This is a genomic window from Arthrobacter sp. FW306-07-I (assembly GCF_021800405.1).
GTDB lineage: Bacteria > Actinomycetota > Actinomycetes > Actinomycetales > Micrococcaceae > Arthrobacter.
This window is the reverse complement of the sequence record NZ_CP084550.1, coordinates 2507696-2564748: the sequence shown is the minus strand read 5'-3', so window position 1 is coordinate 2564748 and position 57053 is coordinate 2507696. Positions and strand designations below refer to the sequence as shown.

50 protein-coding genes, 4 tRNA genes and 1 riboswitch (1 of these 55 cut by a window edge) are annotated in these 57053 nt (G+C 66.5%); of the genes, 44 read left to right on the top strand and 10 right to left on the bottom strand.

All coding sequences use genetic code 11. From position 1 onward, the window contains the following. Window positions 1-727, bottom strand: the 5' portion of a protein-coding gene (locus tag LFT46_RS11850) for an acyl-CoA thioesterase (protein WP_236819810.1). The gene continues 194 nt to the left of window position 1, outside the view; 727 of the gene's 921 nt are visible here — the first part of the coding sequence; the start codon lies at window positions 725-727; its stop codon lies beyond the left edge, outside the window. 64 nt (window positions 728-791) lie between these two features. Here LFT46_RS11850 and LFT46_RS11845 point away from each other — a divergent pair, with 64 nt between their 5' ends. After that, a complete protein-coding gene (locus LFT46_RS11845; RefSeq protein WP_236819807.1) occupies window positions 792-1454 on the top strand; it encodes a hypothetical protein in 663 nt (220 codons plus the stop codon). 44 nt (window positions 1455-1498) lie between these two features. On the opposite strand, the gene LFT46_RS11840 is transcribed toward LFT46_RS11845, so the two are convergent. Further along, window positions 1499-1966, bottom strand: a complete 468-nt coding sequence (locus tag LFT46_RS11840) for a globin (RefSeq protein ID WP_272910795.1) — start codon at window positions 1964-1966, stop codon at window positions 1499-1501. 1 nt (window position 1967) lies between these two features. Next, complete coding sequence (locus LFT46_RS11835; RefSeq protein ID WP_236819805.1) at window positions 1968-2651, bottom strand: mechanosensitive ion channel family protein; 684 nt, start codon at window positions 2649-2651, stop codon at window positions 1968-1970. 66 nt (window positions 2652-2717) lie between these two features. On the opposite strand from LFT46_RS11835, the gene LFT46_RS11830 reads away from it, so the two are divergent. Further along, complete coding sequence (locus LFT46_RS11830; RefSeq protein WP_236819803.1) at window positions 2718-3716, top strand: epimerase; 999 nt, start codon at window positions 2718-2720, stop codon at window positions 3714-3716. On the opposite strand, the gene LFT46_RS11825 is transcribed toward LFT46_RS11830, so the two are convergent. After that, window positions 3713-4186 carry an OsmC family protein gene (locus LFT46_RS11825; RefSeq protein ID WP_236798607.1) on the bottom strand — a complete coding sequence of 158 codons (474 nt, stop codon included), beginning with the start codon at window positions 4184-4186 and terminating at the stop codon, window positions 3713-3715. The genes LFT46_RS11830 and LFT46_RS11825 overlap by 4 nt on opposite strands. Continuing rightward, window positions 4183-6756, bottom strand: a complete 2574-nt coding sequence (gene pepN / locus LFT46_RS11820) for an aminopeptidase N (RefSeq protein WP_236819801.1) — start codon at window positions 6754-6756, stop codon at window positions 4183-4185. The genes LFT46_RS11825 and pepN overlap by 4 nt, the downstream gene beginning before the upstream one ends. Before the next feature lie 173 nt (window positions 6757-6929). Here pepN and LFT46_RS11815 point away from each other — a divergent pair, with 173 nt between their 5' ends. The 3 genes from LFT46_RS11815 (at window position 6930) to LFT46_RS11805 (ending at window position 9483) form a co-directional block, all read left to right on the top strand. Further along, complete coding sequence (locus LFT46_RS11815; protein ID WP_236798605.1) at window positions 6930-7949, top strand: hypothetical protein; 1020 nt, start codon at window positions 6930-6932, stop codon at window positions 7947-7949. A gap of 86 nt (window positions 7950-8035) precedes the next feature. Continuing rightward, a complete protein-coding gene (locus LFT46_RS11810) occupies window positions 8036-8530 on the top strand; it encodes a ribose-5-phosphate isomerase (RefSeq protein WP_236798604.1) in 495 nt (164 codons plus the stop codon). Further along, window positions 8530-9483, top strand: a complete 954-nt coding sequence (locus LFT46_RS11805) for an Fpg/Nei family DNA glycosylase (RefSeq protein ID WP_236819799.1) — start codon at window positions 8530-8532, stop codon at window positions 9481-9483. Before LFT46_RS11810 ends, LFT46_RS11805 begins: the two co-directional genes overlap by 1 nt. A 155-nt stretch (window positions 9484-9638) precedes the next feature. Here LFT46_RS11805 and LFT46_RS11800 read toward each other — a convergent pair. Further along, window positions 9639-9712: transfer RNA gene (locus LFT46_RS11800), tRNA-Gly, on the bottom strand. Between the two features lie 131 nt (window positions 9713-9843). Here LFT46_RS11800 and LFT46_RS11795 point away from each other — a divergent pair. From LFT46_RS11795 to LFT46_RS11770, 6 genes are all read left to right on the top strand, one after another. Next, a tRNA-Pro gene (locus tag LFT46_RS11795) sits at window positions 9844-9918 on the top strand. Window positions 9919-9997: 79 nt separating this feature from the next. Beyond that, entirely contained in the window at window positions 9998-11398 is a 1401-nt protein-coding gene (gene tig, locus LFT46_RS11790; protein WP_236819797.1) for a trigger factor, read from the top strand. Between the two features lie 233 nt (window positions 11399-11631). Further along, window positions 11632-12255 carry an ATP-dependent Clp protease proteolytic subunit gene (locus LFT46_RS11785; RefSeq protein ID WP_272910838.1) on the top strand — a complete coding sequence of 208 codons (624 nt, stop codon included), beginning with the start codon at window positions 11632-11634 and terminating at the stop codon, window positions 12253-12255. A gap of 37 nt (window positions 12256-12292) precedes the next feature. Further along, the gene (locus LFT46_RS11780) at window positions 12293-12952 is read left to right on the top strand and encodes an ATP-dependent Clp protease proteolytic subunit (protein ID WP_138606612.1); all 660 of its coding nucleotides are present in this window, start codon (window positions 12293-12295) and stop codon (window positions 12950-12952) included. Window positions 12953-13125: 173 nt separating this feature from the next. Then, a complete protein-coding gene (gene clpX / locus LFT46_RS11775; RefSeq protein WP_236819783.1) occupies window positions 13126-14406 on the top strand; it encodes an ATP-dependent Clp protease ATP-binding subunit ClpX in 1281 nt (426 codons plus the stop codon). Between the two features lie 14 nt (window positions 14407-14420). Further along, a complete protein-coding gene (locus tag LFT46_RS11770; RefSeq protein ID WP_236819781.1) occupies window positions 14421-15035 on the top strand; it encodes a mycothiol-dependent nitroreductase Rv2466c family protein in 615 nt (204 codons plus the stop codon). A gap of 374 nt (window positions 15036-15409) precedes the next feature. Here the strand turns inward: LFT46_RS11770 and valS are convergent, their stop codons facing one another. Continuing rightward, entirely contained in the window at window positions 15410-18031 is a 2622-nt protein-coding gene (gene valS, locus LFT46_RS11765; protein ID WP_236819779.1) for a valine--tRNA ligase, read from the bottom strand. Window positions 18032-18112: 81 nt separating this feature from the next. On the opposite strand from valS, the gene LFT46_RS11760 reads away from it, so the two are divergent. From LFT46_RS11760 to ndk, 6 genes are all read left to right on the top strand, one after another. Next, window positions 18113-18484: a DUF488 domain-containing protein gene (locus tag LFT46_RS11760; RefSeq protein WP_442863642.1), complete on the top strand. Its 372-nt coding sequence runs from the start codon at window positions 18113-18115 to the stop codon at window positions 18482-18484. Window positions 18485-18502: 18 nt separating this feature from the next. Then, entirely contained in the window at window positions 18503-19261 is a 759-nt protein-coding gene (locus LFT46_RS11755) for an SDR family oxidoreductase (RefSeq protein ID WP_236819770.1), read from the top strand. Window positions 19262-19627: 366 nt separating this feature from the next. Next, the gene (ileS, locus tag LFT46_RS11750) at window positions 19628-22945 is read left to right on the top strand and encodes an isoleucine--tRNA ligase (protein ID WP_236819768.1); all 3318 of its coding nucleotides are present in this window, start codon (window positions 19628-19630) and stop codon (window positions 22943-22945) included. 3 nt (window positions 22946-22948) lie between these two features. Further along, window positions 22949-24307, top strand: coding sequence for a bifunctional folylpolyglutamate synthase/dihydrofolate synthase (locus LFT46_RS11745; protein ID WP_236798594.1), 1359 nt, complete (start codon window positions 22949-22951; stop codon window positions 24305-24307). Window positions 24308-24309: 2 nt separating this feature from the next. Next, window positions 24310-24774 carry a DUF4233 domain-containing protein gene (locus LFT46_RS11740; protein ID WP_236819758.1) on the top strand — a complete coding sequence of 155 codons (465 nt, stop codon included), beginning with the start codon at window positions 24310-24312 and terminating at the stop codon, window positions 24772-24774. A 51-nt stretch (window positions 24775-24825) separates the two neighbouring features. Beyond that, a complete protein-coding gene (gene ndk, locus LFT46_RS11735; RefSeq protein WP_141941779.1) occupies window positions 24826-25242 on the top strand; it encodes a nucleoside-diphosphate kinase in 417 nt (138 codons plus the stop codon). Window positions 25243-25347: 105 nt separating this feature from the next. Here the strand turns inward: ndk and LFT46_RS11730 are convergent, their stop codons facing one another. Further along, window positions 25348-26016 (bottom strand): vitamin K epoxide reductase family protein, encoded by a 669-nt coding sequence (locus LFT46_RS11730; protein WP_236819756.1) that lies wholly within the window; start codon window positions 26014-26016, stop codon window positions 25348-25350. A 438-nt stretch (window positions 26017-26454) separates the two neighbouring features. Here LFT46_RS11730 and LFT46_RS11725 point away from each other — a divergent pair, with 438 nt between their 5' ends. From LFT46_RS11725 to LFT46_RS11650, 16 genes are all read left to right on the top strand, one after another. Continuing rightward, a complete protein-coding gene (locus tag LFT46_RS11725; RefSeq protein WP_236819754.1) occupies window positions 26455-29874 on the top strand; it encodes an Rne/Rng family ribonuclease in 3420 nt (1139 codons plus the stop codon). Between the two features lie 175 nt (window positions 29875-30049). Beyond that, window positions 30050-30147, top strand: a riboswitch (TPP riboswitch). Window positions 30148-30154: 7 nt separating this feature from the next. Next, entirely contained in the window at window positions 30155-31675 is a 1521-nt protein-coding gene (gene thiD / locus LFT46_RS11720; RefSeq protein ID WP_236822033.1) for a bifunctional hydroxymethylpyrimidine kinase/phosphomethylpyrimidine kinase, read from the top strand. Window positions 31676-32011: 336 nt separating this feature from the next. Continuing rightward, window positions 32012-32320 (top strand): 50S ribosomal protein L21, encoded by a 309-nt coding sequence (gene rplU, locus LFT46_RS11715; RefSeq protein ID WP_141946370.1) that lies wholly within the window; start codon window positions 32012-32014, stop codon window positions 32318-32320. A 63-nt stretch (window positions 32321-32383) separates the two neighbouring features. Next, window positions 32384-32647: a 50S ribosomal protein L27 gene (gene rpmA / locus LFT46_RS11710; RefSeq protein ID WP_009372867.1), complete on the top strand. Its 264-nt coding sequence runs from the start codon at window positions 32384-32386 to the stop codon at window positions 32645-32647. A gap of 116 nt (window positions 32648-32763) precedes the next feature. Next, window positions 32764-34353, top strand: a complete 1590-nt coding sequence (gene obgE / locus LFT46_RS11705) for a GTPase ObgE (protein WP_236798591.1) — start codon at window positions 32764-32766, stop codon at window positions 34351-34353. Next, on the top strand, window positions 34343-35494 hold the full coding sequence (proB, locus tag LFT46_RS11700; protein ID WP_236819752.1) for a glutamate 5-kinase: 1152 nt from the start codon (window positions 34343-34345) through the stop codon (window positions 35492-35494). Before obgE ends, proB begins: the two co-directional genes overlap by 11 nt. A gap of 26 nt (window positions 35495-35520) precedes the next feature. Further along, window positions 35521-36885 (top strand): glutamate-5-semialdehyde dehydrogenase, encoded by a 1365-nt coding sequence (locus LFT46_RS11695; protein WP_236819741.1) that lies wholly within the window; start codon window positions 35521-35523, stop codon window positions 36883-36885. Between the two features lie 78 nt (window positions 36886-36963). Next, the gene (locus LFT46_RS11690; protein WP_236819738.1) at window positions 36964-37203 is read left to right on the top strand and encodes a hypothetical protein; all 240 of its coding nucleotides are present in this window, start codon (window positions 36964-36966) and stop codon (window positions 37201-37203) included. A 55-nt stretch (window positions 37204-37258) separates the two neighbouring features. Further along, entirely contained in the window at window positions 37259-37873 is a 615-nt protein-coding gene (nadD, locus tag LFT46_RS11685) for a nicotinate-nucleotide adenylyltransferase (protein WP_236819737.1), read from the top strand. Window positions 37874-37880: 7 nt separating this feature from the next. Further along, window positions 37881-39149: a hypothetical protein gene (locus LFT46_RS11680; RefSeq protein WP_236819735.1), complete on the top strand. Its 1269-nt coding sequence runs from the start codon at window positions 37881-37883 to the stop codon at window positions 39147-39149. A gap of 39 nt (window positions 39150-39188) precedes the next feature. Further along, complete coding sequence (gene rsfS / locus LFT46_RS11675; protein ID WP_142133637.1) at window positions 39189-39590, top strand: ribosome silencing factor; 402 nt, start codon at window positions 39189-39191, stop codon at window positions 39588-39590. A gap of 116 nt (window positions 39591-39706) precedes the next feature. Further along, a tRNA-Ala gene (locus tag LFT46_RS11670) sits at window positions 39707-39779 on the top strand. A 185-nt stretch (window positions 39780-39964) separates the two neighbouring features. After that, window positions 39965-40037: transfer RNA gene (locus LFT46_RS11665), tRNA-Ala, on the top strand. Between the two features lie 198 nt (window positions 40038-40235). Further along, window positions 40236-40610 (top strand): DUF3311 domain-containing protein, encoded by a 375-nt coding sequence (locus LFT46_RS11660; protein ID WP_236798586.1) that lies wholly within the window; start codon window positions 40236-40238, stop codon window positions 40608-40610. Beyond that, the gene (mctP, locus tag LFT46_RS11655) at window positions 40607-42283 is read left to right on the top strand and encodes a monocarboxylate uptake permease MctP (RefSeq protein WP_236798585.1); all 1677 of its coding nucleotides are present in this window, start codon (window positions 40607-40609) and stop codon (window positions 42281-42283) included. Before LFT46_RS11660 ends, mctP begins: the two co-directional genes overlap by 4 nt. A gap of 135 nt (window positions 42284-42418) precedes the next feature. Further along, complete coding sequence (locus LFT46_RS11650; RefSeq protein WP_236819733.1) at window positions 42419-43411, top strand: IS481 family transposase; 993 nt, start codon at window positions 42419-42421, stop codon at window positions 43409-43411. 44 nt (window positions 43412-43455) lie between these two features. On the opposite strand, the gene LFT46_RS11645 is transcribed toward LFT46_RS11650, so the two are convergent. After that, complete coding sequence (locus LFT46_RS11645) at window positions 43456-44868, bottom strand: SAM-dependent methyltransferase (RefSeq protein ID WP_236819731.1); 1413 nt, start codon at window positions 44866-44868, stop codon at window positions 43456-43458. Window positions 44869-44914: 46 nt separating this feature from the next. Between LFT46_RS11645 and LFT46_RS11640 the strand changes: the two genes are divergently transcribed. From LFT46_RS11640 to LFT46_RS11615, 6 genes are all read left to right on the top strand, one after another. After that, window positions 44915-45997, top strand: a complete 1083-nt coding sequence (locus tag LFT46_RS11640; protein WP_236819729.1) for an FAD-dependent oxidoreductase — start codon at window positions 44915-44917, stop codon at window positions 45995-45997. A gap of 50 nt (window positions 45998-46047) precedes the next feature. After that, the gene (locus LFT46_RS11635) at window positions 46048-47226 is read left to right on the top strand and encodes a class I SAM-dependent methyltransferase (RefSeq protein WP_236819728.1); all 1179 of its coding nucleotides are present in this window, start codon (window positions 46048-46050) and stop codon (window positions 47224-47226) included. A gap of 166 nt (window positions 47227-47392) precedes the next feature. Then, window positions 47393-48595 (top strand): ROK family transcriptional regulator, encoded by a 1203-nt coding sequence (locus tag LFT46_RS11630; RefSeq protein WP_236798581.1) that lies wholly within the window; start codon window positions 47393-47395, stop codon window positions 48593-48595. A gap of 5 nt (window positions 48596-48600) precedes the next feature. Then, a complete protein-coding gene (locus tag LFT46_RS11625; RefSeq protein WP_236819726.1) occupies window positions 48601-49953 on the top strand; it encodes an extracellular solute-binding protein in 1353 nt (450 codons plus the stop codon). Window positions 49954-49955: 2 nt separating this feature from the next. Next, window positions 49956-50837, top strand: coding sequence for a carbohydrate ABC transporter permease (locus tag LFT46_RS11620; protein WP_236819723.1), 882 nt, complete (start codon window positions 49956-49958; stop codon window positions 50835-50837). Then, a complete protein-coding gene (locus LFT46_RS11615; RefSeq protein ID WP_236819721.1) occupies window positions 50834-51664 on the top strand; it encodes a carbohydrate ABC transporter permease in 831 nt (276 codons plus the stop codon). Before LFT46_RS11620 ends, LFT46_RS11615 begins: the two co-directional genes overlap by 4 nt. Here LFT46_RS11615 and LFT46_RS11610 read toward each other — a convergent pair. Next, window positions 51661-51858 (bottom strand): hypothetical protein, encoded by a 198-nt coding sequence (locus LFT46_RS11610; protein ID WP_236798577.1) that lies wholly within the window; start codon window positions 51856-51858, stop codon window positions 51661-51663. The genes LFT46_RS11615 and LFT46_RS11610 overlap by 4 nt on opposite strands. Before the next feature lie 135 nt (window positions 51859-51993). On the opposite strand from LFT46_RS11610, the gene LFT46_RS11605 reads away from it, so the two are divergent. Genes LFT46_RS11605 through LFT46_RS11585 form a run of 5 tightly spaced genes read left to right on the top strand, consistent with a single transcriptional unit; the run spans window position 51994 to window position 57053 of the window. Then, on the top strand, window positions 51994-53001 hold the full coding sequence (locus tag LFT46_RS11605; RefSeq protein WP_236819719.1) for an AAA family ATPase: 1008 nt from the start codon (window positions 51994-51996) through the stop codon (window positions 52999-53001). A gap of 6 nt (window positions 53002-53007) precedes the next feature. After that, on the top strand, window positions 53008-53904 hold the full coding sequence (locus tag LFT46_RS11600; RefSeq protein ID WP_236819717.1) for a DUF58 domain-containing protein: 897 nt from the start codon (window positions 53008-53010) through the stop codon (window positions 53902-53904). Then, the gene (locus LFT46_RS11595; protein WP_236819715.1) at window positions 53894-54373 is read left to right on the top strand and encodes a hypothetical protein; all 480 of its coding nucleotides are present in this window, start codon (window positions 53894-53896) and stop codon (window positions 54371-54373) included. The genes LFT46_RS11600 and LFT46_RS11595 overlap by 11 nt, the downstream gene beginning before the upstream one ends. After that, the gene (locus LFT46_RS11590; RefSeq protein ID WP_236822032.1) at window positions 54373-56334 is read left to right on the top strand and encodes a VWA domain-containing protein; all 1962 of its coding nucleotides are present in this window, start codon (window positions 54373-54375) and stop codon (window positions 56332-56334) included. Before LFT46_RS11595 ends, LFT46_RS11590 begins: the two co-directional genes overlap by 1 nt. Further along, window positions 56331-57053, top strand: a complete 723-nt coding sequence (locus LFT46_RS11585) for a hypothetical protein (protein ID WP_236819713.1) — start codon at window positions 56331-56333, stop codon at window positions 57051-57053. The genes LFT46_RS11590 and LFT46_RS11585 overlap by 4 nt, the downstream gene beginning before the upstream one ends.

Here is a 57053-nt window from a genome sequence, read left to right as displayed (position 1 = left end):
TTGCGACGTTCATGCCCGGGGTGGTCCAGTTCAGGCCGTGGCGTCGAAGAATCGACTCGAGGAGCGTGTAGTCGCTGGCATAGGCGAGGGCGGCACGGTGCAGGTTGGAGTCGTCCGGCATCGGGCCGAAGGTCTTCATCCAGACGGCGTTGCGGGCCTCGCGCGGGCCGGTTGCGGAGACATACAGCGGCGGGTCCACGTGCCGGATGTCGAAGGGGCGCTCGTACGCCCAATGCCGGGCCACAGGGTGGTCGAACTTCCCCAGCAGGTCAGCTGTGCTGGGCAGCGACTCGGGGTCCGGGATTCCAGCCGGCATGACGGAGGAGTGGTCGATGCCTGCATCGTCACCCTGGAAGGAGGCAATCATTGACAGGATGGGCACCCCGTCCTGATAGGCGTGGACTCGCCTGGCGGAAAAGGACCGGCCATCGCGCAACCGCTGCACCCCGAAGGTGATGGGCTTGTTGGCGTCGCCCGGCCTCAGGAAGTAGCCATGCATGGAGTGGACGAACCGCTCCGGATCCACCGTCCTGGTGGCCGCGACCAGTGACTGCGCAAGCACCTGCCCGCCGAAAACCCTATGGTGGGGCTGCTGCTGGGAAGGGCCCAGGAAAATATCCTCATCCGTCCGTGCGCCCTCAAGCTCACCAAGGTCCAGCAGTTCGATCAGCGATGAGGTTGGGTCTCCGCTTGGCGGCGCCAGCAGTCCGGCTTCGGCTTCAGTCATGGTCCGACTCTAGACGGCGCCCCGGGAACCACTCAACCGGAGTGCAGCCGGTAGTGTCTTAGGTGTGTCTGAACTTCTCACTTCGTCCTTCCGTTTCGCCGATCCCCGGGATCTGGCCGACCTCAAGACGTTCGCCACCCGCGCCAAAGCCATAGACGACGGCGGAGCGATGCGCCTGCAGGCCGCCGGCACAGTCCTTGCCGCCTACGTTTGCGTCCTGCGGCCCAGGCTCCTGGGCGAATCGACGCCCACCATCCTGGGCCTGCGCACCATGGCCCTGGCGGAACCGTCGGGGACCGATGTCACCGTTGCGTTGTCATCGGTCCTGGACCGGCTGGCACGGGCGGGGGATCAGGACGTCGAATTCCCGGTTCCGCCCACCACTGTCAGCGAATCATGGACGGGGGTCGGCGCACCGCGGGGCGGTTGGGAGCTGCTGGGGTCCGTCAGCGACGCCCGCCTTCGGGCTGCGGCGGAGGCGGGCATCGCCGAAGTGGCAGGCATTGTGCCGGACAAGCCTGGCGCCCTCATCGTCAACAACGCACGGGCTGCTGTGTGGGGGCGGGAACTGGACGACGCCGGCCTGCCCGCCGGTGCAGCCTTCGCGGCCTTCGCGCTGGGGTTCCTGGGTGACGGGGACCAGAAGCTTTACCGGGCCGGCCGCTGGTTCCGGCTGACTGGGCCCCGCGGCCACGTCCTGGCGCGGACCGGCAGCGGCCTGCTCTAAGGCCAGGTTGCCGCGGCCGCGTTGGGGCGGCGGGAAAATCGGGCTTAAGCTCCGGAGGGGCTGTTCACCATGGACAAGGCGGCCCGCTCCATGTAGTCCCACAGTGTGCCTTCGTAGAGCGGCGGCAGTTCCAGCGCATCGACCGCGGTCCGCATGTGGAACAGCCACCGGTCCTTCGCCTCGGGCGTGACCTTGAACGGCATGTGGCGCATCCGCAAGCGCGGGTGGCCGCGTTCCTCGCCGTATGTGGTGGGGCCGCCCCAGTACTGCTCCAGGAACATCAGGAACCGGCGCTTCGCCGGGGCCAGGTCCTCTTCCGGATACATCGGCCGCAGCACCGGATCGGTGGCCACGCCGTCGTAGAAGACGTCGATGAGCTTTACGAAGGTGTCGTGGCCGCCCACGGCATCATAGAAGCTGTCGGTGTACTCCGGCTTGCTGAAGGGATCGTTCTGCATCAACTGGGGCCGCTGCCCTGGGACAGGGCGGCGTGGCTCGATGGGAAGCGACATGCTAGTCCCCGGCTTTCTGGTCTGTCTTCTTGGTCTCAACGTGCGCCGAGCCCTGGTCGGTGGTCCCGTCGTCGGATTCGTGCAGCGGGACGTAGCGCCCCTGCGACCGGTTGCCCACGCGCAGGATCTCACCGTTGCGCAGGTACCAGATGGCGCCGTCGTCGGAGCGGACACGGGTGATCCGCAGGCCCATGGACTCCACCACGCCCACCACTTCGCTGGTTTCGATCACGTCGCCGATCCCGTACTGGTCTTCAATGGTAATGAAGATTCCGGCCAGGAAGTCCCGGATCAGCTGCTGGGCGCCGAAGCCGATGGCCACACCCAGGATGCCCACGCTGGTCAGCAGCGGGGCGATATTGATGTCCAGGTTCTGCAGCACGTACATGCCGGTGATAATGACCACCAGCACGCCCACCACGCTGTTCAGGAGCGAACCGATCGTCTCCGCGCGCTGGACCCGCCGTTCGTGGTCCAGGGCGCGGAAAGCCGGGGCCACCCATTTGAAGGTTGGCGTCTTGAAGAAGTTGCTTCCCGCCGCGACGCGCTTGGTGATGCGCGAGATGACGAAGGTCGCCACCAGCCAGACGGCCACGCCAACGCCGAGGCTGATCACGATGCCCGGGATGCTCACGCCGCTTGGCTGGTTGGTGGCAGGGGGAAGAAGGGACAACATGCTGACCATTGGTGGAAGTAGCTCCTTGGGATATTGCTCTGTTCTCTTTCAACCCTAGCGCCGTAGCGTGGAGCAATGCGCATCCTCATCCTCGGCGGAACGGCCTTCCTCTCCAATGAGATTGCCACGCAGGCGGTTGCTGCCGGGCATGACGTCACCTGCCTGGCGCGCGGAACAACGGGCGCGGCACCACCCGGCACAGCGTGGATCAGGGCTGACCGGTCAACAGGCCAGGCCGCGTATGGGGAACTGGCCGGCGTCTGGGATGCCGTGGTCGAGGTGGCACGGGATCCTAAACCGGCACGGGAAGCCCTGGCGGCCCTGGCAGGCCGGGCCGGCCACTGGACCTTCGTGTCCAGCTGTTCGGCCTATGCGGACAACTCCGTCCCCGGTGCGGCGGAGGACGCATCGCTGCTGCCGCCCCTGCCCGCCGGGACGCCTTCCACCCCGGACAATTACGGCGAATCCAAGGTGGCCATCGAGGAAGCCACGGTGCAGTCCACGAACGGCAAGGCCCACCTCTGCCGCGCAGGCCTTATCAGCGGCCCCGGCGACCCCACCGACCGTTACGGGTACTGGCCGGGCCGCTTTGCCCGGGACTCCGGACCAGTGCTTGTCCCGGACATCGGCGGCCACCCCACGCAGGTCATCGACGTCCGGGACCTGGCGGCCTGGATCCTGCTGGCCGCAGAACGCGGGATACCGGGTCCTTTGAACGCCATGGGGGACCAGGTCCCCTTCGCGGACCTCGTGAGCGCCTGCCGCGCGGCGTCCGCCACGGACACCGCCGCCGTTACTGCTTCCGCGGACTGGCTGGTGGAACAGGGGGTCAACTACTGGTCCGGGCCGGAGTCCCTTCCCCTCTGGCTGCCACCCCACCACGAGGGCTTCATGGCCCGCAGCAACCGGGCAGCCAAAGCCGCCGGCATGGCGCTGAGGCCATGGCAGGAAACCCTGGTGGATACCCTGGGTGACGAACGCGCCCGCGGGCTGGACCGGCCCCGGAAGGCCGGCCTGACTCCCGCCACGGAACAACGGCTTGTGAACCTGCTCCGCAGCGGCCCCGGACGCTAGCCCGCCACCGTCTCCGGCTGGTGCTCCACCGGAAAGTTCACACTGCGGGCGATGAAGCAAACCTGGTTGGCCTCGTGGTGCAGCGACGCCGCCAGTTCGGCCTGCGCGGCGTCGGCCACCGTCACCTGCGGATGCAGGACAACCCGCTCGAACTGGCCGCTGCCGTCCCGGTTCAGCCGCATCAGCCCGGTTGCCTCGTCCCGGTAGTCCGTGACCACCACACCGTGCTTTACGGCCACGTGCAGGTAGGACAGCATGTGGCACTGGGCCAGCGCGGCCAGGAGCAGTTGCTCCGGGTTGTACCGTTCCCGGTCCCCATGGAACGTGGGATCCGCCGAGCCCTTCAGGGGCGGCAGGCCCGGAATGAGCACATCGTGGTCGCGCGAGTAGCTCCGGTAGGACGAAGTGCCGTCCCCACGGTTGCCGGTCCACTGGACTGTCAGGGAGTAGCGGTGTTCATCGAGGCTCACTGCAGGCTGCCGTCCGCCACCACGTCGGCGGCGCGTGCACGCAGGGCGCGGGCAACGCCGTCGCGGTTTTCCAGCATCATGCGGCGCAGCGCGGCGCTTTCAGCCGGCAGCGACGCCAGGAAGCCGTCGGTCCGGTCGATGGTGGCCTGGGTGGTCAGCAGCGCCGGGTAGAGCCCGACGACGATCTGCTGGGCCAGTGCGTGGGTGCGGGTTGCCACGATGCCCGGCACAGCCGCGAAATACTTTTCGGAGTACGGCTCCAGCAGCGAGCGGTCCAGCACCCGCATGAAGCCGGTCACCGCCGATCCCTGCAGCGCGTTGGACAGTTCGCCCTTGACCACGATGGACTCCCAGGCCGCGGCCTTCGCCTCCGGGGTGGGGATGGCAGCCTTGGCCAGGGCGGCCGCATTCTGTCCGCTGGAGGTGTTGTCCCGCTGCAGTTCCGCGTCGATGCCGTCCTGCCCCATCCGGCCACCCGCCACCAGCGAGGCCACCAGTTCCCACCGGAGGTCCTGGTCCAGGCTCAGTCCCGCCAAAGCCACCGACCCATCCAGCAGGCCGGCCACCCGGTCCAACTGGGACCCGCTGCGCGCCAGGAGGGCAAAGGCCTTGATGAACTGCAGCTGTCCGTCGGAGCCCGCCGGAACCTCCGCAGCCAGGTCCCACAGCCGGTCCGCCGCCGCCACTGTCGTGGCCTCGCGGTGCTCTTCCGCCACATAGAAGTTCAGGGTGGTGGCGAGCTGGCGGAGCTGGACCAGGATCACGGACGAGTCGGTCTCTGCGGCCACGTTGGCCAGGATCAGTTCCACGTACTTCCGGGCCGGCGTCTCGCCGTCCCGGGCAGCGTCCCACGCCGAGTTCCAGACCAGGGTCCGGGGCAGGCTTCCGGCGAAGTCCTTGAGGTGGGCGGTGGCGGTGGCCAGCGATTTGGGATCCAGCCGCACCTTGGCATAAGCGAGGTCGTCGTCGTTGATGAGGATCAGGTCCGGCTGGGCAAGGCCGGCCAGCGCCGGCACTTCAGTACGTTCGCCGTCGACATCCAGCTCCTCGCGGTGCACCCGCTCCAGCTTGCCGGCGCCGTTCAGGTTGTAGAACCCTACGGCCAGGCGGTGCGGGCGGAGCGTGGGCCACTCGGGCACCGCGGACTGCAGGACCGCGAAGGAGCGCAGCTTCCCGTCCGGGTCCACATCCAGCTCGGGGGCCAGGGTGTTGACGCCTGCGGTCTCCAGCCACTGCCGGCCCCAGTCATCCAGGTCGCGGCCGCTGGCCTTTTCCAATTCCACCAGCAGGTCCTGGAGTTCGGTGTTGTGCCAGGAGTGCTTGGCGAAGTACTCACGGACACCGGCCATGAACTGTTCGGGCCCCACCCAGGCCACCAGCTGCCGGAGCACCGAGGCACCCTTGGCGTAGGTGATGCCGTCGAAGTTGACCTCAACGTCCTGCAGGTCGTTGATTTCGGCGAAGATCGGGTGCGTGGTGGGGAGCTGGTCCTGCCGGTAGGCCCAGGACTTCTCCACCGACGCGAACGTGGTCCAGGCGCTGGTGAAGGACGTGGCTTCCACCGCCGCCAGGTGGGACATGTACTCGGCGAAGGACTCGTTGAGCCACAGGTCGTTCCACCAGCGCATAGTCACCAGGTCGCCGAACCACATGTGGGCCAGTTCGTGCAGGACCGTGATGGCCCGCCGCTCGATCTGGGCGCCGGTGACCTTGCTGCGGAAGACGTAGCCTTCCAGGATGGTCACGGCGCCGGCATTCTCCATGGCGCCGGCATTGAACTCCGGAACGAACAGCTGGTCGTACTTCTCGAACGGGTACGGGCAGCCGAACTGGGCCTCGAAGAACCCGAAGCCCTGGCGGGTGAGTTCGAAGATGTTGTCCGCATCCAGGTACTGCATCAGTGATTTCCGGGCAAAGACGCCGAGCGGGATCACGCGGCCGTCGGAGCTGGTGACCTCACTGCGGACGGCCTGGTAGGGGCCGGCAATCAGGGCCGTGACGTAGGAGGACAGCCGGGGCGTCGGGGCGAACGTCCACACGGATCTTGCCGAGCCGTCCTCGGCCGGCGCGGCTTCCGCCGGAGAAGGCGTGGGGGAGTTGGAGATGACGTCCCAGTGCGACGGTGCCGCGACCGTGAAGGCGAAGGTTGCCTTCAGATCCGGCTGCTCGAAGACGGCGAACATCCGGCGGGAGTCGGGAACCTCGAACTGCGTGTACAGGTAGACCTCGTTGTCCACCGGGTCCACGAACCGGTGCAAACCTTCCCCGGTATTCATGTACGGCATATCGGCCACAACGGTCAGTTCGTTCTGCTCCGCCAGGTCCGGCAACTGGATGCGTACGCCATCTGAGACGGTGGCCGGATCAAGGCTGCGGCCGTTCAAGGTCACGCCGTGCACTGTGCGGGTAATGGCGTCGATGAAACTGGATGACCCCGGCGCCGCCGTGAATCTCACGGTGGTGGTGCTGCCAAAGACCTCGCCGCCGCGGGTCAGGTCGAGGCTGACATCGTAGGACTCGACGGTGATCAGATCGGCGCGCTCACGGGCTTCGGCGCGGGTCAGGTTCATGCCTGGCAAAGGAGGTCCTCCAGAGAAGTTTCGGCTGCCGGCCGGTGGTCCCGGTTCCGGCACTGTGATGCATTCTTCCATCCCTGCAGGCCTTGGCAAGTTGCGCAGGTCACAGCGTGCTCCCCGCAGGGTCCGGCGATTGGCGGGGCGGCCCCAGGGGTAGCGTTAAATACATGGGAAAGCTGCTGGATTCGGTGGATACCAAGGCAATGCGTTTCGCTGTCGGGTTCCCCGTCGTGCTGGCCGCCGCCTTCGTCTACTGCGCGTTCCTGCTGCGTCCGGACCTTCCGGATCCACTCGCCATCCAGTGGACGGACGACGGCGGTGCCGCCTTTGCGCCGTTCGGCGCCTACGTAGGGGTTGGTGCGGCGGGAATCGTCGTGGCAGGCTGGCTGGTCCTGCTGCAGGCAGTACCCCTTGGCCGGCCGGTCATGATGCGCCGGATCATGATGGGGGCAGGGCTTTTCCTCAGCCTCTTTATGACCTCCGCCCTTGCCGCAGGCTTAATTGGCCAAACCGGGCTGGCCGACGCCCGGCAGTCGCACGTGGACATGACGGTCCTCGCCCTCGGCAGCGGTGCCGCAGTCTCGCTCGGCGTGGCCATGGGCATGGTGTACAAGGCCGACCGGCAATGGTCTCCCGATGACGACCGCGCACTGCAGATAGCCATCGCCAGGGAACTGGATCCAGACCTTGCCCGGGACAGCATCAGGCTCTGGGTGCATGCCAAGAGTTCAGTCTTCGTGATGATCGCCATCGCTTCCCTGTTCCCGGCAGCCCTGATTGCGGTGGTGGTGCCGTGGCTGGGGATCCTCCTGGTGGTCCTGGCCGTCATCGGCGCCGCGTTCCTCTTCGCCCGCGTCCGGGCAGACCGCCGAGGGCTGAAGGTCATGCTGGCCGGGCTCGTCCCGGTCATGGACGTGCCGGCCGGCGCCATTGCGGATGCCAGCGCCGCGGACGTCAAGGCCGCCGATTACGGCGGGTGGGGCTACCGGCACCACGGCGGAACCGCGGCCATGCTGGTCAGCAGCGGGCCCGCCGTCGTCGTCAGCAAGACCGACGGCCAGCGCGTCGCCGTCAGCGGTGGCAGCCAGGCCTCGGCCGCGCGGCTGGCCGAAGTCCTCACCCGGGTGGCCGCCCGGGCCCGGCGCGGCGGAAGCACGCCACCCGCCACCGGACGCCCCGGGACCTGACCCGCGGCAGTCCGAGTATCCTTATCGGTGTCGTTCCGGCCTCCACCGGCGGCCTGCCAGCCCCACGAAATGAACGGACTTAGCACGTGACCACAACCCCTGCCTTCCCGCGGGTCCACATTGCCACCGACCACGCAGGCATGGAGCTCAGCGCCCACCTGGTGTCCCACCTGACCGGGAAGGGGTACGAGGTGGTGGACCACGGGCCCAAGGTCTACGACGCCCAGGACGACTACCCGTCCTTCTGCATCAACGCGGCCCTTGCCGTAGTAGCGGACCGGGAGGCCGGCATCCACGCCCTGGGCATCGTGCTGGGCGGCTCCGGCAACGGCGAACAGATTGCCGCCAACAAGGTCAGGGGCATCCGCGCCGCCCTCGCCTGGAACCTCTCCACTGCAACCCTGGCCCGCGAGCACAACGATGCCAACGTGGTGGCCCTGGGCGGCCGCCAGCACACGGTGGAAGAAGCCACCGAACTGGTCGAGGCATTCCTGGCCGAACCGTTCAGCAACGATGAACGCCACATCCGCAGGATCGAAAAGATCGCAGTGTTCGAGGCAACCGGCGAGGTCATCGAGTAGTGCCTGAAGGCCATTCCGTCCGCAGGCTCGCCCGGCAGTTCGGTGATGTCTTCACCGGCGAGGCCCTGGCCGTGTCCAGTCCGCAGGGCAGGTTCAGCGGGGGAGCGGCGCTGCTGGACGGCCGCACCATGGTCGCCGCCGAGGCACACGGCAAGCACCTGTTCCTGCATTTCGACAACTCGCTGGTGCTGCACGTCCACCTGGGACTGTACGGCGCCTGGAGCTTCGGCGGCGACAGCACCTTCACCGGTGCCTCCAGCATCGGCGCCCCCAGGCGGGTAGGGGAGCAGGAGGCCTTCGGGGACCCGGACGACGACGGCAGCGCACCTTACGCCGGGCCGCCCGTTGGGGCGGTGCGCGTCAGGCTCGCCGGAAGGCACGGCTGGGCGGACCTTCGCGGTGCCACCACCTGTGAAACCATCACCGCAGCGGAAGCGGATGCGGTGCTGGCACGGCTGGGGCCCGACCCGTTGCGGAACCTGCGCGGTGACGCCGGCCGGTTCGCCGCGAAGCTTCGTTCCAGGAAGACCCCGCTCGCAGCCCTGCTCATGGACCAGAAGGTGATTGCCGGCGTCGGGAACGTCTACCGGGCGGAAGTCCTGTTCCGCCGCCGCCTGGACCCGTGGCTCCCCGGAAGCGCGCTGCCGGACGGCGACGCCCGGAAGCTCTGGCGGGACATCGTCGCCGTCATGACCGACGGGGTGGCGGACGGGCGGATCATCACCACCCCGCCCAAGTACTGGAGGCTCGATGGCACCACCGCAGCCAAGGCCGCCGCGGCGGGCGTGCCCGTGCCGGCCAAGAGCGCCGGCTTCCCGCACGGTGACGACGTCCATTTCGTCTACAAGCGGCAGGGCCTGCCGTGCCGGGTGTGCCGCACTGTCGTGCTGATTGCCGAGCTGGCCGGACGGAACCTCTACTGGTGCCCGTTCTGCCAGCAGCCGCAGGAGTAGGGCAGCCTGCCTGGGCCGCGCCTTCGCGGGGCACTTTGGCACGGACACGCTTCCCGCCGTCGGGAATTACTGCTGATGCGCCGTCAAAATGCCCCACGACGGTTCGCGACACGGCTTAAAACCAAAGGGACCCCTCTGCAGAGGGGTCCCTTTTGTGGAGGGGACGACGGGAATCGAACCCGCGTAATCAGTTTGGAAGACTGAGGCTTTACCATTAAGCTACGTCCCCGAAGGAAGATCCGTTTTTCGCGGAAACTCCGGGCTGGCTGTTCAAGCCGGATACAACTAAACCTAATCCATGGCCTACGTGTCAAATGTGCAATCCCGACGCGTATCACCGTAGACTTGCCTGTGCACTTACGGGGTGTAGCTCAGCTTGGCTAGAGCGCCTGCTTTGGGAGCAGGAAGTCGCAGGTTCAAATCCTGTCACCCCGACTCTGCGGCCAGGACCAGTCGGCCTGGACATCCAATGCGTTTGCAGAAACCCATCCCACAACCCAGGAGTACTTAGACCGTGAAGAGCGCTGTCGAGAACCTCACCCCCACGCGGGTCAAGCTCAATGTTGAGGTCCCCTTTGAGGAACTGAAGCCCAGCATCGACTCGGCCTACAAGACTGTTGCCTCGCAGATCCAGGTCCCCGGGTTCCGCAAGGGCAAGGTTCCCGCCAAGCTTATCGACCAGCGCGTCGGCCGCGGCTACGTCCTGGAGACCGCGATTAACGAGGGCCTTAACGGCTGGTACCAGGCTGCCGTGCAGGAGTCCGGCATCCGTCCCCTGAGCCGTCCCGAGGTGGAGATCACCGAGGTGCCCGATCCCTCAGCAACCGACGGCGGCCTGAAGTTCGCCGCCGAGGTTGACGTCCGCCCCGAAATCGAACTCCCGGACTACTCCGGCATCGAGGTCCAGGTTGCGGCTGCCGAATCCTCCGAAGCCGACGTGGACAAGGCCCTCGACGAACTTCGCGGCCGCTTCGGCACCCTGAAGTCCGTCGACCGCCCCGCTGCTGACGGCGACTTCCTCACCATCGACATCACCGCCACCATCGACGGCGAAGAGGTCGACTCCGCTGCCGGCCTGTCCTACCAGGTTGGCGCCGGCACCATGCTCGAGGGCATGGACGAGGCCGTTACCGGCCTGAGCGCCGATGAGGACGCCATCTTTGACACCACGCTGGTGGGCGGCGACCACGCCGGCGAAGCAGCCCAGGTCAAGGTAGTGGTCAAGGCCGTCAAGGAACGCGAACTGCCCGAGGCGAACGATGACTTCGCCCAGCTGGCTTCCGAGTTCGACACCCTCGCCGAGCTGCGCGAAGACCTCGCCAAGCAGGCTGCTGACTCCAAGATCGTGGAGCAGGGCGTTGAGGCCCGCGACAAGGTCCTGGACAAGCTGGTGGAGCTCGTTGAGGTTCCCGTTCCGGATTCCGTCGTCGAAGAGCAGCTCGAAGCGCACTTCCAGGAGGGCAACGGCCACGGAGACGGCGAGCACGACACCGAGGAGCACCGCGAAGAGGTCCGCGCCAACACGGCCCGCGCCTTCCAGAACGAAATCATCCTCGACGCCATCGCGGAGAAGGAAGAAGTCAACGTCAGCCAGAACGAGCTGATCGACTACATCGTCACCACCGCCAGCCAGTACGGCATGGACCCCAACCAGTTCGCCCAGATCATCGATCAGAGCGGCCAGGTGCCCATGATGGTCTCCGAGGTTCGCCGCCGCAAGGCGCTGGCCGTCGTCCTCGGCCAGGCCACGGTGACCGACACCGAGGGCAAGGCAGTGGACCTGAGCGACTTCGTCCGCCCCGGCGGCGAGGAAGTTCCCGCAGCCGATGCAGCCGACGCTGACGCCATCGAAGCTGACGCCGCTGAGACCGAGGCTGTCGAAGCTGAGGACGCCACCGCAGAGGCCAAGGCCTAGTCCTCACCGGACCCGCAGCACGGCCCCTGGATCGTTCCGATCCGGGGGCCGTTCGCGTTGGAGCTGTAACAACACACTGCGGATTCGACGATCGTGCGCCGTCAGCGAACAGCCGTCGGTGCGCGAACAAAACACCGGGGAAACCGGTTAGTGTCCAAGTAGTGATTTTCAGTGATGTCACCGTCACCAGTGAGAGGTAAGTAAACATGTCACAGCACTCAGAGGCCCCCCGGATGGCGACCGTCGATCCTGCAGCCCAGGACAACTACATTTACAACCGCCTTCTCAAGGAGCGGATCATCTGGCTGGGCTCGGAGGTGCGTGACGACAACGCCAACGCGATCTGCTCGCAGCTGCTCCTGCTCTCGGCCGAGAACCCGGAAAAGGACATCTACCTCTACATCAACTCGCCCGGCGGCTCCGTCACGGCAGGCATGGCCATTTACGACACGATGCAGTTCATCCCCAACGACGTCGTCACCGTCGCCACCGGCCTGGCCGCGTCCATGGGCCAGTTCCTGCTCTCCTCGGGCACCAAGGGCAAGCGCTACGCCACCCCCAACGCCCGCGTCCTGATGCACCAGCCCTCCGGTGGCATCGGCGGCACGGCTTCGGACATCAAGATCCAGGCCGAGCTCATCCTGCACATGAAGAAGGTCATGGCGGAACTGACCGCTGAGCAGACCGGCCAGACCGTTGAAACCATCCTCAAGGACAACGACCGCGACAAGTGGTTCACCGCCACCGAGGCCCTCGAGTACGGCTTCTTCGACAAGATCGCCGCGCACGCCGGCTCCGTGTCAGGCGGCGGCGGAACCTCGAACGGTTCCTCCGGCGAATCCGCCTCCCAGAGCTAACCGGCATCCAGAACCCTTTCGATCAGGAGCAAAAACAATGAACTACAACTTCGGGTGGTCAGCCGGCAATCTTCCGTCCAGCCGCTACGTACTGCCGCAGTTCGAGGAACGCACCCCCTATGGCTTCAAGCGCCAGGACCCGTACACCAAACTCTTCGAGGACCGCATCATCTTCCTCGGCGTGCAGGTGGACGATGCTTCCGCTGACGACATCATGGCGCAGCTGCTGGTCCTGGAGTCCACGGACCCGGACCGCGACATCACCCTCTACATCAACTCCCCGGGCGGTTCGTTCACGGCCATGACGGCCATCTACGACACCATGCAGTACATCCGCCCGGAGATCCAGACTGTCTGCCTGGGCCAGGCCGCCAGCGCCGCTGCAGTCCTGCTCGCGGCCGGCACCCCCGGCAAGCGGCTTGCCCTGCCCAACGCCCGCGTCCTGATCCACCAGCCCGCGCTGTCCGGCGGCCAGGGCGGGCAGGCATCCGACCTGGAGATCCAGGCAGCCGAGGTCATGCGCATGCGCTCCTGGCTTGAGGACACCTTGGCACAGCACTCCGGCCGTACGTCGGAGCAGGTCAACAATGACATCGAACGCGACAAGATCCTCACCGCCGACGAGGCCCAGGCATACGGCCTCATCGACCAGGTGCTTGATTCCCGCAAGATCAAGCCCCAGGCGATCACCAGGTAGCAGTACGGAAAGCCGGTGCGGCCAGTTCATTTGGCCGCACCGGCCTTTTCTTTCCACCCTTGGGGCCGAATGTGACCTAGAGTGGATGGTGTCACAAACCGGTCCTCGCTGGCCCGGAAGATTTCAGCAATGGTGCAGGGCTGCCTGGCAGCAGGATACTAAGGGGTTCACATATGGCTCGGATTGGCGAGAGCACGGATCTGCTGAAGTGCTCTTTCTGTGGAAAGAGCCAGAAGCAGGTGCGCAAGCTCATTGCCGGGCCCGGTGTCTACATCTGCGATGAATGCATCGAGTTGTGCAACGAAATCATCGAAGAGGAGCTGGCTGAGGTCGCCGATCTGGGCAGCTTCGAATTGCCCAAGCCGCGTGAAATCTTCGACTTCCTCCAGGAATACGTCATCGGCCAGGAGCCTGCCAAGCGCTCCCTCGCCGTCGCGGTCTACAACCACTACAAGCGGATCCAGGCAGGCCATGCGCCAAAGTCCGGGAGCCTGGGGGAGGGCGGCCACCACGACGACGTCGAAATCGCCAAGTCCAACATCCTCCTCATCGGCCCCACGGGCTGTGGCAAGACCTACCTCGCCCAGACCCTTGCGCGGCGGCTCAACGTTCCTTTCGCCGTGGCGGACGCCACCGCACTGACTGAGGCCGGCTATGTGGGTGAGGACGTGGAGAACATCCTCCTCAAACTCATCCAGGCCGCGGACTACGACGTCAAGAAGGCCGAACAGGGCATCATCTACATCGATGAGATCGACAAGATCTCGCGCAAGAGCGAGAACCCCTCCATCACCCGTGACGTCTCCGGTGAGGGTGTGCAGCAGGCGCTCCTGAAGATCCTGGAGGGCACAGTGGCCTCCGTTCCGCCGCAGGGTGGACGGAAGCACCCGCACCAGGAATTCATCCAGATCGACACCACCAACGTCCTGTTCATCGTGGCCGGCGCCTTCGCAGGCCTGGAGGAGATCATCGGGTCCCGTTCCGGCCGCAAGGGCATTGGTTTTGGTGCCCCGCTCAACGAGGCCAGCAAGAAGGTGGACTCCTACGGCGAGGTCATGCCGGAGGACCTGCTGAAATTCGGACTGATCCCCGAATTCATCGGCAGGCTCCCGGTGATCACCACCGTGTCCAACCTGGACCGGGACGCCCTGATCCAGATTCTTTCCACCCCCAAGAACGCCTTGGTGAAGCAGTACCAGAAGATGTTCCAGATCGACGGCGTGGAACTGGTCTTTGATGACACCGCCCTGGACGCGATCGCGGACCAGGCCCTGGAGCGCGGCACCGGTGCCCGCGGCCTCCGGGCCATCCTCGAAGAGGTCCTGCTTCCCGTGATGTTCGATCTTCCCAGCCGCGAGGACGTTGCCAGCGTGGTAATCACTGAAGACGTGGTCCTGCGGGGAGCCGAGCCCACCATGATTCCGCACGTGGCCAAGCGCCGTAAATCTGCCTGACCGAGAGGACCTTCATGACTTCACCTGCCAAGAACAAGGCCGATTTCTGGTTTGACCCCCTGTGCCCGTTTGCCTGGGTCACCTCCCGGTGGATTGGCGAGGTCGAAACCGTCCGAGACATCGAGACCGAGTGGCACGTGATGAGCCTGGCCGTCCTGAACGAGGGACGGGACCTGGACCCCGGGTACCGCGAGTCCATGGACAACGCCTGGGGCACGGTCCGCGTGATCATCGCCGCCAGGGAAGAACACGGGCCGCAGTTCATCAAACCGCTCTATGACGCCATGGGCACCCTGATCCACAACCAGGGTGAAAAGGACCGGACGGCGGTCATTTCCAAGGCCCTTGCCGACTGCGGTCTCCCGGCCTCCCTTGCTGACGCAGCCAACACCGACGCTTACGACCAGCTGCTCCGGGCCAGCCACGAGGAAGGCATTTCGCTGGTGGGCCAGGACGTCGGCACCCCCGTAGTCGCCTTCAATGGAACCGCATTCTTTGGCCCGGTCCTGACCCGCATACCGCGGGGCGAGGAAGCCGGCAGGATCTGGGACGCCACTACCACGATCGCCGCCTACCCTCACTTCTTTGAGCTGAAGCGCAGCCGCACGGAAAGCCCCGAATTCCACTGACGCCCAGGACTGCCTGACCAGCTTCGGGCCGCCGAACCGGGACGCCAAGGGCCCCGGGAAAACTACCAATATGTAGTTTTCCCGGGGCCCTTGCACGTGGACCGGGGCGGGAGAACAATTGTCCTTACCACTTCGAAAGAAGGGGACGCAGGAACCAAAGATTCAGTGATATGTAGTTTGACGCAGCCATCGGCAAAGTTGAATGCAGCTACCAGTGACGGTGTAGTAAGACCTGAAGATCAGCGGATCCTGCCAGACCATCAGAGCACGTCACCGGATGGTCGAAACAGTCGAAGCCCCACCAACGGCAACACGCTGATGGGGCTTCCCCTGTGTCTGGAACCCGGGGTGTCCGGGACCAGGCGTGATCAGGATCAGGCCTTGGCGGGCTCGTCGCTCGGAGCGAGGGCAACATCGGTCACGGCGAGGTCTCCCTCTCCCACCACCAGGGTGATTTCCCGGGCGTTGGACGCCGCCTTCAAATCAGCCAGCCCGGCTTGCAGCTGTGCAGTCAGCATCTCCGGGGCTGTGATGGTGGCGGACAGCACTTCGGTGCGCTGCTTGACCTTTGCCTCGGACTTGGCCTTGCGGACACCGCTGAGGGCCACGCCGACCGTCGCCAGCATGGTGGTGTCCCCACCGGGGATCTCCAGCGCTGCCGGCCACGCGGCCCGGTGCACGGACCCGTTGCGCCACCAGCTCCATACTTCCTCCGTTGCGAAGGGCAGGAACGGTGCGAACAGCCGCAGCAGGGTGTCCAGGGTGGTGGCCAGGGCGGCAAGCACGGATGCCTGCTCCGCTTCGCCCGCAGCCCCGTACGCGCGGTCCTTAATCAGCTCCACATAGTCGTCCGTGAACTGCCAGAAGAATGACTCCGTGAGCTGCAGGGCGCGGGCGTAGTCGTAGTTGTCGAACGCCTTGGTGGACTGGGCCACGACGTCGGCCAGCTGGGCCAGCAGTGCGCGGTCCAAGGGATTGGTCAGGACACCGAGGTCGCCCGACAGCACAGAGTTCTCCGTGGCGCCGAGGTTCAGCACGAACTTGGAGGCATTCAGCAGCTTGATGGCCAGGCGGCGCCCGATCTTCATCTGGGCGATCTCGTAGGCGGTGTCGGCGCCGAGCCGCGCCGAGGCAGCCCAGTAGCGGACTGCGTCGGAGCCGTACTCGTTCAGGACATCAGTGGGGACCACCACGTTGCCTTTGGACTTGGACATCTTTTTGCGGTCCGGGTCCAGGATCCAGCCGGAAATGGCCGCGTGCTTCCAGGGCGCGCACTTCTGGAGTGCATCACCGCGGACCACGGAGGAGAACAGCCAGGTGCGGATGATGTCGTGGCCCTGGGGGCGGAGATCGAAGGGGAAGACCTTGGCAAACAGGTCCTCGTCCCGGCTCCACCCGCCCACGATCTGCGGGGTCAGGGAGGACGTGGCCCAGGTGTCCAGGACATCCGCGTCACCCGTGAAGCCGTTGGGCTGGTCGCGCTGTGCCTCGTCGAAGCCGGGGGCGACGTCGGCCGCGGGGTCCACGGGCAGCAGGTCGTCGGAGGGCAGGATGGGGTTGTCGTAGTCCGGGTTGCCCTGTGCATCGAGCGGGTACCACACCGGAATGGGGACGCCAAAGAAGCGCTGGCGGGAAACCAGCCAGTCACCGTTCAGGCCGGCGATCCAGTTTTCGTAGCGGGAGCGCATGAACGACGGGTGGAAGTCGATCTCCTTGCCCCGGCCGATGAGCCGTTCGCGGCGTTCTTCGTCGCGCCCGCCGTTGCGGATGTACCACTGCCGGGACGTGACCACTTCCAGGGGCTTGTCGCCCTTCTCGAAGAAATTCACCGGGTGGGTGATCTTCTTCGGTTCCCCGTCCAGGAGGTCCGCTTCCTTGAGCAGTTCCACCACGGCTTCCTTGGCGGAGAAGGCAGTCTTGCCGGCGATCGCCGCGTACGCCTGCTTGCCGGCCTCGCTGGTGATCCAGTCGGGGGTTTCGGCGATGATACGGCCGTCGCGGCCCATGATGGCGCGCGTGGGAAGCTGCAGTTCCCGCCACCAGGTGACGTCTGTGAGGTCACCGAAGGTGCACACCATGGCGATGCCGGAACCCTTGTCCGCCTTGGCCAGCGGGTGGGCCTTGACCTCGAGCTCGACGCCGAAGAGGGGGGACTTCACCGTCTTGCCGAACAGCGGCCGGTACCGCTCGTCGTCGGGGTTTGCCACCAGCGCGGCACAGGCAGCCAGCAGTTCCGGGCGGGTGGTTTCGATGAAGACCTTGTCCCCGTCTTCGGTAAAGAAGGGGTAGCGGTAGTAGGCGCCGGGAACTTCGCGGTCCTCCAGCTCGGCCTGCGCGACGGCCGTCCGGAAGGTGACATCCCACAGTGTGGGCGCTTCGGCCATGTAGGCGTCGCCGGCGGCCAGGTTGGCCAGGAAGGCGCGCTGGGACACTGCCCGGGAGGTGTCATCGATGGTGCGGTAGGTCAGGTCCCAGTCCACGGACAGGCCCAGGGTCTGGAACAGGTTCTCGAAGACTTTCTCGTCCTCGACAGCCAGTTCCTCGCACAGTTCGATGAAGTTCTGGCGCGACACAACGTCGAAATCGCGCTGGTTCCTGGCAGGCTGTGCCGGGGGCCGGTAGTCGGCGTTGTAGGGGATGGCGGGATCGCAGCGGACGCCGTAGTAGTTCTGCACGCGGCGTTCCGTCGGCAGTCCGTTGTCGTCCCAGCCCATGGGGTAGAAGACGTTCTTGCCGGTCATGCGCATGTAGCGGGCCTGGACGTCCGTCTGGGTGAAGGAGAACATGTGCCCCACATGCAGGGATCCCGACGCGGTGGGCGGGGGAGTGTCGATCGAGTAGACCTGCTCCCGGGTGGTGTCGGGGTTGAACTTGTAGGTTCCCTCGGCCAGCCAGCGCTGGGTGAGCGCGGTTTCGAGGCCTTCGAGGGCCGGCTTGTCCGGGACGTTGATGGGGGCGGTGGTGGGCGTGTCTGTACCCTGCGTGTCTTCAGCCATTGGGCAATTCTTTCATGCCGGCTTCCATCCCACCCAACCCGCAGGACCCGGCGGGGCACGGGCGCGGGTAGCATGCGCCGTATGGGCGATATTCAGGACACGTTTCGAGTGAAGCGCATCTACGAGCAGCCGGAGATCGGCGACGACTTCCGGGTGCTGGTGGACCGGCTCTGGCCCCGTGGGGTGCCCAAGGAAAGTGCCGCCGTCGACCTCTGGCTCAAGGACGTTGCGCCCTCCACGGAACTGCGCAAGGAGTTCAACCACCGCCCGGAGCGGTTCGCCGATTTCAGCGCACGCTACCGGCTGGAACTGGACTCCAATCCGGCAGTGGAGACCCTGCTGGAGGTGGCCGCCGGCCGCGCCCGGGTTACCCTCCTCTACGCTGCCCGCAACACAGAGGAAAACAATGCCAGAGTCCTGCTTGATTACCTCCTGGGACGGCCACCCGGCTGATCCCGCTAGGGTGGTGCCATGACTGAGGACTTGCAGAAGAAGGCAGCACTGGTAACCGGAGCGAGCAGCGGAATCGGGGAGGCAGCAGTGCGTGCGCTGCGCGCCGACGGGTGGACGGTCTTCGCCGTGGCACGCCGCGCAGAGCGCCTGGCGGCCCTGGAAAGCGAAACAGGCGCCATCGCAATTCCCGCAGATATTGCAGAGGACGACGACGTGTCCCGGCTGCTCGCGCAGGTCACCGAGGCGGGCGGCATCGACACACTGATCAACATCGCCGGCGGCGCCCGCGGCGCCGACAAGGTGGCCGACGCCAGCACGGCGGACTGGGAGTGGATGTACCGCGTCAACGTCCTGGGCACCATGAAGCTCACCCGGGCCTTCCTGCCGATGCTGCGGGCCACCGGGGAAGGAACGGTGCTGAACCTGACTTCCACCGCCGGTCTGGATGCCTACGAGGGCGGCGGTGGCTACAACGCCGCCAAGTTCGGCCAGCACGCCCTCACCAACGCCCTCCGGCTTGAGGAAGCAGAGCACAACCTCCGGGTCATCGAGGTGGCGCCGGGACTGGTGCAGACCGAGGAGTTCGCCCTGAACCGCCTGGGGGACCCGCAGGCCGCCGGCAAGGTGTACCAGGGCGTGGAGAAGCCCTTGACGGCGGAGGACGTGGCCGACGTCGTCCGGTACGCGGTGACGGTCCCGCACCACGTCAACCTGGATCAGATCGTCATCCGGCCGGTGGCACAGGCCGCCAACTACAAGCTCATCAGGAAGGGCTGAGCGGGCAGGAAGGGCTTCGGGCGGGAAGGCCTGTGCCGCCCCGGCCCTCTGAATGGCACTGGAGCTGTGGCGATAGTAGACTTTTCAATGGCTATGACCCGGCAATCACCGGTGAGCTTCCGGAAGAACCCGCGGCCGCTGCCTCCAAGGCGCACCGCGTCAGTAGAACCGGACGGGTAAGCCCGTCACAGCAGTAATGAGAGGCCGGAGCGGCAGGTGTTCCTCACGGAACACGCAGCGCCGGTAAGTGAGGTGGTACCGCGGTGGGCGTGACGTCTTCGGGACGGCACGGCAGCCGTCCTCGCATCCTGAACGGAACGTCCGGCCCTGCCGGGGGTTCACCACGCTCAACCCAGGATGTCGAACATGACGTTTTACCCCAAGGCCTCAGCCTCCAGCACTTCCCCCAACGGCAGCGCCGGCGTATCCGCCTCCGTGAAGTTTCCGGAGATCGAAGAGCGCATCCTGAAGTACTGGGACCAGGACGGCACCTTCCAGGCCAGCATCGACCAGCGCAGCGCCGACGTTCCCGGCGGCGAGCCGGGCAGCAACGAGTTCGTGTTCTACGACGGGCCGCCCTTCGCCAACGGGCTGCCGCACTACGGCCACCTCCTGACGGGCTACGCCAAGGACCTGGTGGGCCGCTACCAGACCCAGCGCGGCAAGCGCGTCGAACGCCGGTTCGGCTGGGACACCCACGGCCTGCCCGCCGAGCTCGAGGCGATGAAGCAGCTGGGCATGACGGACAAGACCCAGATCGAAGCCATGGGCATCGACAAGTTCAACGACGCCTGCCGTGCGTCCGTCATGAAGTACGCCGACGAGTGGCGCAGTTACGTCACCCGCCAGGCCCGCTGGGTGGACTTCGACAACGACTACAAGACGCTCAACGTCGAGTACATGGAATCGGTCCTCTGGGCCTTCAAACAGCTCCACGACAAGGGCCTGACCTACAACGGCTACCGCGTCCTTCCGTACTGCTGGAAGGACGAAACACCGCTGTCCAACCATGAGCTGCGCATGGATGACGATGTCTACAAGAACCGGCAGGACCAGACTGTCACCGTCACGTTCCCCATCCTTGCGGGGGAGTCGGAGCTTTCCAGGGAGCTTGCCGGCGTGCAGGCCCTCGCCTGGACCACCACCCCCTGGACACTGCCCACCAACGCCGCACTCGCCGTCGGGCCTTCCATCACCTACGCCGTGCTGCCCGCGGGGCCCAACGGCATCAAGGCCGCATCTGTCGACGCCCCCGTCAATGGCAGCTTCCTGCTCGCAGCCGACCTGCTGGGCAGCTACGCCAAGGACCTGGGCTATGACAGCTTCGAAGCTGCGGAAGCCGCCGTCGTGTCCACCCACACCGGCGCCGAACTGGAAGGCCTGGAGTACCAGCGGCTCTGGGACGACTTCGCCGACAACGAGAAGTACGGCATGGAGAACGCCTGGCGCTTCGTGGTGGCCGACTACGTGACCACCACCGACGGTACCGGCATCGTCCACCAGGCGCCCGCCTACGGCGAAGACGACCAGAAGGTGTGCGAGGAGGCAGGCATCCCCGTGGTGCTCTCCGTGGACGAGGGCGCCAAGTTCCTGCCGCTGTTCAAGCACGGCGACCTGCACGACATCGTCGGCCTGCAGGTCTTCGAGGCCAACAAGCCCATCACCCAGGTGCTCCGCGCCCAGGGCCGCCTGGTCCGCCAGGCCAGCTACGAGCACAGCTACCCGCACTGCTGGCGCTGCCGGAACCCGCTGATCTACCGCGCCGTGTCCTCCTGGTATGTGGAGGTCACCAAGTTCAAGGACCGGATGTCCGAACTGAACCAGGAGATCAACTGGATCCCCGGCAACGTCAAGGACGGCCAGTTCGGCAAGTGGCTGGAAAACGCCCGCGACTGGTCCATCAGCCGCAACCGGTTCTGGGGCAGCCCCATCCCCGTGTGGCAGTCCACGGACCCCGAGTACCCGCGCACCGACGTCTACGGCTCCCTTGCGGAGATCGAGGCGGACTTCGGCCGGCTGCCCCTCAACAAGGACGGCCAGGTGGACCTGCACCGCCCGTTCATCGATGAACTCACCCGGCCCAACCCGGACGACCCCCGCACCCCCGAAGAGGGCCAGTCCGTAATGCGCCGTGTGGAGGACGTCCTGGACGTCTGGTTCGACTCCGGCTCCATGCCGTACGGCCAAGTGCACTACCCGTTCGAGAACGAAGCCTGGTTCAACACGCACAACCCGGCTGACTTCATTGTGGAGTACATCGGCCAGACCCGCGGCTGGTTCTACATGCTGCACATCCTGTCCACGGCGCTGTTCGACCGTCCCGCCTTCAAGAACGTCATCAGCCACGGCATTGTGCTGGGCTCCGACGGCCAGAAGATGTCCAAGAGCCTGCGCAACTACCCCGACGTTTCCGAAGTCCTGGACCGCGACGGCTCGGACGCCATGCGCTGGTTCCTCATGTCCAGCCCCATCCTCCGCGGCGGCAACCTGATCGTCACCGAGCAGGGCATCCGCGACGGCGTCCGCCAGGTCATCCTGCCGCTGTGGAACGTGTACAGCTTCTTCACCCTGTACACGAACGCCGCGAACGGCGGTGCCGGCTATGACGCGAACCTGCGCTACGAGGGCTACCGGGACACCCTGGACCAGTACCTGTTGGCCAACACCGGCGACCTGGTGCGCAGCATGACCGCGCAGCTGGACACGTACGACATCTCCGGTGCCTGCGACTCGCTGCGCAGCTACCTGGACATGCTGACCAACTGGTACGTCCGCCGCAGCCGGCAGCGGTTCTTCGACGAGGACCAGGACGCCTTCGATGCGCTGTTCACCGCCCTGGAGACCGTTACCCGCGCCGCGGCATCGCTGCTGCCGCTGGTCTCGGAAGAGATCTGGCGCGGCCTGACCGGCGGCCGGTCCGTGCACCTTGCCGACTGGCCGGATGCGGACCTCTTCCCGGCGAACCCGTCCCTGGTGGAAGCCATGGACCGGGTCCAGCAGATCTGCTCCACCGGCTCCTCGCTCCGCAAGGCAGCCAACCTTCGGGTCCGGCTGCCGCTGCAGGAACTCACCGTGGTGGCACCCGGCGCAGACGCGCTGGAAGGCTTTGCCGCCGTCGTCGCCGATGAACTCAACCTCCGGTCCGTCCGCCTGCTGGACGCCGCCACGGCCTCCCCGGAGGAGTTCGGCATCCAGCAGAAGCTGGTAGTAAACGCCCGCGCCGCAGGCCCGCGCCTGGGCAAGAACGTCCAGGTGGCCATCAAGGGCTCCAAGTCCGGCGACTGGTCGGTGGACGAAAGCGGTGTTGTCACCGCGGGCGGCCTTCAGTTGGAGCCCCAGGAGTACACGCTGGAGACGGTGGTGGCGGAGTCCGACGGCGGTTCGGCAGCTGTCGCCGTGCTGCCCGGCGGCGGGTTCGTGGTCCTGAACACGGAAGTTACCCCGGAGCTTGAAGCCGAAGGCCTGGCCCGCGACATGGTCCGCGCCATCCAGCAGGCCCGGAAGGATGCCGGGCTCAACGTGAGCGACCGGATCCGGACCACCGTCAAAGCCGGGCAGAACGTGGTGGATGCCTTGTTGGCCAACGCCGAATTGGTCAAGGGCGAGACCTTGACCGTGGATCTGGCGGCTGAACCGGCTGACCTTTCCGAACCCGCCGTCGTGGTTGAAAAAGTGGAGGCCTAGGACATGTCCGACGAATTTTCCGTGGAAAGCGTCTACGCCGAACTGTTGGGACGGGCGCCCGAGAACAAAATGGAGCCCCGGCTGGCGCCGCTGTTCCGTGCCATGGACGTGCTCGGCGAGCCCAACAAGGCGTACCCGATCATCCACGTGACCGGCACCAACGGCAAGACGTCCACAGCCCGCATGATCGAGTCCGTGCTCCGCGCCCAGGGCCTGAGCACCGGCCGCTACACCAGCCCGCACCTGTCCAAGGTCACCGAACGGATCAGCATCGACGGCCACCCGGTATCCGACGAAACGTTCGTCCGGATCTGGGACGAAATCCGGCCCTACCTGCAGATCGTGGACTCCGAGCTCGAAGCCGAGGGCCAGCCGCGGCTGACCTACTTCGAATGCCTCACCATCCTGGGCTTCGCCATCTTCGCCGACCAGCCCGTCAACGTGGCCATCATCGAAGTGGGCCTGGGCGGCATCACGGACGCCACCAACGTGGGCGACGGCCAGGTGTCGGTGGTCACCCCCATCTCGCTGGACCACACGGACCTGCTGGGGGACACTACGGCGGACATCGCCTACGAAAAGGCCGGCATCATCAAGCCCGGCGGCTACCTCATCAGTGCAGCCCAGCCGGTTGACGCCGCCCAGGTGCTGCTGGAGAAGGCCAGGGAGGTGGGCGTGCCGTTCCGCTTCGAGGGCGTGGAGTTCGGCGTCGAGTCACGGACAGTGGCCGTCGGCGGGCAGATGGTCACCATTCAGGGCATCGCCGGCCGCTACCCGGACCTGCTGGTGCCGCTGCACGGCGCGCACCAGGCACAGAACGCCGCCGTGGCGGTCGCCGCCCTGGAGGCGTTCTTCGGCGGTGAGAAGGAATTGCCCTTCGACGTCCTGCAGGAAGGCTTCGCCGCCGTCACCTCGCCCGGCCGGCTCGAGGTGGTGCGCACTGCGCCAACAATCATCGTTGACGCTGCCCACAACCCCGACGGCATCAAGGCCTCCGCGGTGGCGCTCCAGGAAGCATTCACCTTCACCCGGCTGGTGCCGGTAGTGGGCGTACTGAAGGAAAAGGACGCCGAGGAGATCCTGCGCGAACTCAAGGAATCCTTGGGAGGCGTGGCGGAGGAATACTGCTTCACCCAGTCCAACTCGCCGCGTGCCGTCCCCGCCGCCGAACTGGCGGAGCTCGCGATCGACCTGGGCTTCGGCGAGGACAACGTGCACATCGCCGAGAAACTGGACGACGCACTGGAGTGGGCAGTGGAACGCGCCGAAGCCAACGAGGACCTGTCCGGCGCCGTGCTGGTCACCGGGTCCATCACGCTGGTGGCCGAAGCACGGATCCTGCTTGGAAAAACGGAGGCGTGACCATGGCCAGACTGACCAAAGCGCAACGTGAGTGGCGCCCCGGCATGCCGAAGAAGCGGCGCTCCACGAAGGTCATGTTCGCCTCCACGGTGTTGCTCCTCGAAGCCTTCGTGATGTTTTTCGCCACCCTGGTGGTGTTCGGCCTCCGCCGCGGTGAGTTCCCGCCGGCGCTGATCCTGGGCGTTGGCATTGCCCTCAGCGTGGTGATGATCGGCGCCTGTGCAGTCCTCAACAGGCCCTGGGGCATCGGGCTGGGGTGGATCCTGCAGCTCGTCCTGATCCTCACGGGCATATTCGAGCCGGCCATGTTCCTGGTGGGCGCCCTCTTTGCGGTTGCCTGGTGGTACGGCATCCGCACCGGCATCCGGCTGGACCGCGAAGCTGCACAGCGCGCCCGCGAGCAGTCGGAATGGGAAGCGGCCCATCCCGACCAGGCCTCCGGTCCGGCCCAGCCACAGTCCCCGTAGGCCTGTCCCCGTAGACTTATCCCGAAATCCCACCAACGCATTGGAGCAGTTGTGACTACAGAGCGCACCCTCGTCCTGATCAAGCCCGACGGCGTCGCCCGTAACCTGACCGGCGCCATCCTGGCCCGCATCGAAGCCAAGGGCTACAGCCTGGTTGAGCTGAAGAAGGTTGACGCCACCCGTGAACTGCTGGAGCAGCACTACGAGGAGCACGTGGGCAAGCCGTTCTACGAGCCGCTGGTGGAGTTCATGCTCAGCGGACCCGTGGTGGCTGCCATCTTCGAAGGCCACCGCGTCATTGAAGGCTTCCGCTCGCTGGCCGGCACCACGGACCCCACGACGGCGGCGCCGGGCACCATCCGCGGCGACTTCGGCCGGGACTGGGGCTTGAAGGTGCAGCAGAACCTGGTGCACGGCTCCGACTCCACCGATTCCGCTGAGCGCGAGATCAAGATCTGGTTCCAGTAACCGCTCGCCCGCCCCAGGGGCTGATGACCGCGAACTGACAGATAAGGCCAATGTTCTTCATGAACATTGGCCTTATCTGTCACCTGGCGGGGGAGCGGAGCGGACTTAGAAGCCCGAGGTCCCCACAAAGACCTGGATGAACGCGAAGAAGATGGTGGCGATGACGGCCACGTACAGCAGCGCAGTGATGATCCAGCCGGAATCACCGAGGATGCGGGCTGCGCCTGAAGGCATGGGGATGACGCCAGCGGTGATGTTCCTGATGGTGGTCCACACAAAGAGCGGGATCATGGCCGCCCAGACGATCATGCAGAACGGGCACAGGATGTGGATGGAGTACAGGGCCTGGGACCACAGCCACACCACGAACGCGAAGCCGAGCGTGACGCCTGCCTGCAGTCCCAGCCAGTACCAGCGGGCAAAAGTGGCTCCCGAAAGCAGGGCCATGCCCACGGTGGTGGTGATCGCGAAAGCCACGATGCCGATAAACATGTTGGGGAAACCGAAGACGGAACTTTGCCACGTCTGCATTACCTGCCCGCACGAGATCCAGGGATTCACGTCGCACACCGTGGTGTGGCTGGGGTCCTTGAGCACTTCGAGCTTTTCCAGCACCAGGGTTCCGGAGGCAAGCCAGCCAACGACGCCGGTGATGACCAGCAGCCAGCCGAAAGGCCGCTTCCGGGCCATCGGCGGAACGGTAGCGGCCGGCGTAGCTTGTTGATCGGCGCTCCGATCCTCTTCACGGGCGCTGACTGGGGAGATGCTGGGCATGGGTTTGGCGTCCTTTTCGTCCGGTGCTCCTGTGCCTGATTGTAACGCCGGCAGCTGGTGCCACTACACAGTAACGGGAACAGCCGCCCCTGCCTCCGCGGCGATCCAGCTTGGGTATGAGAGAATAAACGTGGCTGGAAGCCGATCCACATTCGGACTCCGGTCCGGTGGTTTGTTCCCAAGACCGCCAATGATGAGCAGGGCAGGCTTCGGATTCTTCCGGCACACCCGCAACTCCATTGGGCGGCACCTGGTTGTGGCACTCAGAACAACGGGTTTTCAGAACATCCACCGGCTCCTACGGGCTGCCGCACCCCAACGACGGTGCGAACCTGGGAGTATCCACTTGACTTCTGTCAACGCCTGCGGGTTTTGACAATATGTGCCCCAATGGGTGCCGGATGTGGCGGTACGTCAGGGGCAGGAGTGTTGCCACATATGGATAATGATCAGGAACTGGCCGTTAACGTAGAAGCCGCGGCGGATGCTGCGGCACCGAAGAGGGCCCCACGCGCCCGGCGCAAAGCAGCTCCCAAGGCGATGGACGACGTGACGGAAGCCGTCGCCACGGCTCCGGAAGCAGCGGTTTCCCCCCACGTCGACGCAACACAGGCTGATGACGCGGAAAAGGCGCCCAAGGCTCCGGCCCGACGCACCCGCGCCCGGAAGAAGGTGGAGGCTGCGGAACCGCTGCCCACCTTCGCGGAGGAAGCCGGCCCCGCTGACGAGCGTGTCGCCGCCGACGGTGCCGGCGTTGACGCCTCCGCCGGGGCGTCGGCTGCCGTTGCTGCCGGCCCCGTTGTTGATGCTGCCGCCGCTGGCAGTCCCGCCGCCGCACCTGTTGCCGAACCAGCGGCAGACGTCGAAAGCAAACCGGTCCGCCGCCGTCGGGTAGCCACCCGCAAGGTTGCTTCCCCCGCCAGTGCCGAACCGGCACCTCCCGCCACCGAAGCCGTGGTTGAGGGATCAGCAGCACCTGAAGCCGCAGTTCAGGAAGCAGTGCAGGAGCCCGCCGCCGCGCAGGCGCCGGTGCAGGAGCCCGCGCCGACCGCGGAATCCGCTGAACCGGCGCAGGAAACTCCGGCCGCGTCCAGCGGCGGAGAACCTGAAGCTGCCGCAAGCCCCTTCGCTTCCCTGTTCCTGGAACCCGCGTCGCCCACCTCCGTGCTCTTCCAGGCACCGGACCTCAGCACTGTGGTCCGTCCCGCAGCGCCCGTCGCCGAGGAGCCTGAGGAGGAAGAAACCGAAGACACTGAGGATTCCTCCAGCCGCCGCCGGCGCCGCAGCCGTGGCCGCAGGGGCCGCAGCCGGATCGGCGACAGGGCTGAAGAGGACAACGAGGACGGCAGCGTTGACGCCGACGCCCAGGACGAAGCCGACGAGGACACGGCCGGGACGGTGGAGGACGGCGTGACCTCCCGCCGCCGCCGTCGCCGCCGCCGTGGGGACCAGGACCTTGAGCTTACGGGTGGCGAAGACGACGATCCCCCCAACACGGTCACGCGCGTGCGCGCCCCGCGGACTGTGAGCGAGGCACCCGCCAGCAACCGCGTCACCAGCGTTAAGGGTTCCACCCGCCTGGAGGCCAAGAAACAGCGCCGCCGCGAATCCCGCGACACGGGCCGCCGCCGCACGGTCATCACCGAAGCCGAGTTCCTGGCGCGCCGGGAGTCCGTTGACCGGCAGATGATCGTTCGCCAGCGCGACGACAGAATCCAGATCGCGGTCCTCGAAGACGGCGTGCTGGCCGAGCACTTCGTATCCAAGACCCAGCAGGACTCGTTGATCGGCAACGTGTACCTGGGCAAGGTCCAGAACGTCCTGCCGTCCATGGAAGCGGCGTTCGTGGACATCGGCCGCGGCCGCAACGCGGTCCTGTACGCCGGCGAGGTCAACTGGGAAGCGGTGAACCTCGAGGGCAAGCAGCGCCGCATCGAAAACGCGCTGAAGTCCGGCGATACCGTCCTGGTCCAGGTCACCAAGGACCCCGTGGGCCACAAGGGTGCCCGCCTCACCAGCCAGATCTCGCTGCCCGGACGCTACCTGGTGTACGTACCCGGCGGGTCCATGACCGGCATCTCCCGCAAGCTGCCCGACGTCGAACGGAACCGCCTCAAGCGCATCCTCAAAGACCGCCTGCCCGAGCACGCCGGCGTCATTGTTCGCACTGCCGCCGAGGGCGCTTCCGAGGAAGAGCTCACGCACGACATCAACAGGCTGCGGGCCCAGTGGGAAGGCATCGAAAGCCAGTCGGCCTCCACCAAGATCCTGGCCCCCGAACTGCTCTACGGCGAGCCGGACCTGACCATCAAGGTGGTCCGCGACGTCTTCAACGAGGACTTCTCCAAGCTCATCGTCTCGGGCGAGGAAGCCTGGGACACCATCGAGGCCTACGTAACCTACGTGGCCCCGGACCTGGTGGGCCGCCTCGAGAAGTGGACCAAGGACCAGGACATCTTCTCCGCTTGGCGCATCGACGAGCAGATCCACAAGGCCCTCGAACGGAAGGTCTTCCTTCCCTCGGGCGGCTCCCTGGTGATCGATCGCACCGAGGCAATGACCGTGGTGGACGTCAACACCGGCAAGTTCACCGGCAGCGGTGGCAACCTCGAGGAAACCGTCACCAAGAACAACCTCGAAGCTGCCGAGGAAGTGGTACGCCAGCTGCGGCTGCGCGACATCGGCGGCATTATCGTGATCGACTTCATCGACATGGTGCTCGAATCCAACCGCGACCTGGTGCTGCGCCGCCTGGTGGAATGCCTGGGCCGCGACCGGACCAAGCACCAGGTTGCCGAAGTGACCTCTCTCGGCCTGGTCCAGATGACCCGCAAGCGCATGGGCACCGGGCTCCTGGAAGTCTTCGGCGAGCAGTGCGAGGCCTGCGCCGGCCGCGGCGTGGTGACCCACGACGATCCCGTGGAGCACCGCAGGGCCAATGTCGTGGCCGCCGAGCACCACCACGTCCAGCGCAATGACAACCGGCCCGAAGCCCGGCCGGAAGCCCACCGCACCGAAAGCCAGCGGACCGACAACAACCAGCCGGGCGCACGTTCCGAACGAAAGCGGCGGCGCGGACGCAACGGCCAGCAGCCCGAGGCCGCTCCGGCTCCTGCCGTCCAGGTCCACACCGTCCACCCGGACCCTACGGACGCTGAGCGGCATGCCAAGGCAGAAGCAACCCGCCTTGCCCTGGCCAACATCGCCGCTGCTGCCCACGCCGCCCACCTGCACGACGAAGAGGTGGCGGCAACCCGGCAGGTGCCCGCCGCCCCGCCTGCGCCGGCTCCGGCGGAGGAGAAACACGACGCCGACGCCCCCACGCGTCCGGCGGCTGTCCTGACATTCGGTGGCGAGGAAGTCCCGCTTCCGTTCGTGGAGCATGCGGAGGAGCAGCAGCCCAAGCCGGCTCTCACCTTGGACCGGCTCGCTGAAGCGTTCGCCCACCTGGGCCAGCCGGCGTCGTCCGTGGAGGACGCTCCGGCCAGGACCGCGGAGGTGCCGCAGGCAGCCGAACCGTCCGCACCGGCACCGGCCACGCCGGAATCAGGGGCTGAAGCCGGGGGAGCGGAAGCCCGCACCGCGGTGGAAGTTCCAGGCGAAAAGGACTATTCGGACCACACGCTGGAACAGTCCCGGCAGCGCCGTCCGCGGCGCCACCGGGGTGCCAGCCGTGCGCAGGGTGCCGCCAACGAGACCGCCGTCCAGCACCACGAAAACGTCCAGTCGACTGCCGGAGGCCATTCGCACGCGGCCAAGGCCCCGGAAATGGATAAGGCACAGGCCACCGCCGAACCGGGCAAGGCGGCAGCGGAACCGATTATCCTCGGCGTCGGCGTCCCGGCTTCGGAGCTGTAAGCCGGAAGCCCCGGACAGGCAACAAAGACACATTCAGGAGTCCCCGCTTTGTGGACGGTTCCCCGGTGAATGACACGGGGAACAGTCCCAGGGCGGGGACTCCTGCGTGCGGCACCCACCCCTTTGCGGCAGGTGCTGTCACCTTTCCTGGGAATACGCCCCAGCGGCTAGGCTGGAAACCGACACGGGGTGCCGCGCAAAAGGCCGGCTGAGATCCACACCCGTTGAACCTGTCCGGCTAGTACCGGCGAAGGGATGTCTCTTGTCTTCAACCCTTTCCATGCCCCTGCCAGCTGCATTCGATGCACCCACTGCGTTGCCGGCAGGCCGTGACGTTCCACGCGTCCTCTCCATCGCGGGCTCGGACCCGTCAGGCGGAGCGGGCATCCAGGCAGACCTTAAGAGCATCGCCGCGCATGGCGGCTATGGCATGGCCGCCATCACCGCCCTCACAGCCCAGAACACCCAGGGCGTGCAGGCCGTGCACGTTCCTCCGGCCGCTTTCCTGGCCCAGCAGCTGGATGCCGTCAGCGACGACATCAACATCGACGCCGTCAAGATCGGCATGCTGGGTGACAGGGAAGTGATCCGCACTGTGCGCGGCTGGCTCGAAAAGGTGCGTCCCGACGTCGTGGTTCTCGATCCGGTGATGGTTGCCACCAGCGGCGACCGGCTGCTGAAGGAATCGGCGGAAGCGGCACTTCGGGAACTGCTGCCCCTTGCCCACCTCATCACCCCCAACCTGCCCGAGCTTGCCATGCTGATGGGCGCTGCCCCTGCGGAGAGCTGGGATGAGGCGCTGGCCCAGGGCAGGCGCCTGGCCGATGCCACCGGGGCCACAATCCTGGTCAAGGGCGGGCACCTGGCGGGGGAGCGCTGTCCGGACGCTCTGGTCAACACCGCGGGCCTGCTCGGGGAGGAGATAGTGGAAGTCCCGGGACCCCGTATTGCCACCCGCAACAGCCACGGCACGGGATGCTCCCTTTCCTCCGCAATGGCAACCGTGCAGGCACGCCTGGGCGACTGGGAAGCAACACTGCGGACCGTCAAGCCCTGGCTGGCCGGCGCCCTCGAGAACTCGGGCCAGCTGTCAGTGGGCCGGGGGAACGGGCCAGTGCACCACTTCCACCATCTGCGGCCGGCACTGCAGGAAGGCGGCTTCGCGGCCCGGCTATGGACGGAAGCCCAACAGGACCTCGACGACATCTACGCGCTTGACTTCATCCGCGGCCTGGCCGCGGGAGACCTGGCCGAGAAGGACTTCGCCTACTACCTGGCCCAGGACGCCCTTTACCTCAACGGGTACTCCCGCGTTCTGGCCCGCACCAGCGCCCTGGCCCCCTCGGAGGCCGAACAATTGTTCTGGGCAGGATCGGCCCAGAATTGCCTCGAAGTGGAAACGGAACTCCACCGCTCCTGGCTCAGCACACGGCCGGTCCAGGGCGGCCTGGGCCCCGTCACCAAGGCCTACGTTGACCACCTCACAGCAGCATCGGCGTCGGGCAGCTACGCAGTCCTGGCGGCAGCCGTCCTGCCCTGCTTCTGGCTCTACGCCGAGGTGGGCAGGAAGCTGCACTCCCAGTTCCTTTCCAGCTGTGAGCCTGAAGGGCACGCCTACGCGGCGTGGCTGCGCACCTACGCCGACGAGGGCTTCGCCGAAGCCACCCGCCGGGCCATCGCCATCGTGGATGGGGCGGGGCGGAAAGCGTCGGACCATGAAAGAGCAGCGATGGTCACCGCGTTCAAGCAGTCCTGCCGCTTGGAAGTGGAATTCTTCGACGCGCCGAGACTTCATTCCTGACCGCTGCCGGCAGCGCCGCCGCTATGATGGAGTGGCATGGTTGCGGTGCTGCCCGCCGGGTTTGTGGTTACTACCACAGCGGGGCCGCCGGAACCAGCCTCATTTGCGGCCGTGGACGGATTTAGCGTATTCTGGATCTTCGGTGCTTACGCCAACACTTGGGTTATGACCCTGGGGCATTCTGCTGTGTATAACAAGCGGACTGCTCCACCGGGACGGCTCACGGATTTCCCCGGGGAATCCACGGCGTTGAGGCACAGCGGGATCCCAGCCAATTTCCGAGCCGGGTGCCGCACGCAAATTTTGTAATAAACGTCGAGAGAAGTGAGTTCCCAAGTGGTGTACGCGATTGTCCGCGCAGGCGGCCGCCAAGAGAAGGTTTCCGTTGGAGACTTCGTTACCCTGAACCGCGTCGCCGGTGGAGCCGGCAGCACCATCGAGCTGCCCGCACTGCTCCTGGTTGACGGTGACAAAGTCACCTCCGCCGCCGCTGACCTGGCCAAGGTAACTGTTACGGCTGAAATCCTCCAGGACCTCCGTGGTCCTAAGATTGTCATCCAGAAGTACAAGAACAAGACCGGCTACAAGAAGCGCCAGGGTCACCGCCAGGAACTGACCAAGGTCAAGATCACCGGCATCAAGTAACCCACCGGTTACTGTTCAGGTTTTCCAACAGATTCCCCAGAATTTTAAAGGCAGGCATTTCAGATGGCACATAAAAAGGGCGCGAGCTCCACTCGCAACGGTCGCGATTCCAACGCTCAGTACCTCGGCGTCAAGCGCTTCGGCGGCCAGGTAGTTTCCGCAGGCGAGATCATCGTCCGCCAGCGTGGCACCCACTTCCACCCGGGCGCCGGCGTTGGCCGTGGCGGTGACGACACCCTGTTCGCACTGACCCCGGGCGCCGTTGAATTCGGCACCCGCCGCGGTCGTCGCGTGGTCAACATCGTTGCTGCTGCAGCTGCAGAGTAACAACAAGTTCTGAAGCGGTGGAGCGGGCCTGTGGGTCCGCTCCACTGTTCTTTTAACCGCATTACAATCGATGTGGCGTTCCGGACGCCAGGTAAACAGCATTTGAGGAGATCCACGTGGCCAGCTTTGTAGACCGGGTAGTCCTGCACGTATCCGGCGGATCGGGCGGCCACGGATGCGTCTCCGTCCACCGCGAGAAGTTCAAGCCCCTGGGTGGACCCGACGGCGGCAACGGCGGCAACGGCGGTGACGTGATCCTTCGCGTCGATCACCAGACCACAACACTCCTCGACTACCACCACGCACCCCACCGGCATGCCAGCAACGGCGGTCCCGGCATGGGTGACTGGCGCGGCGGTAAGAACGGCGAGACCCTGGTGCTTCCCGTGCCGGACGGTACCGTGGTCAAGACCAAGGACGGCACCCTGCTCGCCGACCTCGTAGGTGAAGGTGCCGAGTACGTGGCGGCCGCCGGAGGCGTGGGCGGGCTCGGCAACGCAGCACTCTCCTCCCAGAAGCGCCGCGCCCCTGGCTTCGCCCTGCTGGGCCTTGAGGGTGACTCCCGCGACATCGTGCTGGAGCTGAAGTCCATCGCGGACATTGCACTGGTGGGCTTCCCGTCCGCGGGCAAGTCCAGCCTCATCGCAGCGATGTCCGCCGCCCGCCCCAAGATCGCCGACTACCCGTTCACCACACTGGTTCCCAACCTCGGCGTGGTGCAGGCAGGCGATGTGCGTTTCACCATCGCCGATGTCCCCGGCCTCATCGAAGGCGCCAGTGAGGGACGCGGCCTGGGCCACAACTTCCTGCGCCACGTTGAGCGCTGCGCTGCCCTGGTGCACGTGCTGGACTGCGGCACCCTGGAATCGGACCGGGACCCGCTCTCCGACCTCGCCATCATCGAGGGGGAGCTGGAGAAGTACGCCGTCGACATGAGCTATGCCGGCCAGGACGGCGAAGTGGTTCCCCTGAACCACCGCCCCCGCCTGGTTGCGCTGAACAAGGTGGACCTGCCGGACGGCAAGGACATGGCAGAGTTTGTACGCCCGGAACTCGAATCGCGCGGCTACCGCGTCTTCGAAGTGTCCGCCACCAGCCACGAGGGACTGCGCCAGCTCGGCTTCGCCATGGCCGAGATCGTCCAGGCCGCCCGCGACGCCGTAGCCGCCGCCCCGCCCAAGGTCCAGCCCGCCGTGTTGCGGCCCCGCGCCGTGAATGAGGCAGGGTTCAAGATCCGTCGCGAGGAGAAGAACCTGGAGCCGCTGTTCCGCGTCCTGGGCGAAAAGCCCGAGCGGTGGGTCAAGCAGACCGACTTCACCAACGAGGAAGCCATTGGTTATCTCGCAGACCGCCTGGCCAAGCTCGGCGTGGAGACCGAGCTGTTCAAGCAGGGCGCCAAGCCGGGGGACACCGTGGTCATCGGCGGGGATGACGGCGTCGTCTTCGACTGGGAGCCCACCATGATGGCGGGTGCCGAACTCCTGGCCTCACCGCGCGGCACTGATCCGCGGTTCGCCGATATCGGTGACCGCCCCACCCGCACCCAGAAGCGCGAGGAGCAGCAGGAACGCCGGGATGCCAAGGCTGCCGCCCGCGCCGAGCTTGAGGCGGAGCGGAAAGCCGGGATTTGGACCGAATCCGTCAGCGGCCGCCGCGCCGCCCAGCCCCTCAAGGAAAGCGGACTGGAAGCGGACGATGACCTCTAAGAGCACCACGGCTGACCCTGCCCAGCGCACCGCGGACCGAAGTGCGCTGGCAGGTGCCCGGCGCATCGTGGTGAAGGTGGGGTCATCCTCGCTGACCAGCATCAAGGGCGGCATCTCGGAAGAGTCGCTCACGGCCCTGGCCGACGCGCTGGCGGCCAAGCGCAACGCCGGCGCCGAGATCATCCTGGTGTCCTCCGGCGCGATCGCCGCCGGACTGGCTCCGCTGGGGCTGGCAAAGCGGCCCCGCGACCTCGCCACCCAGCAAGCCGCCGCCAGCGTGGGCCAGGGACTGCTGATGGCCCGCTACACCCAGGCCTTCGGCGCCCACGGCGTGACCGTCAGCCAGGTCCTGCTCACGGCCGAGGACCTGATGCGCCGCAGCCAGCACACCAACGCCCTGCGCGCCATGGACCGGCTGCTGAACCTCGGGGTGGTCCCCGTAGTCAACGAAAACGACACCGTCGCCACCCACGAAATCCGCTTCGGCGACAACGACAGGCTCGCCGCCCTGGTGGCCCACCTGGTGCGCGCCGACGCACTCGTGCTGCTGTCCGACGTCGACTCCCTGTATGACGGTCCGCCCGCCCAGGGTGCCAAGCGCATCCCCCTGGTCACCGGCGCGCACGACCTTGAGGGCGTTTCCATCGGCAAGGCGGGTAGGGCCGGCGTGGGCACAGGCGGCATGATGACCAAGGTCGAAGCTGCCAGCATGGCGGCAGGCTCGGGCATCCACGCCCTGGTGACCTCCACGCCCAACGCCGCCGCGGCCCTGAACGGCGAGGACGTGGGCACCTGGTTCTCCGTCAACGGCTCCCGCAAACCGGTCCGCCTCCTGTGGTTGGCGCACGTCGCCTCCGTGCAGGGCCGCTTGATCCTGGACGACGGGGCTGTGCGCGCCGTGCGGCACCACCACACCTCCCTGCTGCCGGCGGGAATTTCCGCCATACACGGAGACTTTGAGCCGGGCGATGCCGTGGAACTCGCGGGTGCCGACGGCTCAGTTGTTGCCCGTGGTCTGGTCAACTACTCATCCCAGGAACTGCCCCACATGCTGGGACGGTCCACTCGGGAACTTGGCGAAGAACTGGGCAGTCGCTATGACCGCGAAGTTGTTCATGTTGATGACCTGGTGCTGTTGTGAGCTGCCGGCTCGCCTAAACTTGGAGCATGACTGAAGCCCTGATCCATACTGCTGAAAACTCCGGAACCACTGCTGCGCAGGCGCAGCCGGGTCCGTCGGCAGAGCAGGTATCAGCCGTGGACACTCTTTCCCCCGCGGAAGTGGAAGCGGCCGTCCACGCCATTGCCGACCGCTCCCGCCACGCAGCCCGCCGGATGTCCACCGCCAATCGCGCGTGGAAAGACCGCGGCCTTCGCGCCGTGGGAGCCGCGCTGCAGGAGAACGTCCAGGCGATCCTCGCCGCCAATGCCATGGATGTGCAGCGGGGCAAGGACAACGGCACCTCCAAGGCCCTCCTGGACCGGCTCACCCTCACCGAAACCCGTGTTGCCGGGTTGGTGGCCGCCCTGGAGAACCTGGCCAACCTTCCTGACCCCGTGGGCAACGTGGTCCGTGGCCAGACCCTCCCCAATGGCCTGCGCCTCCGCCAGGTCAATGTGCCCATGGGCGTTGTGGCGGCGATCTACGAGGCGCGTCCCAATGTCACCGTGGACATCGCGGGGCTGGCCCTCAAGAGCGGCAACGCAGTGATCCTGCGCGGCGGCAGTGCGGCGGAAGCCACCAACCAGGTCCTGGTACGCGTGCTTCGTGAAGCCCTTGAATCAGTCGGCCTGCCCGCCGATGCCGTGCAGACCGTGGACCAGTTCGGCCGCGCCGGCGCCAACGTCCTGATGAAGGCACGCGGCCGGGTGGACGTACTGATTCCCCGCGGCGGCCGCGACCTGATCCAGACCGTGGTCACCAACTCCGCCGTGCCGGTCATTGAGACAGGGGAAGGCAACGTCCACATCTTCATCGACGAGTCCGCCGACGAAAACATGGCCGTGGAAATCCTGCTCAACGCCAAGACCCAGCGGCCCAGCGTGTGCAACACCGTGGAGACGCTGCTGGTCCATTCGGGTTCAACCGTGCTGCCGGCCGTCGCCACCGCCCTCCGCAACGCCGGCGTCCGCCTCCACGTGGACGACCGCACCAAGGCGGCGCTGCCCGGCGTTGAGACCGAGCCGGCGACGGACGCGGACTGGGGCACCGAGTACATGGACCTGGACCTCGCAGTGGCCATGGTGGACAGCCTGGATGACGCCGTCCAGCACATCCGGACCTGGTCCACGGGACACACCGAGGCGATCCTCACCAACCACCTTGCCAACGCGGAACGGTTCATCGCGGAGGTGGATTCGGCGGCGGTGATCGTCAACGCTTCCACCCGGTTTACCGACGGCGGCGAACTGGGCCTTGGTGCCGAGGTGGGGATTTCAACCCAGAAGCTGCACGCCCGCGGCCCGATGGGCCTGACCGAACTCACCACCACGAAGTGGATTGTCCAGGGCGAAGGCCAGGTCCGCGCGTAGCAACGCGGTAACATAGACCAGAACCCGGAAAGCAGCGGTAGGTTCCGCTGCCCGTAATCCTTGAACATAGGGGAGAAAATGCTGCTCCAGCAGATTGCCACGTCCGTCGCCGCCGCCGGTGAATCAGGCCATGAGGAGCTTGCTCCGCTGTGGGCTGAGCCGTGGGTATTCGGCGTGTCCATGTTTGGCATCCTGGTGGTCCTGATGTTCATCACGCTCTCCTACACGAACCTGGGCAACCGGCACGCCGCCACCGAGGAACACGCGGATCCGCACCGGCAGCACCCCAACAAGCACGATCGCGGGCAGGGCCACTAAGATTTCCCACAATCTGCACCGCAATGGTGCCCGGGGGAGGCTGCGGCTGGGCGTGATGGGCGGGACGTTCGATCCCATCCACCACGGCCACCTCGTTGCGGCCAGCGAGGTCGCGGCGGAATTCGACCTTGACGAGGTTGTCTTCGTCCCCACCGGGCAACCATGGCAAAAGTCCCATAAAGAGGTCAGCGAGCCCGAGCACCGCTACCTGATGACCGTGATTGCCACGGCGTCCAATCCGCGGTTCACCGTCAGCCGCGTCGACGTGGACCGTCCTGGTCCCACCTATACCATCGACACCCTGCGCGACCTGCGGGCACAACGCCCGGACGCCGATCTGTTCTTCATCACCGGCGCGGACGCCCTGGCGCAGATCCTGTCGTGGAAGGACATCGACGAACTCTGGTCGCTGGCGCACTTCGTGGGAGTCACGCGGCCAGGACACGTCCTGGACGGCATGGGCCGTGAAGACGTCAGCCTCCTGGAGGTCCCGGCGATGGCCATTTCGTCAACCGATTGCCGTGCCCGCGTGGCGGCGAACAACCCGGTCTGGTACCTGGTCCCGGACGGGGTAGTGCAGTACATCGCCAAGTACGGCCTTTATTCCGACGCCCCCGCAAGCGCGGAGGAACAAACTTCCGAAGCACGCGAACCCGCCAGTACTGAATGAGTTCTCAATGAGTCAGGAACAGCCACCTATCCGCAGCCGCCGGGAACTCCGGAAGGCCAGGGAAGCCCAACAGGCCACCCCACCTTCCTCAGAAGAGCGCCCGCCTGCCGCCGACCGGCCGGCTGACCGCGCCCCGGCACCCGCAGCCCACCCCCAAACGGCCGCGGACCAGACGTCCACGCAGCGTTCGTCCCAGATCCGGGCGCGCGACCGAGCCACGCTTCGCGCCATCAAGGAACTTGAGGAAAAAGAAGGGCAGCTCTCTGCCGGAGGACCACCCACCCGGCGCCAGCTGCGTTTGCAGCAGCTCAAAGAGCAGGCACTGACGGCGGCCAATCCTGTTGTTCAGGCCGCCGCTCCAGCTCCCACTGCTCCGCCATCCCCCGACGCCGGAAAGGGCAGCGGAGCCGGAAGGAAGCGTGAGGGCCAGAAACCGGGGGCCCCCACGCAGGCTTCCGGGAACGTTCCGGATGGCATGACTGTTGAACAGGCGCTGGAAGCGCGCGCACTCATCGCCGCGCAGGCCCGGAACCAGATCGCCAAAATGGAGCACATTGCCTCCATGGATCCCGAAGCCGTGGATCCGGAGATCCTTGCTGAGCAGATCGCCCTCGCCGAACGTGCCGCCGTGCTGAACCGCCGGGCCATGGCCCGGCAGAAGCTTGCCGAGCAGGCAGGCACCCCGGCCGTCCAGGCCAGGACCCCCGCTCCCGCGGACAAGCCAGCCCCGGAGACTGCGAACAAGCCCGCCCCGGACACTGCCGCCAAACCCGGCCCCTCCACCGCCAACAACCTGGCAATGGTGACCCCGCTCGAGTTCGTCCAGGTGCCCGGCGTCGAACGTCCGGTGATGAAGCCGCCGGCAACCTCCCATGTTCCGGTGACCACCAGGCCCGGTACGAAGGTTTCCCCGGGTCCAAAGGTGCCGCCAGGTGGGAAACGTAAGCCTGCGGCCCGGCCCAAGCCACCTGCGGCTGACACCGCCGCCGGCCGTTCCCAGGTCATAGCCCGGGCGGAGGCTGCCGCGAAGGCTGCAAGCCGTCCCAAACCGGTGGCGCAGCCGGTGGGCCAGCCGGCGAACCAGTCGGAGGACCTCTTCGAGGACCTTCCCCGTGTTCCCGCCAGCTCCGCTTATGGGCTCGATCCGCTGGATGCCGCCACGGCCGGCCTGGCCAGGGCGCAGCGGAACCGCATCCTCCAGTTTTGCATCCTCGCGTTCGGGATCCTGGCCCTCGTTGCCGGCATCATCCTGATCGTCAGCGGCATGTCCCGCTGACCCGGCCGGCACCAATACTTAACACAATCAAGGAGTCCCGTGACTGCAACAGAATCATCCATCGCCATTGCCCGTACGGCCGCCAAGGCCGCCGCGGACAAGATCGCCCAGGACATCGTCGCCATGGATGTGAGTGAACGCCTGGCCCTCGCCGACGTCTTCCTCATCGCGTCGGCGCCCAGTGAACGCCAGGTCAACGCCATCGTGGACGGCATCGAAGAGGAACTGGCGAAGCAGGACCTGCGTCCCGTGCGCCGCGAGGGCCGTTCCGGCGGTCGGTGGGTCCTGCTGGACTACGCCGACGTCGTCATCCATGTCCAGCACGAGGAGGACCGCGTGTTCTATGCCTTGGAGCGTCTGTGGAAGGACTGCCCCGTGGTGGACCTGCAGCTCGGCGACGACGCCTCCGCCAAGGCCGGCGCAGCAACCGAAAGCGAGTAGGCGCGGCGCCTGGGTGAATATTCCCGATTTGGAATTTTCGGAACTGCTGTTCTAAGATATTTGAGTTGCTTCGGGGGAGACCCCGAAACGAAGCTTGCTTGGAGCGGCAACAATCCGGGGCTGTGGCGCAGCTGGTAGCGCACCTGCATGGCATGCAGGGGGTCAGGGGTTCGAGTCCCCTCAGCTCCACCGGTAAGTCCGCCGGAACCTACGGTTCCGGCGGACTTTTTTGTGTTCCTGCCTCGGTGCGCCTTTGGGGTTTGGCGGCTTGGAGTGTGACTGGGCCTTAGGGCGGCCAATTGGCGTCCAGCGGAAAAGTGCATTACTCTGGTCAGGTTGCTCCGGGGAATTCGACCGGAAGGGACGAAAAGTAAGGGGCTGTGGCGCAGCTGGTAGCGCACCTGCATGGCATGCAGGGGGTCAGGGGTTCGAGTCCCCTCAGCTCCACCGATATAACGAAACAAAGGGAACCATCACTTGGTGATGGTTCCCTTTCTTGTTGCCACCGGCAACCGTTTGTGGACTAAAACTCTTCCGGCGCTGGTCAAAGCGCGGTACAACTGTGATTGAGGGCACATCGTCCCGCCTCCGGACTGCTTTCATCCAAGGCGGCGGCCGCGGGACGCGCTGACGAGGAGGTCACAGATGTCCCACGCAGGTGGTTCCGGCTACGTCCCGAACGGTGAAGCTTTTCCCGAAGGTCGCCTGACACGCGACACCGCCATCCGCGGGCCGGCCAGGCCCGCCCCCTATATCGGCGCCGGCGTCCTGCTGGCGGCCGCCATCCTGTTCCCCCTGATGCCCCAGCTCTACGCCTTTGATGCGCCGCGGCTTGGCGGCCTCCCGTTCTTCTACTGGTACCAGCTCCTGTGGGTGCCGATTTCGGCGATCTTGACCGGCAGCGCGTATTGGCTGGTCACCAAGGAGGACCGACGACGGCGGGCAGAGGCCCGTCCCGGCGGCCCACCCCAAGAGGGGGCAGCCTCCGCCGGGAACGGTTTGGAAGGGGAGCGGCCATGAGCGGGCGGGAGATCAACTGGACGGCGCTTGTCATTGTCGTGCTGCTCTTTGTGGTCGTCGCCGTGATGGGCTTCCTGGCCGCGAGGTGGCGCCGCAGCGCCGAAGTGGAGGGGCTGCACAGCCTGGATGAATGGGGCCTGGGCGGCCGTGGGTTCGGTACCTGGATTACTTGGTTCCTGTTGGGCGGGGACCTGTACACCGCGTATACGTTCGTGGCGGTGCCGGCGGCAATGTGGGCCACAGGCGCGGTGAGCGGCTTTTTCGCGGTCCCCTACACCATCGTTCTGTATCCCATCATCTTCATCATCATGAGCCGGTTGTGGTCGGTGTCCCACCGCCACGGCTACGTCACCTCGGCAGACTTCGTGGGCGGACGGTACGGCAGCCGTTGGCTTTCGCTTGCCGTCGCGGTCACCGGCATCGTTGCCACCATGCCCTACATCGCCTTGCAGCTGGTTGGCATCAAGGCCGTGCTCACGGTTCTTGGCCTGGGCAGCTCCGGGAATGTGTTCTTGACCGACCTGCCGCTGATCCTGGCCTTCGTGGTCCTTGCCGCCTACACGTACACGTCGGGCCTGCGCGCACCGGCGATGATCGCCGTCGTCAAGGACCTGCTGATCTACCTTGCCGTGATCGTTGCGGTCATCTACCTGCCCATCAAGTTCGGCGGTTGGGACACGATCTTTGGTTCGGCCCAGTCAAAGCTGGGCACAATCAACCAGGCTACGGGCAAGCCGGCGGGGGTCTTCATTCCGGGAGCAGCCAACTACTCGGCCTACTGGTCACTTGCGCTGGGTTCGGCCATGGCGCTGTTCATGTATCCGCACTCGGTGACGGCGGTACTGGCCTCCAAGGCCCGCAACACCATCCGGCGCAACGCGGCCATCCTGCCGCTGTACTCGCTGATGCTTGGGTTCCTTGCCCTGCTCGGCTTCGTTGCCATCCAGGCGGGCACCAAGCCCATCGACCTGGACGGCTCGGTCAACCCGCAGCTGGTGGTCCCGCAACTCTTCCTTGACCACTTCCCGGCATGGTTTGCCGGCATCGCGCTGGCCGCCATCGCCATCGGCGCCCTGGTGCCGGCAGCGATCATGTCCATCGCGGCCGCCAACATGTTCACGCGCAACATCTACCGCGACTTCATTCGTCCCGACGTCGATCCCAAGACCGAGGCGAAGGTGTCCAAGATCGTCTCGCTGGTGGTGAAGGTGGGTGCCCTGGTCTTCGTGATCGCCATGGACCAGTCGGCAGCCATCAACATGCAGCTGCTGGGTGGCATCTGGATCCTGCAAACCTTCCCGGCGGTGGTGGCAGGCCTCTACACCCGTTGGTTCGACCGCTGGGCGCTCCTGATCGGTTGGGCGGCTGGCATCATCTTCGGCACCGTCTCCGCCTACAACGTGGTCAACCCGGTCACCAAGGCACACTTCGGCGGCTCGGTTGCCCCCATCCCCGGAACCGACCTCAGCGTCTACATCGCGGTGTCAGCCTTCGCGCTGAACCTGATAGTCGCCGCCGTCCTGACCCTGGTGATGCGGGCCCTGAAGGTCCGGACAGGCGAGGATCTCACCAGGCCCACGGACTACGAGGCGGACGAAACGGACCCGAAGGTGGTACAGATCGAGAAGACACAGCATTTCACCCAGCCGGGCGGCCCTTCACCGGTCGCCTGAGGGGCTAGATGTACTACCCAGGGACGTTGGTTGGGTGAATGTGATGACTCGCTGGAGTCGTTGACCCAAAGGTGAGGACCTCCGGTTGCACAGTGGAGTTGCTTAGACAACCGCTGCAGCGACCAGGAGGTCCTCATGTCCCACGCTAATGCCGCTTTGACTCCGCGCCAACGTTTGCGCGTCGCGCGTCTGATCGTGGACCACGGCTGGCCAGTATCCCGGGCTGCCGAGCAGTTCAACTGCTCCTGGCCGACCGCGAAACGGTGGGCGGCCCGTTACGCCGCGATGGGTGAGGCCGGTATGGCTGAGAGGTCCTCCCGCCCGTACCGGGTGGCCAACCGGACGCCGCAGCAGCTGGTGCGCAAAGTCGTGCACCTGCGCTGGAAGCAACGGCTGGGACCGGTCGCGATCGGGGCGAAGCTGGCCATGCCGGCCTCGACCGTGCACGCGGTCCTGGTCCGGTGCCGGCTGAACCGCCTTCATCACGTGGACAAGCGCACCGGAGAAGTCATCCGCCGCTACGAACACGAGACTCCCGGAGCGATGATCCACGTCGATGTGAAGAAGCTCGGCAACATCCCCGACGGCGGCGGCTGGCGCTACGTCGGCCGGCAGCAAGGCAAACAGAACCGTGCTGCGACTCCCTCAAAGCCCCGCAGCAAACACCGCAACCCGCTGATCGGGACCGCCTACGTGCACACGGTCATCGACGACCATTCCAGGGTCGCCTACGCCGAGATCCACGGCGATGAAACGGCAGCCACCGCAGTAGCAGTCCTGCAAAGGGCTGTGTCCTGGTTCGCTGCCCGCGGCGTCACCGTGGAACGGGTTCTCTCTGACAACGGGGCGGCCTACAAATCACATCTCTGGCGCGACGCCTGCCGGGAGCTGGACATCAGGGCAAAGAAGACCCGACCCTACCGGCCGCAGACCAACGGCAAGATTGAACGTTTCCACCGAACCCTTGCCGACGGGTGGGCATTCAAACGCTTCTACGCTACGGAATCAGCCCGCAGAAACGCCCTCCCGGCATGGCTGCACCACTACAATCACCACAGGCCCCACACCGCAATCGGAGGCCACCCGCCCATCAGCCGCTTAACCAACCTGCCTGGGCAGTACAGCTAGACCGCCCTCCTGCCGGGTTACGTCCCGGCAGGAGGGCGCCCACATTACAGCCAGGCGTCCCGCCGCAGCGGCGGTTCTTCCCCGCCCGGCCGCCGGACCAGGACCTGGTTGACCCCGGTCAGCCCATTTTCGAATCCCAGTGCGCTGGCTGCCATGTACAGCCGCCACACCCGCGCGCGCCCTTCGCCAACCAGCCGCACGGCCTCGTCCCAGTTCTGTTCCAGCCGGCTGACCCAGGCCCGAAGTGTCAGGGCGTAATGGCGCCGGAGGGCCTCCACGTCGAGGACTTCGAACCGGGCGGTCTCCAGGGCGGAGACCATCTCGCCGAGGCTGATCATTTCGCCGTCCGGGAAGACGTACCGGGGGATGAACGAGTCCGGGTCGGGGCTGGTGGGTCCGGCATTCCAGGAGATCGCATGGTTCAGCAGCCGGCCGCCGGGGCGCAGCAGCGCGAAGAGCGCCGTGGCGTAGGCAGGGGTCTGGGCCCGTCCCACGTGCTCGGACATTCCGATGGAACTGATGGCGTCGAACGGTCCGTCCTGCACGTCCCGGTAATCCTGCACGCGAATCTCCACGCTGTCGGTGAGACCGGCGTCTGCCGCCCGCTTGCGCGCCAGAACCGCCTGCTCCGCCGAGAGCGTCACGCCCACGACTGTGACGCCGTACCGGGCTGCAGCATGGATGGCGAAACTGCCCCACCCGCAGCCCACATCCAGGACCCGCATCCCGGGTTGAAGGCCCAGCTTCCGGCACACCAGATCCAGCTTGGCTTCCTGCGCGGCATCGAGGCCGCAGTCTGCGCCGCCGTGCCCGTCAGCGTCCAAGCCGCCGCGGCCCTCAGTGACCACGCCTGGGGCTGGATCCGCGCCCAGGCTGCTGCCAGCCGGCCGTGCGGCCGCATCGGCGGGCCATACCGCGCATGAATACACCATGGACGGGCCCAGCACCAGGGCGAAAAAGTCGTTGCCGACGTCGTAGTGGTGCGAAATGGCAGCCGAGTCGCGGCTCCTGGAGTGCATCCTGCCTTTCCTTGCGACGCGCGCCTCCTCCGGCGGAGGGGCCGGGTTGGGCCCGACGGCCCCGAGCCGGACGGCGGTGCGCAGGAGCAGCCAGAGTTCGCCTGGGGAGAGCGGGCGGAACGGACCGGGCTCGGCGAACTTTCCAGCCGAACTCAAGGCCGTGAACGCGGCGAAGATATCGCCTGGGGCATCGATGTCGCCAGCTACATACGCCCGGCTCAGCCCCAGTTGCCCGGGCGACCAGAGCATCCGACGCAGGGCCTTCCGGGACTTGAACTCCAGGACCGGGGCACCCGCTGGACCCGCCTCCGACCCGTCCCACGCCCGCAGCCGCAGTGGTATCTGCCCGGTGCCCAGCACCACCCCCAGGGCTTTTTCCAGCCGGGCGGCGTGGCCCTTGCTTCCGTTTCCGTTTGGTACTGCTGCTCCCGTCTCCATGCGCCCACCCTAAGGCCGCGCTGCCCTCCGCGACTATCATGGGGGAGTGATTCCTGACCCAACCGATGTGGTGGTCATCGGGGCGGGCCAGGCCGGCCTGTCGGCCGCCTACCACCTCCAGCGCCGGGGGCTCGACTATGCCGTGCTCGACGCCGAGGAAGGTCCGGGCGGCGCGTGGCGGCACCGCTGGAAGAGCCTGCGGATGGCCACCGTCAACGGGATCAGCGACCTGCCCGGCATTCCCAAGCCCGAGGTGGATCCCGCCGAACCCAGCTCCGAGTTCCTGACCCGCTACTTTGGCACCTATGAAGCGGAGCTGGGTCTCTCCGTCCGCCGTCCCGTCAAGGTGCGCGCTGTCAGGCGGGAAGACGACAACCCCGCCGGGCGGTTGCGAATCGAAACATCCGACGGCGACTGGAGCGCCAAGGCACTCATCAATGCCACCGGTACGTGGACCCGCCCCTTCTGGCCCATTTATCCCGGCCAGGACTCGTTCCGCGGCCGCCAGTTGCACGTTGCCGACTACGTCTCGGCGGACGAGTTCCGCGGTAAGCACGTCATCGTCGTGGGTGGGGGCATTTCGGCCGTCGGCCTGCTTGAGGAAATTTCCCGCGTCACCACCACCAGCTGGTTCACCCGCCGGGAACCAGTGTGGCGGGACGCGCCGTTCGATGCCAAGGCAGGCCACGACGCCGTGGCGCTGGTGGAGGAACGGGTCCGCCGTGGGCTTCCGCCACAGAGCGTGGTTTCCGTGACGGGACTGATCTGGACGCCTGCGCTGCGCGCCGCCAAAGAACGCGGCGCACTCGACCGGCAGCCGATGTTCACCTCGATCGAGCCAGATGGGGTCCGCCGGGCGGACGGGAGCCTCCTGAAAGCCGATGTCATCCTCTGGGCCACCGGCTTCAGGGCCGAACTGGAACACCTCGCTCCGCTTCACTTGCGGGGACCCGGCGGCGGGATCGCCATGGAGGGCACCCAGGTGGCAGCCGAGCCGCGCGTCCACCTGGTCGGCTACGGCCCGTCGTCGTCCACTATCGGCGCCAACCGCGCAGGCCGCGCAGCCGTGGCGGCGATTATGGGACTGCCTGGAATGGCGGCAGCGGCAGAACCGGTAACGTGGGGGTGATGCCCCGGGCGCCGGGGACGGCAATCGCAACAGAAGGCGGCAGGGCACCGGTGGCAGCAAACACCTTGGAGGACGTTTTCCGCGTCCTGCGCCGGCGGCCCGACGTGGAGGCCCCCAACCTTCAGGCCTGGGACGCCACGGACCGGCTGCTGCTGGAGACAGCAGTGCAGCTCGGGAGGTCAGGCAGCAGCTTCGCTGTCATCGGAGACCGTTACGGCGCCTTGACGCTCGGCGCTTCCGCAGTGCTTGCCCCCGCGTCCCTGCGTGTGCAACAGGACCTCATCACCGGGGAAAGGGCGCTGCGGCTCAACGCGGCCGAGTTGTCGAATGGGTTGCAAACCGGCCGGGAGGCTGCCGAAACCGAAGGTGCCGAAACCGGGTTTGTCCAGCTGCCCCTTGGCCGGGAGCTGCTGGAGGGAGCAGAAACCGTCCTGCTGCAGCTTCCCAAGACCCTTGCCGAACTGGAGGAAATTGCTACGGCCGTAGCGCGGCACGCGGCACCGGACGTCCGGTTGCTGGCAGGGGGCCGCATCAAGCACATGTCACTGGGCATGAACGCGGTCCTGGAACGGTACTTCGTGTCGGTGCAGCCGCAGCTCGCCCGGCAAAAATCACGGGTCCTGCTCTGCGCCGGGCCCAGGCCTGCCAGCGCCGCCCCACGTTTCCCCGTGGTGGAGCACGTTGCCGAGCTGGACCTGGACGTGGCCGCGCATGGCGCCGTGTTCGCCGGCCCACGGCTCGACATCGGCACACGCTTCCTGCTGACGTTCCTGCCTGCCATGAAACCGGCACGGCACGCCGTGGACCTTGGATGCGGCACCGGGATCCTCGCCGCAATGTACGCCCGGAAGTTCCCTGCCGCATCCGTAACGGCAACGGACCAGTCCGCAGCCGCCGTCCGGTCCGCCCTCGCCACCGCCCAGGCGAATGGCCTCGCCGACCGGATCACCGTCCTGCAGGACGATGCGCTCAGCAGCTTTGCCGATGCGTCCGTGGACGCCGTGCTGCTCAACCCGCCCTTCCACGTCGGCGCCGGTGTCCATGCCGGAGCCGGCCTGAAGATGATCGAGGCCGCCGGCCGTGTCCTGGCTCCCGGCGGCGAACTGTGGACGGTCTTCAACCGGCACCTGGCCTACCAGCCGGCACTGGAACGCTGTGTAGGGCCCACCGTGGTGGAGGGCCGGAACACCAAGTTCACCGTCACCCGGAGCACCCGCAGCCCCTGCTGACGGGAAAAAAGACATCGCGCCGCGCCGCCGTTCCCGCATGTGGGCGGCGGCGCACCCGTAACGTACGATTCAAAGCATCACCATCACCGGTAGCCGAAGACGTTTAGGGGACACAGTGTCTGAGATCCGCCAATCCTCTCCGAGACGCGGAACCAACTTGCCCAGGATGGGGGACTTCAACCTCACTGTCATCCTTGACGCAATCCGCAGGACCTCCGGTGGTCTCAGCCGGGTGGAGCTGGCCCAGATCGTGGGACTGTCCCCTCAGACCATCTCCAATATTTCCCGCCGCCTCCTGGACCAGAACCTGATTGTCGAGGCCGGCAAGGAGGGCACCGGTCCGGGCAAGCCCCGCACTATCCTGCGCCTGAATCCCGGCGGCATGTACGCCCTGGGGGTCCACCTGGACCCGGCTGTCACCACTTTCGTGGTGCTGGACCTCGTGGGAGCGGTGGTGCGGCATTCAAGCATCAAAACCCCCGGCGGCAACGATCCCGCCGCGGTCATCGCTACCATCACAGCGGAAATCGCCCAGCTCGTGGAGGACTCGGGGGTGGACCGGGGCCGGATTGCGGGACTGGGAGTGGCCGCCCCCGGCCCCATCGACCTGGACCATGGAACCGTGGTGGACCCGCCCCTGCTACCCGGCTGGGACAGGGTGGAACTGCGGGACGCGCTGGCCAGGGCCACCGGCTACTCAGTACTTGTTGACAAGGACGTCACCAGCGCCGCAGTGGCGGAAACCTGGGCGGGTGGCGCCAGTGGAGCCGGCAGCTTCATCTTCATGTACATGGGCACAGGCATCGGCTGCGGCATCGTGCTCAACGATGAGGTTGTCCGCGGCACCTCCGGCAACGCCGGCGAGATCGGCCACATCGTGGTGGACCCGGACGGTCCGCTCTGCGACTGCGGCCAGCGCGGCTGCGTCAAGTCCTCCGCCATCCCACAGGTCCTGGTGGCCGAGGCCGAAGCCGCCGGCATCCTTGACGGCACCCGCGCGGGGAACAGCGGCGCCGAAATCCAGCAAAGTTTCTCCCGGCTGTGCGAACTTGCCGACGCCGGCAACGAAAAGGCCGCCGCCATCCTGGATAAGTCCGCGGTCCTGGTGGCCCGGGCGGCGTCCGTGGTCACAAACGCCCTGGACGTTGAAAGGGTTGTTTTCGGTGGCCCCTTCTGGAGCGGACTGGCCGAACGCTACCTTGAACGGATCCCGCCGCTGCTGGACGGCAACAGCGCTGCCCGCCTCATCCACCCCATCGAGGTGGTGGGCACAGGCGTGGGGGAGGACGTGGGAGCCATCGGGGCCGCGTCCCTGGTCCTGGAACATACCCTCGCCCCCCGCGCCCAGCGGCTCCTGCTGGAGAGCTGACCAGCATGTTTCGACGGGCATCCAAGACAGCATCCCTGCTGGCCGCCGCGGTCCTGGTCCTCGCAGCCTGTACGCCCGCAGATCCGGGCGGCGGCGACAAGACCATCAAGGTGGCCTACCAGAAGACAGACTCGTTCACCGCCCTGGACAGCATGCTGCAGGAGGCGAAGAAGGAGTTTGAAGCCGCCAACCAGGGCGTGAAAGTCGAACTGCAGCCCATCCAGGCCAGCGACGAGGATTACGGCAGCAAGCTGGCCCTGGCCCTGCGGTCGCCCTCGACTGCCCCGGACGTCTTCTACGAAGACACCTTCAAGGTCCGCTCCGATGCGGACGCCGGGTACCTCATGAACCTGGACAGCCGCTTGGCCGGCTGGGGGGACTGGGGCGCTTTCGACAACGCAGCGAAGGAAGCGGGGAAAGCGGACGACGGCGGCACGTACGCAGTGCCGTTGGGCACCGACACGCGGGTCATCTGGTACAACAAAAAGGTTCTTGCGGCAGCAGGCATTGGACTGCCCTGGCAGCCGTCCAGCTGGCAGGACATCCTGGACACCGCGCGGAAGATCAAAGCCTCCAACCCGGACGTGATCCCCTTCAACATGTACGCCGGAAAGGGTACCGGTGAAGGAACCGTAATGCAGGGGTTCTACGAACTCCTGTACGGCACCGGATCAAGCCTTTACGACCAGGACGCCAAAAAATGGGTCGTAGGCTCGCCCGGCTTCAAGGACTCGCTCACCTTCCTGGAGACGCTCTATGGGGAGAACCTGGCCGTTCCTCCGGCCGAAGCGCTGGACCCGAACGTCTGGAAGAAGGTGTTCGGCGAGTGGTTCCCCAAGGCAAAACTGGGAGCAACCGTGGAAGGCTCCTACGCGCCGTCGTTCTGGCAGGCCGGCGGGAGCTACGCGTGGCCCGGTTACGAGCAGGAGATGGGCGTCGCCCCGTTCCCCACGCAGAAGGGACAGGCACCAGGCAAGGTCAGCATGTCCGGGGGATGGACGCTGGCCGTTGGCGCGGAAACCAAGCAGCCGGACCTGGCCTTCAATTTCCTCACCACCGCCCTCAACGCAAAGAACTCGCTGGCATTCACGCTTGCCAGTTCGCAGATCGCCGTCCGCAACGACGTCGCCGCCGACCCCGGCTACCAGTCCGCCAACCCGTTCGTGAAGGATGTCTCCGGCCTGGTGTCCGTCACCCGGTTCCGGCCCGCCACCTCCGACTATCCACGGATTTCCGCCGCCGTCCAGGAAGCCACCGAGGCCGTCATCACCGGCAACCGGACCCCTGAGCAGGCGGCGGCCGACTATGACACGGCCGTGACCGGCATCGTGGGCGGCGACAAGACCATCCGGAAGTAGCGGTGGCCGCCAACCACCGCGGCCGGCAGGTGCTCCGCTACCTGCCGGTCCTGCCCGCCGTCGTGCTGCTGGCCGTGTTCCTGGCCGGCCCCGTGCTGTGGGCCTTCCACGCCTCGCTCACCAACGCCGGACTCACCGGCAAGCACGCCAGGAACCCCGAGTGGGTGGGGCTGGAGAACTACCAGCGGCTGCTGCAGGACCCCGCCTTCCCGCTTTCGCTGGCGCTGACCGTCCTGTTCGTTGCAGGCTCGGCCATCCTGGGCCAGAACGTGCTGGGGCTGGCCCTGGCCGTCCTCATGCGGCGCGCACGCCCTATGGTGTCGGCAACTGTTGGCACCGCCGTCGTGGCCGCCTGGGTCCTGCCGGAGATCGTGGCTGCCTTCGCCGCCTATGCCTTCTTCAGCCGGGACGGGACGCTCAACCAGTTGCTTGGCGCGTTTGGGCTGGCGGAAACCGACTGGCTTTACGCCGTTCCGATGGTGGCCGTGATCCTGGCGAACACCTGGCGCGGGACGGCCTTTTCGATGCTGGTGTACCGGGCCGCGCTGAACGGCGTCCCGGCCGAGCTGACCGAGGCTGCACAGATGGACGGTGCCGGTGCATGGCAGCGGCTGGTGTTCATCACCCTGCCGGTGATCCGGGGCAGCATCGCCACCAACCTGATGCTGGTCACGCTGCAGACGCTGGCGGTCTTCACCCTGATCTGGGTCATGACGGCCGGTGGCCCTGCCAACGGCAGCACCACCTTGCCTGTCCTCGCCTACCAGGAGGCCTTCAAGTTTGGCGACATCGGCTACGGTACGGCCGTCGCCGTGGTCCTCATCCTGATCGGGGCCGTGTTCGGGCTGGCCTACCTGCGCCTGCTCAGAGAGCAGAAACCGTGACAGGCCGGCATGGACGTACCCGGAGCGTGTGGGCCGACGTGGTCCTGCTGCTGATCGGTGCGTGTTTCCTGCTGCCGCTGCTGTGGCTGGTCCTCGGTTCCCTGGACCCGGCCGCCGGACACGGCACCAAACTTCCGCAGCAGCCCGGGTTGGACAACTTCGCGGCCGTCTTCACTCCGGAGCTGCTGTTCCGGCCACTGTGGAACAGTTTGCTGCTGTCGGCCGGAACCGGCATCGTTACGCTGGTGGCAGCCGTGCTGGCCGCGTATCCACTCTCCCGCTACCGGTCCCGGTTCAACACTCCGTTCATGTCGGCCATCCTGTTCGGCACCTGCCTTCCCGTCACCGCCATCATGGTGCCCGTCTACGGATTGTTCGTCCAGCTTCGGCTGCTGGACTCCATTTTCGCAACGGTGCTGTTCCTGGCCGCCACCAGCCTTCCCATGGCCATCTGGATGACCAGGAACTTCATGGACGCCGTGCCGCTGGCACTTGAGGAAGCGGCGTGGGTTGACGGCGCATCAAGGCTGTCCGGGCTGCGGTCCATCGTGCTTCCGCTGATGGGACCGGGCCTGGGCGTGGTGTTCATCTTTGTGTTCATCCAGGCGTGGGGAAATTTCTTTGTCCCGTTCGTGCTCCTGCTGTCCGAGGCCAGCCAGCCCGCGGCTGTGTCGATCTTCAGCTTCTTCGGCCAGCACGGCGCAGTGGCCTACGGCCAGCTGGCCGCCTTCTCGATTCTCTATTCCGTTCCGGTCCTGGCCCTGTACGTCATCGTGGCGCGCGGGTCCGGCAACGCACTGGCCCTTGCAGGTGCTGTCAGGGGCTAGTCAATGTCCTCGAGCACCACTCCGAAGGGCAGGGTATCGTCGAGGTGCGCCTGGTGGCCGGTGGGATTGTTCACCACCCGGACTCCGTGCAGCTTTTCCGCCGCAGACTGCATCAGGACCGGCCGGACCGTGTCGACGAAGTGCTCGCTTTTACCGGCGAGGTATTCCTTGTAGCTGGCTGGAAGCTCAATCATGGCAAAAGGATAGACCTGCCTGCCACCAATGGGGAGGGGTGCCCATTGCCGGACTCCCGGTGCCCGGCTTGGATAGGATGGCGGACGGGACAAGGCCTGCCCGGCCCGCCCAGTACCGTCACCAGGGGGAATTCAGTGCTTTCGACCAGCGTGCCTGCAAGAATCCAGCCGGCGGAGCTGGCCAGGGCGCAGCAGGTGGCGGCCAATATTTCCCGCAATTTCGATGCAAAAGTGGTGGGGCAGTCCCTGCTGCGGGAGTCGCTGCTGGTGGGACTGCTGACCGGCGGCCATATCCTCTTGGAAAGCGTCCCGGGACTGGCCAAAACCACGGCGGCACAAACCCTCGCCGAAGCTGTGAGCGCCGAATTCCGCAGGATCCAGTGCACCCCTGACCTGCTGCCCAGCGACATCGTGGGAACCCAGATCTACGACGCCGCCAAGGGCAGCTTCCACACCCAACTCGGCCCGGTGCATGCCAATATCGTGCTGCTGGATGAGATCAACCGCTCCAGCGCCAAGACCCAAAGCGCCATGCTGGAAGCCATGCAGGAACGCCATACGTCCATCGGAGGACAGGACCACCCCCTGCCCTCGCCGTTCCTGGTCCTGGCAACCCAGAATCCCATCGAGCAGGAGGGAACCTACCAGCTGCCCGAGGCGCAGATGGACCGGTTTATGCTCAAGGATGTGCTGGACTATCCCACTCCCGCGGAAGAAGCGGAGATCATCCGCAGGATCGATGCCGGCGTCTACACCCGCGAACAAAAGCCCGCAGCTGCAGCCTCCCTGGACGCCGTCACCGAACTCCAGGCTTTGGTGGGACGGGTCTACCTCGACCCGTCGGTCATCAACTACATCGTGGGCCTCGTCTACGTGACGCGGAACGCCTCCCAATACATCGACGCCCGGCTGGCCGGCTTCATCGAATTCGGTGCCAGCCCGCGCGCCAGCATCGCCTTCAGCCAGGCGGCGCGGGCGGTGGCGCTGCTGAACGGCCGCGACCATGTCATCCCCGAGGACGTCAGGTCGCTGGCCCACCGGGTACTGCGGCACCGGTTGATCCTGAACTTTGACGCCGTGGCCGAGCAGGTCCCGGTCGAATCGGTGATCGACGCCGTCGTTGCCGCCGTCCAGACTCCCTGACCCCGCATGGCCAGCCTCCTCCAGCGGGTGAAGTCGAAGTTGGCCATCTTCGCGCACCGCAAAGCGCGTGGAATGCTCGACGGCGAGTACGGTTCCGTATTCAGGGGCCGCAGCCTGGACTTTGACGACCTGCGCGCCTACGTGCCGGGTGACGAGGTACGCGACATCGACTGGAAGGCCACGGCCCGGCACGGTTCACCCCTGATCCGGCGCTATGTGGCCGTCCGCCGGCAGACCGTCCTCCTGGTCACCGACACGGGACGGAACATGGCAGCGGAGTCCCGGTCCGGGGAAGTGAAAAAGGACATCGCCGTGCTCGCACTGGGAGTCATGGGTTACCTGGCCCACCGGCACGGTGACGTGGTGGGCCTGGTGTGCGGCGACTCCACCGCAACCCGGTCCCTGCCGGCAAAGAGCGGCGAAGCCCACCTGGAACGGCTCCTCAGGCACGTGGATTCCCATACGGGCCTCGATGGGGCGCCCAGCAGGATCCAGGACCAGCTGGGCTACGTGGCACGCAACGTCAAGGGCCGCCACCTGCTCTTCGTCGTCGCCGACGAACTGGCCGCGGACGCTGCCACGGCCCAGCTCCTGCGCCGGCTCCGCGCCCAGCACGAAGTCCTGTGGCTGACCGTGCGGGACGCGGACCTCGCACCATCCTCCAAGCCCACGGATCCCAACGCCCCCGCGGCCTTCAGCGTTGCCGACGATTCCCTCCTGCCCTGGCCGCCGGGGATGTCCGCCGCAGTGGAGGCCGCCTACACGAAAGCGGCCTCGGAGCGTGATGCGGACCGGCAGGCCATGCTGCGCGCGGCCGGGATCACTGAAGGCGACGTGTCAGGCAGCGGGGATGTCATCACCGGACTGTTCACGCTCCTGGAGAGGCACCGCCGTGCAGGTTGATCCCGGGTTCTTCGGCCCGCTGCAGTACAGCCCCGCCTGGGCGTGGTGCGGGGCAGCGCTGGTCGCCCTGCTGGCAGGGTGGTACGTCTTCGTGCTGGCCACCACCCGTGCAGCGAGGCGCTCCGAGCCGGCCGGCAGTGCCCAGGGACGGTCCGCGCTGACCGACCTGCCTGCGCTCAAGGCGGCCTACCTGCAGCGCATCCACGATGTGGAGCAGGCAGCGGCGGAGGGCGCCCTGGATGCGCGGCCCGCCCATCAGGAGATCAGCCTCCTGCTGCGCGGTTTTGTCCGGGACGCTACCGGAGTGGACGCCACCAGGATGACCCACCAGGACCTCGCCCGGCACCCTCTTCCCGCCGCGGCCGACGCGGTCCAGGCCCTTTACCCGGCTGAATTCGGTCCCGGGCCGCTGCCTTCCGTTGCTGCGTCTGCGGCAAGAGCCTCGGCGGCGGTGCGCGCGTGGAGCTGATGTTCTGGTGGCTGCTGCCCCTTGCGGCCGCCGCGGCGGGCGTGGCGGCAGGGGTTGCGTTGCGCAGCAAGAGGCGGGGCAACGTACGACGCCGGCCCGTGGCCCACGCGGACAGGCTCACCGCGCTGCCGGAATACCAGGCAGCCCTCCGGCGGTACCGGCGGTGGCTGGCCCTGGCCGCAACTGCGCTGGCCCTGTTGCTGGTGTCCACCGCGGTAGCGGCGGCCCGTCCCGTCTCGGTGGATACCGTCCGGCCGGAGCAGCACAACCGCGACATCATGCTCTGCCTGGACGCATCGGGCTCCATGAGCAGTGCCGACGCTGCAGTAGTGGAAGTCTTTGCCAAACTGGCGCGCGAGTTCGACGGCGAACGGGTCGGCCTGACCATTTTCGACAGCAGCGCCATCCAGGTCTTTCCGTTGACGGACGATTACGCCTACGCGCAGGAGCAGCTCCAGGGTGCCAAGGACGCCTTCGACGGCAAACCCGGAAGCTCCGGATTCCTTGACGGTACGTGGAGCGGCAGGGGCTCCTCCCTGATTGGCGACGGGCTGGCGTCCTGCCTCAACAGTTTCCCAGGGGCCGGCAAGCCCCAAGGGGCCAGCGGCGGGGGTACCAACTCCCAGCGCTCGCGGTCGGTGGTGCTGGCGACCGACAACTTGCTGTCAGGAAAGCCCATCATGGCGCTGGGCCAGGCGGCCGCGTTGGCCAAGGATCGGTCCGTCCGCGTCTATGCGCTGAACCCGGCAGACCTGGACTACGGCCCCGGTCCGGACCAGCCGGGTGCCCAACTGCGGGCCGCCGCAGAATCCACGGGCGGCGCATACTACGCCCTTGACCGCCCGGACGCCGTGGCCGGGATTGTCACCGGGATTGAGCAAACCGAGACATCGGCCATCCACGGCGCACCCCGGGCTGTGTTCGCAGATGTACCTGGCCTGCCGCTGGTTGCTGCGCTGCTGTCTGCTCTTGCCCTTTGCGTTGTCCTTTGGCGCCTGCAGGGCATCCGCCTCCGCAGCAAGGCGTGGCTGCGCCGGGGAGCAATTGTGCTGCTGCTTCTTGCAGCGGCCCTGCGGCCACACCTGCCGGGCGGCACCGTCCAGGCCGCCAGCGCGGACCTGAACGTTTTCTTCGTGGTGGACACCACCACCAGCATGGTGGCCGAGGACTACGACAACGGAAAACCGCGCCTGGAGGGCGTCCGGAAGGACATCATGGCCATCGCTGAACAGTTGCCCGGCGCCCGGTTCTCCGTCATCACGTTCGACACCACCGCGCACGTCCGCATGCCGCTCAGCACCGACACCCTTGCCCTGCAGACCATCACGGACGTCCTGGAACCGCAGGTGACCGCTTATGCCAAGGGCAGCAGCATCACCGCAGCACGGCAGGTGCTGTCCGAGCGGCTGGCAGCGGCCAGGGACAGCCACCCGGGCCGGCCCCGGCTGGTGTACTACCTGGGCGACGGTGAGCAGACCAGCGGCAGGGAGCCGGATCCCATGAAAGTCGACGGCGGATTGGTCGCCGGGGGAGCGGTGCTGGGTTACGGCACATCCGGCGGCGGCCGGATGAAGGAGAACACCGGTTTGGCGGACGACGGCGGGACAGGCGGGGGAGGGGAGGCCGGCACCCGCAGCGGCGGCTACGTCCAGGACACCCGGCCCGGCAGCAACGGTGATGCACTGTCGATGATTGATGAGGGACGGCTGCAGGCCATCGCCGGGCAGCTTGGGGTGCCATATGCCCACCGCGTTGCCGGCGCCCCAGTGGCGGACATGATGCAGCAGGCGCACCCCGGCAGGGCGGAACGCGCTGACGGGCAAGGGCAGCTGGCCGCCGGGACGGAGCTGTACTGGATCCTCGCCGCCGGCGCCTTCCTGCTGGCCCTTCCGGAAGCCGTGGCACTCGCGCGGCAGCTTCGCGGACTTCCGCGTGCGGGCCTGAAGGAGGAAAAGCGGTGACCCCACAGTCGACACCACGGTCCCGCAGGCGCCGCCTGCTGCTGTGGTCGGCGCTGCCGGTGCTCCTGGTGCTGTGCACCGCCATCAAACTGCTCAGCCTGGGCATCCTGGCTGACCGCGCCGCCGCCGGTTTTACCGCCGGGAACGCTGCCGCCGTTGATGCCGCCGCCCGGGGCCTTGGTTTCGCAAACGTCGTGGAGCCGCACAAGGCGACGTTCGCCGCCGGCGACGCAGCCGTGGCGGAGGAAGACTATGCGGCTGCCAGGACACACTTCGAACAAGCTCTAGGCATGGTTCCCGCCAGCTCGGGGGACGCGTGCACCATTCGGGTCAACCTTGTGCTGGCGATCGAACGCCTGGGTGACCAGCGGCAGCTGGCCGGGGACGCGGCGTCGGCCGTTCTGTTGTTCAAGGAAGCGCTGGCAACGGCCGGGCAGGCGCCGGAAGGGTGCCTCGCCGGGAGTGCCGAAACCGGCGGCCGGCTGGCCGCGGCAAGGGAGCGGCTGGAGAGCAAACTCGGCGCTGCCGGACAGGGCGCGGACGGGACGCCGGCACCAGGGGAGGAGCCATCGCCGGACACGTCGGCGGACCCCCGGCAGGGCCAGCTGGACCAGCTCCAGGACAGCGCACGGCAGGCGGAACGGGAGCGCAACAGCGGGCGCGAGCGGGAAGAGTATCTGGACAGCAGCGGCGGGGCAGCTGTGGAGCGCCCCTGGTGA

Excerpts from the sequence above, each read along its gene's own strand:
- LFT46_RS11840 (WP_272910795.1), bottom strand. The coding sequence starts at position 1,966 with ATGTCGCTTCCCATCGAGCCACGCCGCCCTGTCCCAGGGCAGCGGCCC.
- LFT46_RS11835 (WP_236819805.1), bottom strand. The coding sequence starts at position 2,651 with ATGGTCAGCATGTTGTCCCTTCTTCCCCCTGCCACCAACCAGCCAAGC.
- LFT46_RS11830 (WP_236819803.1), top strand. The coding sequence starts at position 2,718 with ATGCGCATCCTCATCCTCGGCGGAACGGCCTTCCTCTCCAATGAGATT.
- pepN (WP_236819801.1), bottom strand. The coding sequence starts at position 6,756 with ATGAACCTGACCCGCGCCGAAGCCCGTGAGCGCGCCGATCTGATCACC.
- LFT46_RS11815 (WP_236798605.1), top strand. The coding sequence starts at position 6,930 with ATGGGAAAGCTGCTGGATTCGGTGGATACCAAGGCAATGCGTTTCGCT.
- LFT46_RS11785 (WP_272910838.1), top strand. The coding sequence starts at position 11,632 with ATGGCGACCGTCGATCCTGCAGCCCAGGACAACTACATTTACAACCGC.
- LFT46_RS11780 (WP_138606612.1), top strand. The coding sequence starts at position 12,293 with ATGAACTACAACTTCGGGTGGTCAGCCGGCAATCTTCCGTCCAGCCGC.
- clpX (WP_236819783.1), top strand. The coding sequence starts at position 13,126 with ATGGCTCGGATTGGCGAGAGCACGGATCTGCTGAAGTGCTCTTTCTGT.
- LFT46_RS11770 (WP_236819781.1), top strand. The coding sequence starts at position 14,421 with ATGACTTCACCTGCCAAGAACAAGGCCGATTTCTGGTTTGACCCCCTG.
- valS (WP_236819779.1), bottom strand. The coding sequence starts at position 18,031 with ATGGCTGAAGACACGCAGGGTACAGACACGCCCACCACCGCCCCCATC.
- LFT46_RS11760 (WP_442863642.1), top strand. The coding sequence starts at position 18,113 with ATGGGCGATATTCAGGACACGTTTCGAGTGAAGCGCATCTACGAGCAG.
- LFT46_RS11755 (WP_236819770.1), top strand. The coding sequence starts at position 18,503 with ATGACTGAGGACTTGCAGAAGAAGGCAGCACTGGTAACCGGAGCGAGC.
- ileS (WP_236819768.1), top strand. The coding sequence starts at position 19,628 with ATGACGTTTTACCCCAAGGCCTCAGCCTCCAGCACTTCCCCCAACGGC.
- LFT46_RS11745 (WP_236798594.1), top strand. The coding sequence starts at position 22,949 with ATGTCCGACGAATTTTCCGTGGAAAGCGTCTACGCCGAACTGTTGGGA.
- LFT46_RS11740 (WP_236819758.1), top strand. The coding sequence starts at position 24,310 with ATGGCCAGACTGACCAAAGCGCAACGTGAGTGGCGCCCCGGCATGCCG.
- LFT46_RS11730 (WP_236819756.1), bottom strand. The coding sequence starts at position 26,016 with ATGCCCAGCATCTCCCCAGTCAGCGCCCGTGAAGAGGATCGGAGCGCC.
- LFT46_RS11725 (WP_236819754.1), top strand. The coding sequence starts at position 26,455 with ATGGATAATGATCAGGAACTGGCCGTTAACGTAGAAGCCGCGGCGGAT.
- thiD (WP_236822033.1), top strand. The coding sequence starts at position 30,155 with ATGCCCCTGCCAGCTGCATTCGATGCACCCACTGCGTTGCCGGCAGGC.
- rpmA (WP_009372867.1), top strand. The coding sequence starts at position 32,384 with ATGGCACATAAAAAGGGCGCGAGCTCCACTCGCAACGGTCGCGATTCC.
- proB (WP_236819752.1), top strand. The coding sequence starts at position 34,343 with ATGACCTCTAAGAGCACCACGGCTGACCCTGCCCAGCGCACCGCGGAC.
- LFT46_RS11695 (WP_236819741.1), top strand. The coding sequence starts at position 35,521 with ATGACTGAAGCCCTGATCCATACTGCTGAAAACTCCGGAACCACTGCT.
- LFT46_RS11690 (WP_236819738.1), top strand. The coding sequence starts at position 36,964 with ATGCTGCTCCAGCAGATTGCCACGTCCGTCGCCGCCGCCGGTGAATCA.
- nadD (WP_236819737.1), top strand. The coding sequence starts at position 37,259 with ATGGGCGGGACGTTCGATCCCATCCACCACGGCCACCTCGTTGCGGCC.
- LFT46_RS11680 (WP_236819735.1), top strand. The coding sequence starts at position 37,881 with ATGAGTCAGGAACAGCCACCTATCCGCAGCCGCCGGGAACTCCGGAAG.
- LFT46_RS11660 (WP_236798586.1), top strand. The coding sequence starts at position 40,236 with ATGTCCCACGCAGGTGGTTCCGGCTACGTCCCGAACGGTGAAGCTTTT.
- mctP (WP_236798585.1), top strand. The coding sequence starts at position 40,607 with ATGAGCGGGCGGGAGATCAACTGGACGGCGCTTGTCATTGTCGTGCTG.
- LFT46_RS11650 (WP_236819733.1), top strand. The coding sequence starts at position 42,419 with ATGTCCCACGCTAATGCCGCTTTGACTCCGCGCCAACGTTTGCGCGTC.
- LFT46_RS11645 (WP_236819731.1), bottom strand. The coding sequence starts at position 44,868 with ATGGAGACGGGAGCAGCAGTACCAAACGGAAACGGAAGCAAGGGCCAC.
- LFT46_RS11630 (WP_236798581.1), top strand. The coding sequence starts at position 47,393 with ATGGGGGACTTCAACCTCACTGTCATCCTTGACGCAATCCGCAGGACC.
- LFT46_RS11625 (WP_236819726.1), top strand. The coding sequence starts at position 48,601 with ATGTTTCGACGGGCATCCAAGACAGCATCCCTGCTGGCCGCCGCGGTC.
- LFT46_RS11610 (WP_236798577.1), bottom strand. The coding sequence starts at position 51,858 with ATGATTGAGCTTCCAGCCAGCTACAAGGAATACCTCGCCGGTAAAAGC.
- LFT46_RS11600 (WP_236819717.1), top strand. The coding sequence starts at position 53,008 with ATGGCCAGCCTCCTCCAGCGGGTGAAGTCGAAGTTGGCCATCTTCGCG.
- LFT46_RS11590 (WP_236822032.1), top strand. The coding sequence starts at position 54,373 with ATGTTCTGGTGGCTGCTGCCCCTTGCGGCCGCCGCGGCGGGCGTGGCG.